The 57,671-nt window shown below is 68.1% G+C and carries 48 protein-coding genes and 1 pseudogene (2 of these 49 running past the window's edge); 24 read left to right on the top strand and 25 right to left on the bottom strand.

Going from position 1 to position 57,671, the window contains the following annotated elements:
• Together BN3906_RS07125 and BN3906_RS07120 are read left to right on the top strand one after the other, a co-directional pair.
• A protein-coding gene (locus tag BN3906_RS07125; protein ID WP_066586531.1) for a lactate utilization protein B crosses the window boundary here: on the top strand, positions 1 to 791 show its 3' portion. It extends 751 nt beyond the left edge of the window; the window shows 791 of its 1,542 coding nt (coding positions 752-1,542); its start codon lies beyond the left edge, outside the window; the stop codon is at positions 789 to 791.
• The gene (locus tag BN3906_RS07120) at positions 788 to 1,516 is read left to right on the top strand and encodes a LutC/YkgG family protein (protein WP_261796905.1); all 729 of its coding nucleotides are present in this window, start codon (positions 788 to 790) and stop codon (positions 1,514 to 1,516) included. The genes BN3906_RS07125 and BN3906_RS07120 overlap by 4 nt, the downstream gene beginning before the upstream one ends.
• An 18-nt stretch (positions 1,517 to 1,534) precedes the next feature.
• Here BN3906_RS07120 and BN3906_RS07115 read toward each other — a convergent pair whose 3' ends face one another.
• Positions 1,535 to 3,187 (bottom strand): MFS transporter, encoded by a 1,653-nt coding sequence (locus BN3906_RS07115; protein WP_078057258.1) that lies wholly within the window; start codon positions 3,185 to 3,187, stop codon positions 1,535 to 1,537.
• Between the two features lie 139 nt (positions 3,188 to 3,326).
• Here BN3906_RS07115 and BN3906_RS07110 point away from each other — a divergent pair, with 139 nt between their 5' ends.
• Complete coding sequence (locus BN3906_RS07110) at positions 3,327 to 4,496, top strand: oxidoreductase (protein ID WP_078057257.1); 1,170 nt, start codon at positions 3,327 to 3,329, stop codon at positions 4,494 to 4,496.
• Here BN3906_RS07110 and BN3906_RS07105 read toward each other — a convergent pair.
• Positions 4,473 to 6,194 carry a VanW family protein gene (locus tag BN3906_RS07105; RefSeq protein WP_066586528.1) on the bottom strand — a complete coding sequence of 574 codons (1,722 nt, stop codon included), beginning with the start codon at positions 6,192 to 6,194 and terminating at the stop codon, positions 4,473 to 4,475. The two genes, BN3906_RS07110 and BN3906_RS07105, sit on opposite strands and share 24 nt — an antisense overlap.
• A gap of 30 nt (positions 6,195 to 6,224) precedes the next feature.
• Positions 6,225 to 7,382 carry a glycoside hydrolase family 3 N-terminal domain-containing protein gene (locus BN3906_RS07100; RefSeq protein ID WP_187119940.1) on the bottom strand — a complete coding sequence of 386 codons (1,158 nt, stop codon included), beginning with the start codon at positions 7,380 to 7,382 and terminating at the stop codon, positions 6,225 to 6,227.
• 75 nt (positions 7,383 to 7,457) lie between these two features.
• On the opposite strand from BN3906_RS07100, the gene BN3906_RS07095 reads away from it, so the two are divergent.
• The 3 genes from BN3906_RS07095 (at position 7,458) to BN3906_RS15455 (ending at position 11,449) form a co-directional block, all read left to right on the top strand.
• A complete protein-coding gene (locus BN3906_RS07095; protein ID WP_390620333.1) occupies positions 7,458 to 7,706 on the top strand; it encodes a universal stress protein in 249 nt (82 codons plus the stop codon).
• A 144-nt stretch (positions 7,707 to 7,850) separates the two neighbouring features.
• Positions 7,851 to 8,045, top strand: coding sequence for a DUF2613 domain-containing protein (locus BN3906_RS07090; RefSeq protein ID WP_066586525.1), 195 nt, complete (start codon positions 7,851 to 7,853; stop codon positions 8,043 to 8,045).
• Between the two features lie 77 nt (positions 8,046 to 8,122).
• Positions 8,123 to 11,449, top strand: coding sequence for an alpha-(1->3)-arabinofuranosyltransferase domain-containing protein (locus BN3906_RS15455; protein WP_436834819.1), 3,327 nt, complete (start codon positions 8,123 to 8,125; stop codon positions 11,447 to 11,449).
• Here BN3906_RS15455 and BN3906_RS14080 read toward each other — a convergent pair.
• Positions 11,338 to 12,543, bottom strand: a pseudogene (locus tag BN3906_RS14080) (acyltransferase family protein); the annotation flags it as partial. The gene BN3906_RS15455 and the pseudogene BN3906_RS14080 sit on opposite strands and share 112 nt — an antisense overlap.
• Before the next feature lie 70 nt (positions 12,544 to 12,613).
• Here BN3906_RS14080 and pgfA point away from each other — a divergent pair.
• The 4 genes from pgfA to lysX all read left to right on the top strand — a co-directional run bounded on the left by pgfA (position 12,614) and on the right by lysX (position 19,536).
• Positions 12,614 to 13,804, top strand: a complete 1,191-nt coding sequence (gene pgfA, locus BN3906_RS07080) for a cell envelope lipid trafficking protein PgfA (protein ID WP_066586521.1) — start codon at positions 12,614 to 12,616, stop codon at positions 13,802 to 13,804.
• On the top strand, positions 13,734 to 15,158 hold the full coding sequence (locus tag BN3906_RS15560; RefSeq protein ID WP_495697494.1) for an MmpA family trehalose lipid delivery protein: 1,425 nt from the start codon (positions 13,734 to 13,736) through the stop codon (positions 15,156 to 15,158). Before pgfA ends, BN3906_RS15560 begins: the two co-directional genes overlap by 71 nt.
• Position 15,159: 1 nt before the next feature.
• Positions 15,160 to 15,831 (top strand): hypothetical protein, encoded by a 672-nt coding sequence (locus BN3906_RS07070; protein ID WP_187119912.1) that lies wholly within the window; start codon positions 15,160 to 15,162, stop codon positions 15,829 to 15,831.
• A gap of 294 nt (positions 15,832 to 16,125) precedes the next feature.
• Complete coding sequence (gene lysX, locus BN3906_RS07065; protein ID WP_261796902.1) at positions 16,126 to 19,536, top strand: bifunctional lysylphosphatidylglycerol synthetase/lysine--tRNA ligase LysX; 3,411 nt, start codon at positions 16,126 to 16,128, stop codon at positions 19,534 to 19,536.
• Here lysX and BN3906_RS07060 read toward each other — a convergent pair.
• The 8 genes from BN3906_RS07060 to BN3906_RS07025 all read right to left on the bottom strand — a co-directional run bounded on the left by BN3906_RS07060 (position 19,523) and on the right by BN3906_RS07025 (position 27,405).
• Positions 19,523 to 20,056 carry a hypothetical protein gene (locus BN3906_RS07060; protein WP_066586519.1) on the bottom strand — a complete coding sequence of 178 codons (534 nt, stop codon included), beginning with the start codon at positions 20,054 to 20,056 and terminating at the stop codon, positions 19,523 to 19,525. The two genes, lysX and BN3906_RS07060, sit on opposite strands and share 14 nt — an antisense overlap.
• Complete coding sequence (locus BN3906_RS07055) at positions 20,049 to 20,924, bottom strand: LssY C-terminal domain-containing protein (RefSeq protein WP_261796901.1); 876 nt, start codon at positions 20,922 to 20,924, stop codon at positions 20,049 to 20,051. Before BN3906_RS07055 ends, BN3906_RS07060 begins: the two co-directional genes overlap by 8 nt.
• Positions 20,905 to 22,281 carry an alpha/beta hydrolase gene (locus BN3906_RS07050; protein ID WP_066586508.1) on the bottom strand — a complete coding sequence of 459 codons (1,377 nt, stop codon included), beginning with the start codon at positions 22,279 to 22,281 and terminating at the stop codon, positions 20,905 to 20,907. Before BN3906_RS07050 ends, BN3906_RS07055 begins: the two co-directional genes overlap by 20 nt.
• 95 nt (positions 22,282 to 22,376) lie before the next feature.
• On the bottom strand, positions 22,377 to 23,006 hold the full coding sequence (locus tag BN3906_RS07045; RefSeq protein WP_147592865.1) for a hypothetical protein: 630 nt from the start codon (positions 23,004 to 23,006) through the stop codon (positions 22,377 to 22,379).
• Between the two features lie 48 nt (positions 23,007 to 23,054).
• Positions 23,055 to 24,086, bottom strand: a complete 1,032-nt coding sequence (locus BN3906_RS07040; protein ID WP_066586504.1) for a glycine betaine ABC transporter substrate-binding protein — start codon at positions 24,084 to 24,086, stop codon at positions 23,055 to 23,057.
• Positions 24,087 to 24,099: 13 nt separating this feature from the next.
• Positions 24,100 to 24,963, bottom strand: coding sequence for an ABC transporter permease (locus tag BN3906_RS07035; protein WP_066586502.1), 864 nt, complete (start codon positions 24,961 to 24,963; stop codon positions 24,100 to 24,102).
• 3 nt (positions 24,964 to 24,966) lie between these two features.
• Positions 24,967 to 26,100 carry a quaternary amine ABC transporter ATP-binding protein gene (locus BN3906_RS07030; RefSeq protein WP_066586500.1) on the bottom strand — a complete coding sequence of 378 codons (1,134 nt, stop codon included), beginning with the start codon at positions 26,098 to 26,100 and terminating at the stop codon, positions 24,967 to 24,969.
• A gap of 165 nt (positions 26,101 to 26,265) precedes the next feature.
• The gene (locus BN3906_RS07025; RefSeq protein WP_066589433.1) at positions 26,266 to 27,405 is read right to left on the bottom strand and encodes a glycosyltransferase family 4 protein; all 1,140 of its coding nucleotides are present in this window, start codon (positions 27,403 to 27,405) and stop codon (positions 26,266 to 26,268) included.
• Between the two features lie 530 nt (positions 27,406 to 27,935).
• Here BN3906_RS07025 and BN3906_RS07015 point away from each other — a divergent pair.
• Positions 27,936 to 29,177: an MFS transporter gene (locus BN3906_RS07015; protein WP_261796900.1), complete on the top strand. Its 1,242-nt coding sequence runs from the start codon at positions 27,936 to 27,938 to the stop codon at positions 29,175 to 29,177.
• Between the two features lie 32 nt (positions 29,178 to 29,209).
• Here BN3906_RS07015 and BN3906_RS07010 read toward each other — a convergent pair whose 3' ends face one another.
• Entirely contained in the window at positions 29,210 to 29,773 is a 564-nt protein-coding gene (locus tag BN3906_RS07010) for a DUF4395 domain-containing protein (RefSeq protein ID WP_078057461.1), read from the bottom strand.
• A 105-nt stretch (positions 29,774 to 29,878) separates the two neighbouring features.
• On the opposite strand from BN3906_RS07010, the gene BN3906_RS07005 reads away from it, so the two are divergent.
• From BN3906_RS07005 to BN3906_RS06990, 4 genes are all read left to right on the top strand, one after another.
• A complete protein-coding gene (locus BN3906_RS07005) occupies positions 29,879 to 30,673 on the top strand; it encodes a class I SAM-dependent methyltransferase (RefSeq protein ID WP_066589424.1) in 795 nt (264 codons plus the stop codon).
• A 253-nt stretch (positions 30,674 to 30,926) separates the two neighbouring features.
• Positions 30,927 to 32,162, top strand: coding sequence for an acetyl-CoA C-acetyltransferase (locus BN3906_RS07000; protein WP_066586493.1), 1,236 nt, complete (start codon positions 30,927 to 30,929; stop codon positions 32,160 to 32,162).
• Positions 32,163 to 32,172: 10 nt separating this feature from the next.
• Positions 32,173 to 34,464, top strand: a complete 2,292-nt coding sequence (locus BN3906_RS06995; RefSeq protein WP_066586491.1) for a 3-hydroxyacyl-CoA dehydrogenase NAD-binding domain-containing protein — start codon at positions 32,173 to 32,175, stop codon at positions 34,462 to 34,464.
• Between the two features lie 125 nt (positions 34,465 to 34,589).
• A complete protein-coding gene (locus tag BN3906_RS06990) occupies positions 34,590 to 35,252 on the top strand; it encodes a DedA family protein (RefSeq protein ID WP_066586487.1) in 663 nt (220 codons plus the stop codon).
• Positions 35,253 to 35,262: 10 nt separating this feature from the next.
• On the opposite strand, the gene BN3906_RS06985 is transcribed toward BN3906_RS06990, so the two are convergent.
• The 7 genes from BN3906_RS06985 to aztB all read right to left on the bottom strand — a co-directional run bounded on the left by BN3906_RS06985 (position 35,263) and on the right by aztB (position 42,387).
• Positions 35,263 to 36,090 (bottom strand): NAD(P)-binding domain-containing protein, encoded by an 828-nt coding sequence (locus tag BN3906_RS06985; RefSeq protein ID WP_066589423.1) that lies wholly within the window; start codon positions 36,088 to 36,090, stop codon positions 35,263 to 35,265.
• A complete protein-coding gene (locus tag BN3906_RS06980) occupies positions 36,087 to 36,878 on the bottom strand; it encodes a TetR/AcrR family transcriptional regulator (protein WP_078057253.1) in 792 nt (263 codons plus the stop codon). Before BN3906_RS06980 ends, BN3906_RS06985 begins: the two co-directional genes overlap by 4 nt.
• A gap of 84 nt (positions 36,879 to 36,962) precedes the next feature.
• Positions 36,963 to 37,751 carry an acetolactate decarboxylase gene (budA, locus tag BN3906_RS06975; protein ID WP_066586484.1) on the bottom strand — a complete coding sequence of 263 codons (789 nt, stop codon included), beginning with the start codon at positions 37,749 to 37,751 and terminating at the stop codon, positions 36,963 to 36,965.
• A 141-nt stretch (positions 37,752 to 37,892) separates the two neighbouring features.
• Positions 37,893 to 39,203: a zinc metallochaperone AztD gene (gene aztD, locus BN3906_RS06970; protein WP_066586481.1), complete on the bottom strand. Its 1,311-nt coding sequence runs from the start codon at positions 39,201 to 39,203 to the stop codon at positions 37,893 to 37,895.
• A gap of 68 nt (positions 39,204 to 39,271) precedes the next feature.
• Positions 39,272 to 40,198 carry a zinc ABC transporter substrate-binding protein AztC gene (gene aztC / locus BN3906_RS06965; RefSeq protein ID WP_222705272.1) on the bottom strand — a complete coding sequence of 309 codons (927 nt, stop codon included), beginning with the start codon at positions 40,196 to 40,198 and terminating at the stop codon, positions 39,272 to 39,274.
• Positions 40,199 to 40,267: 69 nt separating this feature from the next.
• Positions 40,268 to 41,527, bottom strand: a complete 1,260-nt coding sequence (locus tag BN3906_RS06960; RefSeq protein WP_066586476.1) for a WD40 repeat domain-containing protein — start codon at positions 41,525 to 41,527, stop codon at positions 40,268 to 40,270.
• Between the two features lie 11 nt (positions 41,528 to 41,538).
• The gene (aztB, locus tag BN3906_RS06955) at positions 41,539 to 42,387 is read right to left on the bottom strand and encodes a zinc ABC transporter permease AztB (RefSeq protein ID WP_066586468.1); all 849 of its coding nucleotides are present in this window, start codon (positions 42,385 to 42,387) and stop codon (positions 41,539 to 41,541) included.
• 29 nt (positions 42,388 to 42,416) lie between these two features.
• Between aztB and aztA the strand changes: the two genes are divergently transcribed.
• Entirely contained in the window at positions 42,417 to 43,058 is a 642-nt protein-coding gene (aztA, locus tag BN3906_RS06950) for a zinc ABC transporter ATP-binding protein AztA (RefSeq protein WP_066586465.1), read from the top strand.
• Complete coding sequence (locus BN3906_RS06945; RefSeq protein WP_066586463.1) at positions 43,055 to 44,146, top strand: CobW family GTP-binding protein; 1,092 nt, start codon at positions 43,055 to 43,057, stop codon at positions 44,144 to 44,146. Before aztA ends, BN3906_RS06945 begins: the two co-directional genes overlap by 4 nt.
• 44 nt (positions 44,147 to 44,190) lie before the next feature.
• Here BN3906_RS06945 and BN3906_RS06940 read toward each other — a convergent pair whose 3' ends face one another.
• From BN3906_RS06940 to BN3906_RS06925, 4 genes are all read right to left on the bottom strand, one after another.
• Complete coding sequence (locus tag BN3906_RS06940; RefSeq protein WP_147592861.1) at positions 44,191 to 45,312, bottom strand: YbbN family protein; 1,122 nt, start codon at positions 45,310 to 45,312, stop codon at positions 44,191 to 44,193.
• Positions 45,313 to 45,336: 24 nt separating this feature from the next.
• Positions 45,337 to 47,178 carry a phosphoenolpyruvate carboxykinase (GTP) gene (locus BN3906_RS06935; protein WP_066586458.1) on the bottom strand — a complete coding sequence of 614 codons (1,842 nt, stop codon included), beginning with the start codon at positions 47,176 to 47,178 and terminating at the stop codon, positions 45,337 to 45,339.
• 78 nt (positions 47,179 to 47,256) lie between these two features.
• Positions 47,257 to 47,736 carry a DUF6802 family protein gene (locus BN3906_RS06930; RefSeq protein ID WP_261796896.1) on the bottom strand — a complete coding sequence of 160 codons (480 nt, stop codon included), beginning with the start codon at positions 47,734 to 47,736 and terminating at the stop codon, positions 47,257 to 47,259.
• On the bottom strand, positions 47,733 to 48,875 hold the full coding sequence (locus BN3906_RS06925) for a hypothetical protein (protein ID WP_261796895.1): 1,143 nt from the start codon (positions 48,873 to 48,875) through the stop codon (positions 47,733 to 47,735). Before BN3906_RS06925 ends, BN3906_RS06930 begins: the two co-directional genes overlap by 4 nt.
• A 74-nt stretch (positions 48,876 to 48,949) precedes the next feature.
• On the opposite strand from BN3906_RS06925, the gene trmB reads away from it, so the two are divergent.
• The 4 genes from trmB to BN3906_RS06905 all read left to right on the top strand — a co-directional run bounded on the left by trmB (position 48,950) and on the right by BN3906_RS06905 (position 53,911).
• Positions 48,950 to 49,750, top strand: coding sequence for a tRNA (guanosine(46)-N7)-methyltransferase TrmB (trmB, locus tag BN3906_RS06920; RefSeq protein WP_390620332.1), 801 nt, complete (start codon positions 48,950 to 48,952; stop codon positions 49,748 to 49,750).
• Positions 49,751 to 49,880: 130 nt separating this feature from the next.
• Positions 49,881 to 52,214: an MMPL family transporter gene (locus BN3906_RS06915; protein WP_066586450.1), complete on the top strand. Its 2,334-nt coding sequence runs from the start codon at positions 49,881 to 49,883 to the stop codon at positions 52,212 to 52,214.
• Between the two features lie 114 nt (positions 52,215 to 52,328).
• The gene (locus BN3906_RS06910; RefSeq protein WP_078057460.1) at positions 52,329 to 53,474 is read left to right on the top strand and encodes a lysylphosphatidylglycerol synthase transmembrane domain-containing protein; all 1,146 of its coding nucleotides are present in this window, start codon (positions 52,329 to 52,331) and stop codon (positions 53,472 to 53,474) included.
• Between the two features lie 113 nt (positions 53,475 to 53,587).
• A complete protein-coding gene (locus BN3906_RS06905; RefSeq protein ID WP_315969037.1) occupies positions 53,588 to 53,911 on the top strand; it encodes a DUF3054 domain-containing protein in 324 nt (107 codons plus the stop codon).
• Here the strand turns inward: BN3906_RS06905 and BN3906_RS06900 are convergent.
• Positions 53,847 to 54,800: a LysR family transcriptional regulator gene (locus BN3906_RS06900; RefSeq protein WP_066586444.1), complete on the bottom strand. Its 954-nt coding sequence runs from the start codon at positions 54,798 to 54,800 to the stop codon at positions 53,847 to 53,849. The genes BN3906_RS06905 and BN3906_RS06900 overlap by 65 nt on opposite strands.
• A 167-nt stretch (positions 54,801 to 54,967) precedes the next feature.
• Between BN3906_RS06900 and BN3906_RS06895 the strand changes: the two genes are divergently transcribed.
• The 3 genes from BN3906_RS06895 to BN3906_RS06885 form a co-directional block, all read left to right on the top strand.
• Positions 54,968 to 56,179: an MFS transporter gene (locus BN3906_RS06895; protein WP_261797028.1), complete on the top strand. Its 1,212-nt coding sequence runs from the start codon at positions 54,968 to 54,970 to the stop codon at positions 56,177 to 56,179.
• 166 nt (positions 56,180 to 56,345) lie between these two features.
• Positions 56,346 to 56,915, top strand: coding sequence for a DUF6230 family protein (locus tag BN3906_RS06890; RefSeq protein ID WP_066586442.1), 570 nt, complete (start codon positions 56,346 to 56,348; stop codon positions 56,913 to 56,915).
• Positions 56,915 to 57,671, top strand: partial view of a DUF6114 domain-containing protein gene (locus BN3906_RS06885; protein WP_066589405.1) — the 5' portion only. It continues 668 nt past the right edge of the window; the window shows 757 of its 1,425 coding nt (coding positions 1-757); the start codon lies at positions 56,915 to 56,917; the stop codon falls past the right edge of the window. Before BN3906_RS06890 ends, BN3906_RS06885 begins: the two co-directional genes overlap by 1 nt.

The following is a 57,671-nucleotide window of genomic DNA, read 5'->3' as shown; positions in this document are numbered from 1 at the left end:
GCAACGGCCGGATGTGTGTGACCCTGCCGGAGACGCTCATCACCGTGATGGGCATCGAGAAGCTGCTTCCGACGTTCCAGGATCTCGAAGTGTTCATGGAACTGCTCCCCCGGTCCTCCACCGGGGAACGGATGAACCCCTACACGTCTTTCTGGACCGGGGTGACCCCCGGTGACGGACCGCAGAACGTCCACGTCGTCCTGCTGGACAACGGACGGACCCGGGCCCTGGCGGACCGGCACGGGCGTACGGCCCTGCGCTGCATCCGCTGCTCGGCGTGCATGAACGTCTGCCCTGTCTACGAGCGGGCGGGCGGCCACGCCTACGGTTCGGTGTATCCGGGGCCGATCGGCGCTATCCTCACCCCACTGCTCACCGGGGTCGACGAATCCGCCAACGGGTCACTGCCGTACGCCTCCTCCCTGTGCGGGGCCTGTTTCGACGCCTGCCCGGTGAAGATCAACATCCCCGAGATGCTGACCAGGCTGCGCGCCCAGGACCAGGAGGTCAACCACGGTTCCCGCCTGCCGCACACGCAGCTGGACGCGGCCCTCGACGGGGCGAAGTGGATGATGAGCGACGGACGGCGCATGGCCCTGGTCGAGAAGGGTCTGCCCGTGGTCAACCGGCTCTCCCCCCGCGGCGGCGTGTACGACCTGCCCGGTGTGGCCGGCCGGTGGACCTCCTCCCGTGACATCCCCCGGCCACCGGGGCAGTCCTTCCGCAGCTGGTTCCGGGAGAGGGAGAACCGGCGGCATGAACAGCACCCGGAAGAAAGGGACGGACAGTGACTTATTCACAGGGCGGTTCACAGACCGGTTCGCAGGGCGACGCCCGCTCTGAGGTTCTCGCCCGGATACGGTCCTCCCTGGGCATCACGGGCGACGCCGGCAGCTCCCTGCCCCCCGGCGAGACCGTACCCGTGCCCCGCAGGTACCGGCGCGCCGGCACCCTGGCCGGGGAGGAACTGGTCAGCCTGCTCACCGACAGACTGGAGGACTACGACGCCACCGTCCGCCGTGTCGCCGACAACGACAGCGCGGTGGGTGACGCCGTGGCGTCCTTCCTCACCGACCGCGGGCACGGCGGCAGAGGCAGCAGGATCGTGGCACCGGCCACGCTCCGCGGGGGCTGGCTCGCCAGGTTCCGGGCGCAGGGTGGCGAGGTACTCCCGGATTCGGCGTCCTCCCCCGTCTCAGTCGCGGACCTTGACGCGGTCGATGCGGTGGTGACCGCATCGTTCTGCGCGGTCGCGGAATCCGGGACAGTCCTGCTCGCCGGGGAGAATTCAGGACGCCGCGCCACCACCCTGGTCCCCGATCACCATGTGGTGGTGGTCAGGGTCAGCGACATCGTCGAGCTGCTCCCTGAGGCGGTCACCCGTCTCACCGGTGCCGGACTGCACACCACACCGGTGACCATGGTCGCGGGTCCGAGCGCCTCCGTGGACATCGAACTGGTCCGTGTCCAGGGCGTCCACGGGCCCAGGACCCTCGACGTGGTCCTCGCCGGCTGAGGAACAGGTACGGAAAGCTCAGGCCCGTTCCCGCGGCTTCCTGATGAACACCACGCTGGCGACGGCGCCGATGAGCGCGAGGATCGCGGCGATGATGAAGATGCCGTGCAGCCCGTCGAGGAAAAACTGCAGGGCCTGCTGCGCGAGCGGTTCCGACCGTTGCGCGATGAGCCTGAACTGGCCGGCCTCCGCAGCGTCCTGTGCGATCCCGCGGAACTGTTCCGGGATCGGCAGGGTGTCCAGCCCGCCGTTGACCTTGTTGGCGAGGTAGGCGCCGTACACCGCCACACCGGTGGCGGTTCCCAGCGGCAGGGCGGTGTTCGCCAGCCCGCTGGCCATTCCGGTGCGTGACGCGGGGACGACCTCCACCGCCAGACTCATGACGTGCGGGAGCATCAGTCCGGTCCCGGCCCCCATCACGATGAGCATGGGCAGGAGGGTGTGCCAGTCGGAGTCCGTGTCCAGCCGCAGGCCGAGCATCAGTCCGCCGGCGACGATGACCATGCCGACGGCCTGCACCCAGCCGACCGGGATCCACGCCACCGCCCGGATACCGACGGCGGAGAACAGGATCATCGGTACGGCCAGTCCGCTGGCCACGTACCCGATCTCCAGGGCGGACAGTCCGAGCTGCCCGGACATCCACAGGACGAGGAAGGGCAGCATACCGAAGCTGAACATGCGTGAGGCGAAGGCGTTGAAGGTAACGGTGGCGAAGGAGGGGATCCGGAACAGCCGGAAGTCGATCATCGCCCCGTCGCGTTTGTGCAGTTCCCACAGCACCAGGGCCGCGAAGAGCAGGACACCCGCCCCCAGGGACGCCACGATGACCTGACTGGTCCACCCCCGGTCCTCGCCGTCGATGATCCCGTAGTTCAGCAGTGCGAGGGCACCGACGGTCAGCAGCATCGCGAAGACGGAGACCTTCGGGGCACGGCGCTGCGGGGTCACCGGAACGTCCGGTGGGGTGCCTTGTGGGGTGCCCTGCGGGACGCCCTGTGGGGCAGGTGCGGCACCGGCCCGGCTGCGGGACTCCCGGTACAGGTCGGGGACGAAGACCAGGGTCGCCAGGATGACGAGCACCCCGATGGGGATGTTGATCGCGAAGATCCACCTCCATTCACCGGTCTCCACCAGGGCCCCGCCGATCAGTGGTCCGAAGGCGCTGGCGGCACCGCCGATGCCCATCATGGCGGCGACGGCTCTGGTCCGTTTCGCGGCGTCCTTCTCCTCGAAGGCGTCGGCGAGCAGCGGTGTGGCTGTACCGAACACCAGTGCCCCGCCGGCACCCTGGACGGCACGGAAGGCGATCAGACCTGCCTCGGTACCGGTGAGGACACATCCCACCGAGGCGGCGAGGAAGATCACGTGGCCGATGAGGAAGATGGTCCGGCGCCCGACGATGTCGGAGAGACTCGCCGCGGCGAGCATCAGGGAGGCGAAGGTCAGTGAGTAGGCGTTGATGACCCACTGTGACCCGGACAGGGTCAGGCCCAGGTCCTCGCGGATCGCGGGGAGGGCGACGAGGACGATGGTGATGTCGAGCGTCATCATGACGGTGGAGACCGCGGAGACGCCGAGGCTCCACCCGACAACGCGGCGGGGTGACCGGTCGGGGACCTTACGGTGCCGTCCGCCGCCGGAGCGGGTGCGGGTTGCGGTACTGCTCATTCCCGCAACTGTATCGGACCTGAACACGACCTGGGACGTTACCGGGGTCTACAGCCTCCCCCGGGTCCTCCCGGGCCCGCCCGCCGGTGGTGCGGCAGGGGTCGGCGCGCCTGTGCCGGTTCACGTAGACTCCGGTCCCATGAACCAGGATTCACCAGTTTCCGGGGTCGCCCCCTCACCGACGTCACCCGCCGCCGCGATCCTCCGGCCCCTGCAGGCCGGCCGTCTCACACTGTCCAACCGCATCGTCCAGGCACCGATGGGACGGTTGCGGGCGGACACGGAAGGACGCCCCGGCGAGCTCATGGCACGCCACTTCAGCCAGCGTGCCGGCATGGGACTCATCGTCACCGACGGAACATCGCCGACCCGTGAGGGACGCGTCTCCTACACCCAGCCCGGCCTCTGGTCCGACGACCAGATCCCCGGTTGGCGTGCCGTCGCCGACGCGGTCCATGCCGCCGGCGGGCACATCGTCGTCCAGCTCATGCACGCCGGATGGAACACCCACAGCCAGGTCACCGGACTGCCCGTGGAATCCGCCAGTGCCGTCGACCACGACGGATGGTCCCATGACGCCCGGGGCAACCGGATCCCCTACGAAACCCCCGTCGCCCTCGACGACGCCGGCCTGGAGCGGGTCCGCAGGGGCTTCGCCGACGCCGCCGAACGTGCCGTCACCGCCGGCCTGGACGGGGTGGAACTGCACTCCGCCAACGGCTACCTGCTGCACTCCTTCCTCGGCCCCGGGTCCAATATCCGGACCGACTCCTACGGCGGGTCCCCGGAGAACCGGGCCAGGTTCGTCACAGAGGTCGCCGCAGCCGTCGCGGAGCGCATCGGAGCCGACCGGACGGGAATCAGGATCAGCCCCGGCATGACGATCCAGGGTGTTGTCGAGGACGACGACTCCGTCGCCGCGGAAACCTACGGGCATCTCGTCGACGGGCTGAACTCACTCGGCGGCGGGCAGGGCATCGCCTACCTCAACCTGGAGCAGCCGGACCTCGGCGGCGAACTGGCCACCGGCCTGCGTGACAGGTTCAACGGCCCGGTCTTCGCCAACCGGAACACCGGGCTCCGTCAGGTCAGTACCAGGCAGGACGCCCTGGACATTCTGGCGCTCGGCTACGACGCCGCTGCCGTGGGCCGTCCGGCCCTGGCCAACCCTGACCTTGTCGCACGGTGGACCGCCGTCGACGCGGCGGCCACGCCGCAGGAGAACACCCCGGACAGGTCGACCTTCTACTTCGGCGGGGCGTCCGGTTACACGGACTACCCCGTCTCAGCGGCAGGTCACGATAGGTGAGGGATCGTACTTCGTCGTCGTGGTCGTCCGCGACAGTTCCCGGCCGTCGAGGTCCCGGATGACCCTCGTGTCGCTGGTGGTGAACCCTCTCGACCCGGAGGACGGGGAGCAGGTGTCACCGTCGAGTTCGATGCGCTCGGGATCCGTGTAGTCCGTCTTCGGCCCCGGGATGGACTCCACGTCCACGTGCCGCACCCCACGCAGTTCCACGGTGACCGAGGAACTGTCCGCACTGGTCCGGATCAGCACCGGAGTGTCGAAGGTGTTCTTGAACTGGAGGTCGATCGCCCCCTCGAAGACGGTCGCCTCACGCCCGGCCGGGTACCGGCTGATGTAGTAGGAGTGCGGGGTGTGGGCGACATCCTCCATGCCGGCGAAGTAGGAGGCGTTGTACAGGGTGGTGGCGAACTGGCTGATACCGCCGCCGACGGCACGGTCGGCGTGACCGTTCTCGATCACCCCGGCCTCCACGTACCCCTGGGCCTCGCCGCGGGGGCCGGTGTACCCGTTGAGACTGAACGTCTGTCCCGGCAGCACGATCGCACCGTCGACCTCTTCGGCGACCCGGCGGATGTTGACGCCGGAGTCCCCGGCGAAACCTCCGGTGGTGAAGGACCCCATCACGTCGTCGAAGTTCGCCTTCTGCGCCATCTCGGTGGTGTAGGTCGCCTTGTGGTCCTCGTAGCTGACCTCGTGGCGCCGGTTCGTGGTGTCGAGGAGTTTGTCGGCCAGCGGGTCAAGGGTCTTGTCCCAGTCGATCTCCACCCCGTCCTGTGAGGGCACGACCACAAGGTCACTGCCGTTGACCTCGAAGTTGGCGTTGCGGAACTCCACCTCGGTCGCGGAGAGGGTTCCGCTGAGGATCTCGCGGGCGGCGTCGACGTTCCAGTCCGTGCGGAAACTGCCGTTGTCCGGGGTGAAGGTCACGATCCTGCCCATGTCTGCCGGACGGAGCACCCCGTTGACATTGTCCCGGCCGGTGAAGACCACGTCACCGGCGGTGACCTTGTCGACCACGTCGCGGACCGCCACCTCGGCGTCCTCCCGGTCGACGTCGGCGTCAGTGCTGTCGGCGTCCACGGCGATACGGTGGTCGGCGTTGAGCCAGTGGCGGCGGATACCGTCGTCCACGGCGTTTCGGTCGACGCTCTGGCCGTCGATGTCGTCGGTGACCTCGGGTCTGCCCTGGTCGTCGATCGACAGGGCGGCGTTCTCCGCCTCACGACTGAGGTCCGAGGTCACACGACTGACGGTGCCGCCGAGGAGCTGCTCGTTGAAATGGCTGACCGTGCCCACCTCGCGGGTCTGCCAGAAGCTCGTGATGCGCACGATCGGGTTCATCGGCTGCTGTCCGGCCTGGTCGACCGTGGCGTCCCAGTCCACGGTCAGTCCGGAGGTCACCGGGTCGACCGTGGTCTCCATGTCGCCGGCGGTGACGGTAACGGGTGTCTTGACCTGTGCGTCGAGCTGGTTGCGCAGCCGCACCTCCGCCTGCTCCGGGGACATCGACCCGATGTCCACCCCGCCGACGGTCACTCCCCGCGGCACCGTCCCCTCCGACATGACGAGGTCGGTGGCGTAGAGCACTCCCCCGATCCCGACGAGGCCGAGGAGGGTCCACAGCCACCACAGACTGCGCCGCCGCTTACGGGCGTGTGGGTGCCCGGCGTCCCGGGAGCTGTACGTTCTGCTGGTCACGACACATACCTTAACCTCTCACGGAACCGTTCACCGCCGCCCCGGCACAGTTGACGCACAGATCCGGTCCGCCGCAGCGGCGAGAACGTCGGCCCCGAGAGTCCCCCCGGAGACCGCCGAGACCACCGAATCCAGGATCCCGGGGACCTGTGCGGCATCCACCCCGGAGGAGACCAGGGGAGCATCAGCGCCTGCCCGCAACGCCCCGACCACGGCCTCTCCGGCGGAGTACCGGTCTGTGACCGCCTGCATGCCCGTCAGGTCGTCGGTGAACACCACCCCGGTGAACCCCGGCGCCCCGGCATCCCCCTCCCTCAGCAGTGCGTACGCCGCCGGGTTCAGTGAGGCGGGGGTGTCCGCACCGGTGACCGCCGTTTCTCCTCCACCGGGCGTCTGTCCGGCACCCTGTCCGGAGTCGAGGCCGGAGTCGAGGCCGGGCACCTGCATGTGGCCGACCATCACGGCGACCCCGGGGATCTGCGACAGTTCCCGGAACGGCTGCAAGTCCGGTCCCATCCGATCGAGCGGGGGGGTGGTCACCGCGCCGGTGTGGGAGTCCCCGGTCGCGTGCCCGTGACCGGGGAAGTGTTTGATGACCGGGGTGACGCCACCTGCCAACAGGCCGTCGACGACCGCCCGCCCGTAGGTGACGACGACCTGCGGATCGGTGGAGAAGGCCCGGTCACCGATGGCGTCGGCGGCGGATCCGGTGGCACTGCCGAGGTCGGTGTCCGGGGCGAAGTCCATGGTGATGCCCAGGTCACGCAGTTTCCTTGCGTGGTCGGTGAACAGTGCGGTGACCTGTTCCGGGGTCATGGTCGCTGCCATGTCCCGGGCGGAGGGGAGGGTACCGGTCAGGTCTGCGAGCCTCTGCACCCTGCCACCCTCTTCGTCGACGGAGACGGTGAGGCCCGGGCCGTCAGGTCCGTCGAGCTCCTCGACGCGCTGGCGCAGGGACGCCAGGGACCGTGCCGGATCCCCCTGTCCGTCCAGCAGTGACCGGTCCGTGGAGGAGCCGATGAAGAGGTGGCGGACGCCGTTGTCGACTGCTGCGGCGGCCGCATCGTAACCGGTGACGCCGACGGCGAGGGTCGCGGCCGCGGCGCGGCGCACCGCCGCGGTGTCTGACGGGGCCGGGTTGGCCGGGTTGACTGCGCACCCGGTCGCGGCGTCCTGCCCCGTCGCCAGGGGATTTTCGAGGACCCGGACGACGTCACCTCGGACCCCGCCTACATCGACGCCACCCAGATCAGCCACGAGGGTGTGGCCCTGGCGGCGGAACTTGGTTTTGAGACAGAACCCTACCTGGTAGAGTCGACGACTGCCGTGTGGAGTGCCATTGTCGAGGCGTCACAGGAGCTCGGTGTCGACCTCATCGTCGCCGGCACCCGTGCCCTGACCGGCTGGCGGTCACTGCTGCAGTCCAGCGTGGCCGACAACCTCGTCAAGCACGCCCAGTGCCCGGTGCTTGTCGTGCCTCCGCTGGACGAACAGCCCGAACAGGCCGAATAGTCCGGCCGGCCCGGGTAGACTCCACAGCATCCGCGGCACCGGGTCCTCCGGTGTCACTCCACCGACGGACCCTGCCGCTGACTGCCCCCCGATCCTCCCCGATCAACCCTGATCAACCCTGATCCGAGACAGGACCTGAAACCGATGCCCTTCGAGACCGACTCCACGCCGCGCCGCAGCGTCGGCCCCGCCATCGCCTCCGCCGTCATCGGCATCGTCATCGGTGGCGCCGTCACCTTCGGCGTCGGCATGGTCGCCGACAGCTCCGACCTGCCGTCGAACAACATCGACGCCAACAACGCCATCCTGGGTTCCGTCCAGTACGGCGAGCGTCGCTGACGACCCCGCACACCCGCCGGTATCCGGTGACGTCCACGCTGACCCGGCGCGGCTGGTTCACTGCCGCCTGCGCCTGGCTGCTGCTCTGCCTCGTGCAGTCCCCCGGCCTGACCGTCGCAGACACCAAGCACGATCTCGTGGCCGACCCGTGGGGTTTCCTCGGCCAGGCACTGTCCCCGTGGACGGACATCTTCCCCCTGGGCCAGCTGCAGAACCAGGCGTACGGGTACCTCTTCCCCCACGGACTGTTCTTCGCGCTCCTGTCCCCCCTGCCGGACTGGCTGACCCAGCGACTGTGGTGGGCGCTGCTGCTGGGTCTCGCATTCGCCGGGACTGTCAGGCTGCTGGAGGCGATGGGCACCGGGTCGCGGGCGTCCCGGGTGACCGCGGCGGTGCTCTACGCCCTGTCCCCCCGCATACTGACCACCCTCGGGGCGATCTCCTCGGAAGCGTGGACGGTGGCGCTGGTGCCGTGGATCATGCTCCCGGTCGTCCGGCTGCTCCCCGCACCGGCGGCTGCCCCGCCGGGCACCGTACCGTCCCGTCGCCGCCTGCTCGGGCTGGCGGGACTGGCCCGTCGTGGCCGGGGCGCGGTGCCGCACCGGACGGTGTGGCTGCTGATGCTGACGGCCGGTCTGCTGGTCTTCGGGGTCGCCGGACCGTTCTCCCCGGTGCATGAGGCGGCCCGGGCCTTCCTCGACGGTGCAGGTGCCCCGTTGCGCAACCTCCACAAGTTCGACCCTCTCGTCCACCTTCCGCTGGTCGTGGGGGTGGCGCACCTGCTTGCACCGGTCCGGCTGCCCTCCCCTGCCGCGCTGGCACACCCGGAGCGGGACCGTCGTGTGGTGACGTGTACTGCGGTGGTGCTGCTACTCGCCGTGGTGACCGCCCCGGCGTGGTCCGCCCGGCTGGCACCGGTCGACGGTTACCGTGAGGTGCCGTCCTACTGGACCGAGGCCGCTGACTGGCTCAACGATCCTGCGCACGGGGCGTCGTCGACCCGGACGATGATCCTTCCCCGCGCTGCCACGGCCCGCCAGAGCTGGGGGAACACCCGTGATGAGCCGGCACAGGCACTCCTCGACGTGCCCTGGGTGGTGCGGGACGCCGTGCCGTTGGTTCCTCCCGAGGCGATCCGTGGTCTCGACGGGGTGCAGCGGGAGTTCGACCCGGGGTCACCGGCCCCCACTCTGGCCGGTGCACTGGTCCAGCAGGGGGTGGGGTATCTGCTGGTGAGGTCGGACCTGGTGGCGTCGGCCGATACTCCGGGGTCCCGCACCGTGCTGCGGACCCTGCAGAGTTCACCGGGTTTCACGGAGGTGGCTTCTTTCGGCGACGGGGAGGTGAGGATCTTCCAGGTCAGTTCCTCCACGACCTCCCCCCGGACGGTGCATGTCAGGGACCTTGATGTGGTCTCCGGCGGTGCGGAGGTCCTGCCGCGCCTCGCCGCCGCCGACAGTGCCACCGGCGGGAGCGACTCCGGTGGGGGCGGGACGCCCCGGGACCGGCTGCTGCTCGGCGATGAGGGTGTGGACGCCCTGGTCGCACGTGGCGCGACCGGGACAGCACTGACCGTGACCGACACCCCTGCCCTGCGCGAGCACAGTTACGGCACCGTGACATCCCCGGATTCGGCGATCCGGGCCGGGGACGACCCCTGGCGCGGCCTCAACCCGGTGCACGACTACCCCTCGGGCAGGCAGGACGGGTCAGGGATGACCCGGGTCCGCGAATCGGGAGGGCACATTCACGCCAGCTCATCGGCCGACGACCCGACCTCCCTCGGAGGGGCGGACACGCTCTCGTCGGTCTCCGCAGCCGTCGACGGGGACGAGACGACCGCCTGGTACCCGACACCGGGTTCACCGGTGAACCAGTCGCTGACCGTGGCCCTCGACAGTGCCGTCCACCAGATGAGGCTGACAGCCCGGGCCCAGGGCTCGGCGTTGCGCGTCCAGGTCACCACCTTCCTCGGGGACTCGACCGTGGCGTCCTCCACGGTGCGCATCCCGGTGAGGCGTCAGGAGACGGTGTCCCTGCCACCGGGGGACGCCGACAGGGTGGAACTGCGCATCACCGGGGCATGGGGCGGTGCCGGAGTCAGCGAACTCTCCCTTCACGGACCCGACGGGGAGGACATCACCCCCCGCAGGGACATCGTCGTGCCCGACCCGCAGGTCGACGGTGACCTGCGGCCGGTGCGTTGGGTCCTGGGCCAGGAGATCCCCGAGGGGACGATGCGCCGCACCGTCACTGTGCCCGAGAACCGGACCGACGACCGGGCCGGGAGTCTTCCCGGGAATCTCCCCGGCACCGGTGAGGGTGTGCGCGTGCGGATGACCTCCTCCGACTGTTCTGCGGTCACCACGGTGGACGGCTCTGAGCTGGCCTGCGGTGACACGGTGCCCCTGTCCCCGGGGGACCATGAGGTACGGTCCACGGCCCGGTGGGTGACCCTGGACTCCGGGGAGAGCCCCGCCGGCACGTCCGGGGAGCCGGAGGCCGGTCCGGCCGCCACATCCGACACGTCCGGCACGTCCGGGCCGGACGACAGGATCGTGCTCACCCCCACCTCCGTCAATCCCGGCCGCTCAGCCGTCCTCGAACTCGACGGGCAGTCGGTCACCCTCGACCCGGTGACGGTCAACGGGTGGCAGCAGGGGTGGAGCGTGCCGGCGTCCCTGTCGGCGACCCTGCCGTCGCTGGAATCACTGTCAGATTCCGACCTCGCCGCCGCCGTCCGCACGGAGTTCACCGCCACCCCGGTCTACCGGGCGTGGCTCGCCGTCGGTCTCGGCGCCGCACTGGCCCTGCTCGCCGCCGGGGCGCTCCTCCTGCGGTCGTCGCGGAGGACCGCGCCCGCCGCCGCAACGGACCACACACCCGACCACACCCCGGGCATCACAGCGGGGTCCATCCCGGACCGCACAGCGGGGTACGCGGAAGACGGCACGCAGGAGCACCTCGCGCACGGACAGGCCGGAAGCATTCTGCGTCGGCGCATCCGGGTGGGCGCAGCAGTGCCGGCCTGGGGTGCGGTGGCGTGGATCCTCGCAGGGCCGGCCGGCACCGCCGTCGCCGCGGTCGCCCTCGGCGTCCTCGTGTCCGCCCTCCGGTACCGCCGCCCGACCGGCCACCGGAAAGTCCCTGCCCCGGTGAAGCTGCTCGCCGGCATCCGTCCCCGCCACATTCTCCTTGTCACCGGTGCGGCGGCCACCGCCCTGTTCACCCGTGGACCGTGGGGCGGCGGCGGGCTCAGCGGCGACTACGCCGGAGCGTCACTGACCGTGCAGCTGCTGTTCGTGGCCTGCCTCACCGCCGTGGTACTGCCGTTACCGTCTGCCCGGCGCGACGACCACCACCGGGACACCGCCCGTCGTGCAGGCTCCTCCACCAGCGAGTAGCTCAGCGCCGCGACCGGGACAGTCAGTGCCACGGTCACCACGGTGACCACCAGCAACGCCAGGTACCCGCCGCTGAACAGCCCGACACCCGTCAGCGGGAACACCAGGGACAGCAGTGCCATGTGCCACAGGAACACCGAGTACGACCACCTGCCCAGGGCCTGCATCACCGGACTCTCCAGGAAACGTGACCGGGGCTGCAGGGCCACCGGGACGACGAGCGCCGCGGCGAAGAGCACCCCGCACGTGGTCCGGCGGAAAAACTCCGCGGGACTGGCCGCGGTGAGTCCCTCCGGGCCGTCGAAGGACGCCGCGACGAGGATCACCGCCGCCAGTCCGGCCCACAACCACCGACGTCCCGCCCACCGGCGCACCGACTCCACCGACCGGGAGGATCCGCCGCCCCCGGCGTCCAGCATCCGGCCCTCGGCCTCCGCGGCGAGCAGGCCCACGCAGAAGGAGCCCGAGAACGCCCAGGGCATGATGTGCGGGTTGATCCCGCCGGTACGGGGCCCGGCGAGGAAGGGCCACAACGCCGCGAGGACGGCCACCCCCACGATCACCACGACCCGGGTACGGCGGCTGCGACGGCCCACGGCCAGTGCCAGCAGGGGCATGACCAGATAGAAGAACATTTCCACGCACAGTGACCACAGGTGGGTCAGACCTCCGACCAGACCGTCGGGGACGTAGTTCTGCAGGAGCAGGAGGGTGGCCGTGACCTGCAGCGGTCCCGGGTCCCCTGCGACGGGGAAGAGCACGAGGACCACCACGACGACGACCAGGTAGGCGGGCATGATCCGGCCGAACCGTCTGACGTAGTAGCCCCTCCAGTCCCCCCGGTCGGCGAAATGCCGACGCCACAGCAGGAATCCGGACAGAGCGAAGAACACGGGAACGAAGAAGTCGGTGCGCGCCATGATCCGGTTGACCACCGCCCCGGTGTCGTTGCCGGTCTGGAAGGCGGTGTGGGTGACGATGATGCCCAACGCGGCGACGGCACGCAGGCCCTCCAGGGCGGGCAGGAACGGACGTCGTCCGGTCGTCCGGCCGGTCGGCTGGCCGGTTTTCTGGGGTGGTGTGGTCGTCGACATGATCCCTCTGACACTACCGTTGGCCCGTTCCACCCCCGTGGCCCAGGTTTCTACCGTTAAACTAGCGACCATGAAAAAGGTTCTCTCCCACGCGCTGATCGTCGTCGGCGCAGCGCTCATCGCTGTCGCCCTGGCTCTGCCGGTCTACGTCCTGCCGAAAGGGAAGGTGCTGCCGAAGGACATCGAGTCCTACACCGTCACCAATGAGGTCGAGGGACGCCTCCTCGACGCGGCAGCCCTGGCCGCCGGCAGGCCCGTCGGCGACAACGCGTCCCGGCCCGAGTGCCGTGGAGAGACCCGCACGGTGTCCTGCTTCATCTGGCGTGACGTTCCCCTGCAGAACCAGCGGCACATCATCGCCCAGGAACCCACCACGGACAAGGAACTGACCCTCGAGGCCGGCAACACCGTGTTCAGGACGGACCTCGCCGAACCGCGGAACCTGATCTCCGCCACGGTCGACCGGGTCACCCTGACACGCAAGACCGCCTTCCCCGTCGACCGTCCCGTCTCCACCTTCGACATGACCGCACCGGCTGTCGGCGGCGGCACCGCCGAGGAGGACACCCCCGAGTTCGTCCGCGACGGCCTGCAGTACCAGTTCCCGTTCGGCACCGAGAAGAAGGCGTACCCCTACTTCGACGGCCAGGTGCTCAAGAGCCAGGACATCGACTATGTCGACAAGGAGAAGATCGCCGGCGAGACCGTCTACCGTTTCGAGCAGGTCATCGAGCCGACAGAGCTGTACCCCAATGTCGAGGCCCGGCTCAACGCCGACGGGGAACTGTCCGCCGCGGACAAGGCGTCCCTGGCGTCCCTGCGCCTGAAGTTCCCCGCCTCGGTGTGGGGTCTCGACCGCAACGACGTCAGAGGGTGGGCTGCTGACGACGAGACCGGCCCCGAAGTGCAGATGTCCCGGTACTACACGGTCAAGCGGACCCTCCACGTCCAGCCCGACACCGGGGTGATCGTGAAGGGGTCCGAGGAAGTGTGGATGTACTACGCGCGCAGTGACGCCGAGGCCCGGGAGATGGCCAGCCCCGAGAACCGGGAGAAGGAGCTCGCCGATCCGACCCGGACCGCCCTGTACTTCCCCGGCGAGTTCAACCAGGCGACGGTTGACGCCCAGATGCAGCGGGCGAAGGACGGTATCGCCCGCATGGACCTGATCGGACAGTACATTCCGTGGGGTGCCGGTCTTGTCGGAGTGCTCCTGCTGGTCGTCGGGTTCGTGGTCTACCGCGGTTCCCGTCGGGGATAGGCACCCCGACAGCGGGTACGCTGCATCCGTGTCTTCCGCCACATCCACCGCCACCGGGTCCCCCACGGGGAACCGGTGGCGTCTGTCGTGGTGCGTCATTATGACGACCGTGGTGCTGTGTCCGTTCGTCGTCGCGGTCGTCACAGGGTGGGACCGTAGGAATGCACTGCTGCTGCGCGACATGTCGGTGCCCGGGTCCATGGCGCTCAACGACCTTGCCACCGGGGCGGACGGTGTGGCCAGGGCCGTCCCGCAGGACGCCGTTCTCGCGGTCCTGTCCCCGCTGGTCCCGCCACCGGTGGTCGTCGGCCTGCTGATGTGCAGTTGCGGGGTGGCGGGTGCGTGGGGGGCATCCCTGCTGGCGCGGCAGTTCGGTGCGGGGTGCGTGGGCCAGGCACTCGCGGCGTTCCTTGTGCTGTGGAACCCGTACCTTGCGGAGCGGCTGCTGCAGGGGCACTGGTCGGTGGTCGCGGCCGGAATGCTGCTTCCGCTGGTGGCGTGGCTGGCGGTGGAGGGACGCCAGGCACGGTCGGCGGTGGGACTCGTGGTGGCACTGACCGTGTGCGCGCTGACGCCGACCGGGCTGATCCTCGGCGTAGTGACCGCGGTCGTGGCGTCCGGCCGGCGGCGGTTCACTGTGCTGCCGCTGGTCGCGGGTGCGGTGCTGTCACTGCCGTGGGTGCTCCCCTCACTGGGGGACGCCGCGGGCACGCTCACGGACGCCGCCGGAGCGTCACTGTTCGCCGCACGGGCGGAACCGTGGGTCGGCACACCCGGTGCACTCGCCGGACTCGGAGGAATCTGGAACGCGGACGCCGTGCCCGACCACCGGCTGCCGCCCGCCGGCGTACTGCTCGCCGTGGCCGCTGTGACGGTGGCGGTGGTGCTGTGGCGGCGGAGTGGGTGGACCGGTGGCCTGCGACGGTTGTCGGCGCTGGGTGGGGTGGCCGTGGTGGTGCCGGCTCTGCTGGCGACTGGGCCGGGGCTGACACTATTCGGTGAGGTGCTGGAGACCGTGCCCGGGGCGGGGCTGCTGCGCGACATCCAGAAATTCGTGGTGCTCGCGCTGCCGGCACTGGTGATGCTGGTGTCGCGGGNGCGGCATCCGTGTCGTCACCGGCCTCGCCGCGCCCCACTGCGCCCACCTGCGGCCACAGGGCTGTGTCTTGTACACATCGGGATGTGTGCCGCCCGCCGGCGTACTGCTCGCCGTGGCCGCTGTGACGGTGGCGGTGGTGCTGTGGCGGCGGAGTGGGTGGACCGGTGGCCTGCGACGGTTGTCGGCGCTGGGTGGGGTGGCCGTGGTGGTGCCGGCTCTGCTGGCGACTGGGCCGGGGCTGACACTATTCGGTGAGGTGCTGGAGACCGTGCCCGGGGCGGGGCTGCTGCGCGACATCCAGAAATTCGTGGTGCTCGCGCTGCCGGCACTGGTGATGCTGGTGTCGCGGGTCGATGTGCTGGTGCCGCGGGTTACTTCGCCTGTCCCGGTCCTGCTGGCGGGAGCACTGGCGTTCCTGCAGGTCCCGTTGCTTCCCGCCGATCTGGCACAGTTGCGTCCGGTGGCGTTGGACGGCGGGTATGCCGATGCCGTGGACGCGGTGGAGGACGCCGCGGAGAATGCCGACCTCAGCGACCCGCACACCCTGCTGTGGCCTCCGGGGAACTACCGGCTCATCGACGGACGTCCGGTGCTGGACCCGCTGCTGAAGATGCTGCCCGGCTCACCTGTGGACCCCGGCTACCTCATCGTCGACGGACGAGTCGTCGACGGTGATCCGACGACGGTGCAACTGCTCTCCGAACTGGCGTCCGGGGGTGCTTCCGGGGACGGGTTCACCCCCGGGGCCGCGCCCGGAACCGCAGACGGGGCGGACGGCCTGGCGGAGGCGGGTGTCGACCTCGTCCTCGTCGAGGTGGACGCTGCCCGTGACGCCGGTGTCGACGTCCCCGCGGTACTCACCGACCCGGCGTCCCCCCATGAACTGGTCTGGTCGGACGACAGGTGGACGCTCTACCGCGTGGGGTGAGTATGCAAACTCGACGGGCCGGACAAGCGGCGGGACGGGGTGCCGGGAGAACGACCCCGACACCCCGGCGACAGAGTCTCCGGAGAAATTCTGAAATCGGCACGCCACCTTTCCGCCGGAAAATGCCATGGCACCGGTCTGCGGTTCCACTATATTCCGTCAGCGTACAGTCACTGTCCGGTGGGCTCATCAGTCTCTGGAGCACCACCACCTTCAGTCGTTCACAGCTCGTACCCACCGCAGCAGCTGGCGCCCTCATCCCCGGGAGTTTCCGTGACTACTTCGTCCCCGACCTTGATCGCAACCGCTCCGATATCGGTTGCACAGCACCAACCTGCGAAGGCCCCCGACCGCCGGCTCCCACGATTCTTCGGGGTTCTCTTCACCGGCTACGCCCTGCTCGGTGCCTTCATCGTCCTGCTGACCTACATCGACAGGAACGTGCGCTCCGTGCGGGCTGCCCTGGATCTGCTGTTCTTCCCGCTGCCGCCCTCCTTCGCCTGGTGTGTGGCACTGTTCTTCCTCGGCGGCGCTCTCCTCGCTGGCAAGCGGCTCGGCTGGCTCATCTGGACGATCCTGTTCGCGGCGCTCAACATCTTCAATCTCGTCGCCTTCATCGTCATCGTCTCCAACGGTGGACCCGGAGATGACTCGTTACTCAGTGACCCAGACCTGCCCATCATCGTCGAGGCGAGCCTGAAGACTATCTATGACGGACCCTGGCCTCTGTTCATCATCGGCTGCATGATCCAGCTTGTCATTCTCGTGGGTCTGCTCCTCGGCTACCGGAGTTTCCGTGCCCGCACCCGCAGCGGATCAGTGTGGCGTGGTCTGGGCTGCTGGCTGACCGGTGTGACAGCGACCGCCGTTGTCGGCGCCGTCCTTGTCTCGCTCTGGCCCGGAAGCCTGTCCGGTTCCGACCGGTGGTGGTGGGTTCTCGAGCACGCGGTCGGCGTGAATATCGCCGAGCATGGTGTACTCGGTGGATCGCCCACCGCCCTCATCCGCTTCACTGTCTCAGTGCTCTCCGCGTTCTCCGTCATCGCCGGTGTCATGGTCCTGCTGCGGTCCAGCGGAGACCGCAACGCCCTGTCCGACACCGACGAGGAAATTCTGCGGACCATGGTCGCCCGGTTCAACGGCTCCGATTCCCTGGCCTACTTCTCCTTCCGTCACGACAAATCCGTTTTCTACGCCCCCGACGGCCGCGCGGCGATAACGTACCGCGTGGAAAACGGTGTCTGCCTCGCCGCCGCCGATCCGTTGGGCGACCCGGCGGCCTGGGATTCGGCGATCGGTGCCTGGACCGCGATGGCAGCGTCCTACGGATGGACGCCGGCAGTCATGGGCGCCTCCGACACCGGAGCCCGCGCTTACGCACGTCACGGTCTCAGTGCAGTGCGGCTGGGTGACGAGGCCGTGCTCCACTCCGCCGACCTGCACCTGTCCTCCCCGGAGTTCCGCTCTCTGCGGCAGTCCGTGTCCCGGGCCCGCCGCTCCGGTGTCACCGTCCGCACCCGACGACACCACGAACTCACCGCCGAGGAACTTCACCGGGTCGACGAACGGGCGGAGGCCTGGCGCGATACCACTGACGAGCGTGGATTCTCCATGGCGCTGGGCCGCATCGGAGACCCCGGCGACGGAGACTGCGTACTCGTCGAGGCACTCGTGGACGGCGAGGTTGTCGCCGAGCTTTCCCTCGTGCCGTGGGGTCCCGACGGCTTGTCCCTCGACCTTATGCGGCGCAGCCCCGCCGCGCCCAACGGCACGGTCGAGAAGATGGTCGTCGACCTGTGCCTCGGGCAGGCGGAAAACTCAGGAAGTGTGCCTGAACCACGCCGCGTGTCACTGAATTTCGCGGTCTTCCGCCGGATCTTCGCCACCGAGAGTGACATCGGCACCGACCCGCTGACCAGGCTCAACCGCCGCGTCCTCGTGTTCTTCTCCCGGTGGTGGCAGATGGAGGCCCTGTACCGTTCCAACGAGAAGTACAACCCGCAGTGGGTGCCGCGTTACCTCTGTTACGGCGAGAGCACCTCCGTCGTGCGCGTCGGTGTCGCCTCCGGCATGGCCGAGGGCTTCATCCCCGACCTCTCGTCGCTGCCCGGCGCCCGGATCCTGGCCCGCCGCTCGACATCTCCGGAACCTGTGCACGGCCCTGCTGCGGAGGCGGCGCTCGCCCGCGTTCCCACCTGGCGCGACGAGGTCGCCAACCCGGTTCGACCGCACCGTCGGATTCCTGAGCAGGTCAGGGTCCGCATGTCCACCGCGGCTCGACTACGTGAAGCCGGAGTAGACCCGTGGCCCGTCGCCGTGAAGCCCACCGTCGGCTGCGGGGACGTCACCAAACTGGATGCCGACACACCGGTGACCGTCTCCGGGCGCATCATGGCGCGCCGCCGGTTCGGTGGAGTGACATTCCTCGATGTGCAGGATTCCACAGGCCGCTGTCAGATCCTCGTTGAAGCCTCTCGTCCGGCCGCGACAACACGAATCCACGACCTCGACCTGGCCGACCTCGTGCAGGTCACCGGTACGGTCGGCGCGTCCAGGAACGGCACGGTGTCGGTACTGGCCGACAGTCTGCGGATTGAGGCCAAGGCCCTGCACCCCCTGCCGGACACCCGCTCAGGTCTCACCGACCCGGAGACGCGGCTGCGCAACCGGCACCTCGACATGACTGTCAACCCACAGGTAGGTTTCCGGTTGAGGGCTCGCGCGGCGGTCCTCAAGGCGCTGCGTGGCGTCCTCGACGCTGACGCATACCTTGAAGTGGAGACCCCCGTACTCCAGCAGACACACGGTGGCGCATCCGCCCGACCGTTCATGACCCACTCGAACGCCTACTCCATCGACCTTTACCTGCGTATAGCTCCGGAGCTCTACCTCAAACGGCTCCTCTGCGGCGGGATGGACCGGGTCTACGAGCTCGGCCGAGACTTCCGCAACGAAGGTGCAGACGCCACCCACAACCCGGAGTTCACTGTGCTGGAGGCGTACCGCACCCACTCCGACTACCACGACATGATGGACCTCACCCGCCGACTGATCTGTGCCGCAGCGATCGCCGTCCACGGTCGACCCGCAGTGACCGGCCCTGACGGCGCACTCGTCGACATTTCCGGGCAGTGGCCTGTGGTGAGTGTCTATGAGGCAGTCACCGCCGCCCTCACCGAAGAACTGACCGCCCGCGGCCGGACCCCGGAGCCAGGATGGGCAGTCACTCCGGGTACCCCTGTGGAGGAACTGCATCGTGTGGCGGACGCCATCGACTATCCGTGGCGCGCGGACTGGGACCACGGCCACCTCTTCGAGGAGCTCTACGGCGACTTCGTGGAGAGCCGGACGACCCTGCCGACGTTCTACGTCGACTTTCCTGCGTCAACCTCGCCGCTGACCCGGCCCCACCGGTCGATCGACGGTGTCGTGGAGCGCTGGGACCTCGTCGCCTGGGGTACGGAACTGGGCACCGCCTACTCCGAGCTCACCGATCCGCTCCTGCAGCGCGAACGGCTGGAGGCCCAGTCCCTGCTCGCAGCCGGTGGTGATCGGGAAGCCATGGAGGTCGACGAGGACTTCCTCCGGGCACTCGAGTTCGGCATGCCCCCCACCGGTGGCATGGGTATCGGAGTGGACCGGCTGGTCATGCTCATCGTCGGCGGCGGGATCCGCGACGTGCTCGCCTTCCCTATGACAAAGTAGCCCGGCGCTTCTCTCTGGCCCGGTGCCTCAGCTCAGTCCTGGCCCGGGTCCAGGCGCGGGCATCTCTGCCGGACAAGGCCAGGAGGACGAGGATGTCCAGCGGAAGTGCCAGCAGAGAAGTACTCAGGACGATCTGCTGACCACGGGCAAAGTAGCCGACCGCGAAAATAATGATGTTCACTGTCGTCCAGGACAGCACCACGAGCCGGGTCACATCCGATCCCCGCCACAGGGAACGGATGAGAGCCAGTAGCAGCACTGTCCAGCCGATGTGCAGCACGGCGAAAGCCAGCGCGCCCCACTTGCCGTTCGGATCCGTCGAAACCACCGTGTCCCAGTTGGTCACCAGATCAATCAACCAGAGCACGCCGCTCAGCGCGCGGAGCAGGAGGAAAGCGATACCGAGTGAGACCCCAGCCGGTCTACGCCCGGGATCAACTTCAGGGACGCCCGAGTCACCTAGGGCGGCGAGAAACTCTCCGGCGGGACGCTTCTCCCGGTGACGGCGCCGCTCAGTCATCACGGTGGATTTTCCTGAGGTCGATGACCGGCAGACTCCCGTCGGTACGCACTGAGTCTCCTCCGCCGTTGCGGGCATGGTAGCCGGTAGCGAAGTCAGTCATGACTTCCAGTTCTGCGCCGATGCCGGTGTCCATGACTGACGCGGTGACGTAGTCACGCTCGACATCGATGTCAGCATCGATCTTATGGGTGATCTGCAGGGTAAACAGGGATAACCCCACTGCACGGTCAAAAGTGGCCGCGCCGAGCCAGTCCACCCGGGTACCACCGGGTAGCAGCCACTCGTCCGGTGTGCGCCAGAGCCGGATGTGATGTCGCTTCGCCGGGTTTCCCGCGACTTCCTGTTGGAACGCCAGATCCTGCAGCCTGCCGAAGAGAAAGAGCGGGCTCACCGGTGCGGTCGGGTAACTTCTCCGCATGATCACCGAGGCCACGATCCGCATCGACGACCACAGATCCACCGGATCCGCCCGGGTCCACCCGGCAGCCGCCATCACCGTCTCAATCTGAGACTGGTCACCCAGCACAGCCACATTCACCGGGTCACCGAGGAGACCGTCGCTGGTACGGGTACGACCGATGAAGTAACCGGGTAAGTAGATTGCAGCGAAGATGCGGTGCACACGGGGCAGCACAAAATAAGCGAGCAACGCCCAGAAGGCGACCAGATACACCGTCCCCGCCCAGCCGACATCGAAGGCCTCGGTGAACAGCAGCCAAGCCAGCCACAGCGCCGCCCCGGCAGCGAAGATGAAGAAAAACTGGTCGAGGACCACGGTCAGCGAGATCCGGTAGCGGGCCAAACTCATGCTCTCATCAATATCACAGCGGCGAATCGGGAGCCTGTCATCCTGCCAGTCCTGCATGCTCGGCCACGGCAGGGAAGGCTCGGCGTATGGCCTCACGCCACGTACCGAAGTCATGGGCCCCGGGCACCGTCTGGACGGTGACATCGACGCCTGCCGCTTGTGCGGCGTCCGCCAGGGCACTGAGATCGTTACGCACAGAACTGTCCCGCTTACCTGCGATGAACCATCCGACCACGTCCGCATACCTGCCGTCAGAGGCATGTGCGTGGAACAGATCCTCCGGATTGGCGGCAGCGAACGCCACCTGTGACCCGCCGTAGAATTCCCGGACAGTCGTCTCGTGGCTGCCGTCTGCGGCTGTCGGACGCCGCTCTCCGGAGAAGTCGAGGAACATCCCGTAGGCCTCGGGGGCATTCGCCACCACCTGCAACGCACACGTTCCTCCGTAGGACAGGCCGCCGATCGCCCAGTGGGACTGGTCGGGGTCAGCGTCGAAACGGCCGACAAGCCAGGACGGAACATCTTTGCTGAGGAAGGTCTGGACCTTCGCCGTCGGCGAGTCTGTGCACACAGGATTTCCCCAGGTAGATCCTGTTGCGTCGACCACGGCGACCACAGGAGACAATCCACCGTGGGTCCGCTGGTAGCGGTGGGCGACATCACCGACACGTCCACTGCCGAACCACTGGGACGGAGCACCGGGGATCCCCGCCATGAGCACCAGGACAGGCAGTGCGGGACGGGGCTCAGAGAACCAGGCAGGTGGCAGGTACACCTGCGCGTCCCGTGCCGCGAATCCTGATGCCGGCGTGGGCACCGGCATAGTGACGACGGACCCGTATTTCGGCTGCGTTCCCCCCTGGTAGGTGTGTTCATCCTGGTCCTGCCAGTCCGTGACAGACACTGTGCCGTCGGAACCGACTGCCCGCGGGAGATCCGAGGCATCAGTCTCCTCATAGGCCTTACCTGGCCGCAATGATCCCACCTCCGGGTACAGATTGAACGCAACGTTGAGCAGGAGGACCGAGGTGAGCAGCACACCGCCGACCAGGACAGACGAACGAACGGGCCGCAGGGTCCCCCGCGTGCCTCGGTCCTGCCTCATCCAGCCGACAAACCCGGTAACCACGGTTACGACCGCAACGACCGTGAGAACACCACCGGCCAGTGCTGCCGGAGGGATCTCTGACAGCCCCACGTCAATGCCCACGACGACGTAGACCAACAGGGCCGCACACACAATGACGGTCACAGCGGCGACAGTGCAGAGCACTGTCAACCTCCGTCGACGGGTTGTTCCGGGGCGCCACAGCATCTGTCGGGACAGTGCGAGCAGGCAGATCAGACCAACAATGAGGAAGACCACCGTGGCCTGGGTTCCGACCAGCGGAACGGAACGAAGGAAATCGGGCATGAGAACAGAGTATGACCCGGCGCGCCGTATGCATCTGACCACGCCACGATCCAGGAACGGAACACGCTGATCACCGGGCGACCACGGCACCGGGGTCAGTGCAGCAGCAGGTGCAGCACTCCGGTGGTCCCGGCCACGACAATCCCGACGTTGAGCACGGCGCTGACCACGCCCCAGACCACCAGGCGTCGCCGGTCAAACCCTGCCATCGCGAGCACGAAGGTGTTCAGCCCCACCGGGGAAACGAAACCGCACAGCACCATCGCGGGTCCCAGGCCGTAGCGGTCGACCCTGGCGAGGATCCGGTCGGCCGCGGCGCGGCGGCGTGAAGGGACCACATCGACGGCGTCCTCCGTGTCCGCTGCAGCCCCAGCGTCATCGCGGGGGAGCGTGCGGCTACGCCGCCGCTCCGTGATCCGGGAGCCCCACAGGGCGCCGGCCCAGGCGGCGAGTGCGGTGCCACCGGCTGCGGCGACGAAAGTGAACTCCCAGTCCACGCCGGCGACCATGCCGATACCGGCGGCGATGTCACCTTCGATCACGGGGACGACCGCGAGGACGAACACGGCGACAAACTGCAGGACCGGGGGAAGGGCGTCCACCTGGTGCTGCAGGTCGGAAATGACGCCGGACACCGCGGACGACACCGAGGACGCCACCCCGGACACCGCGGATACCACAGACGCGGTGTCCGGAGCGGTCGCGACAGTGTCGTTGATCATCATGCCCACTGTAGACGTGGGGTAGGCCGGTTCGACGCAGTCCGGTGCGCGTCACTTCCCCAGCGTGCCGGCCTTCCACGCGTCGATGAAGTCGGGGTTCTTCTCCGCCCATTCCGCCACTGCGGCGTCGAGGTTCTCTCCCCCGTAGTTCTCGTCGGAGAACATGACGTTCTCCAGGGATGAGAGGTGCTCGTCATCGATGACGAGGTTCTTGAGCAGTTGGGCGACGTAGGGGTTGTCACCGGAGAATCCGCTGCGGGAGAAGTTGAGGATGTTCTCCGCCCCTCCCATGGCCCCTTCGGGGTCCTCCAGGTCGCGGACGGGGAAGGCGTCGTAGGCCCAGTGGGGGCGCCACAGGGTCACGGCGATGTTCTCGTCGGCGTCTGTCGTCTTCTTCAGTTCGGCGAGCATCGCCGGGGTCGACGAGATCTGGAAGTTCCAGTCGTCCAGGCCGTACGCCCGGACGGCCTTCTTGGCCTGTTCGGTCAGCCCGGCGCCGGGTTCGATGCCGACGAGCCGGCTGCCGTAGTCGGAGGCGTCGTCTCTGAGGTCGGCGATGGACTGCGCCGGTGAGTCTTCGTTGACGGCGATGGTGAGTCTGGCGTTGTCGTACCAGCAGCCGAGGGGTTCGATGGTGTCCCGGTACTGCTCGAGGTAGCTTTCGTGGGTCACGGGCAGCCAGGAGTCCATGATGAGGTCGATGTCGCCCCGGGACACGCCGGTGTAGCCGGGGCCGGCGTCCAGGGACTGGATGTCGACGGTGTACCCCTCGTCTTCGAGGACGTAGCGCAGCAGGTGGGAGGCGGCGAAGGATTCGTCCCAGCCGTTGAAGGCGGCGACGGTGATCGACTTGTCGGCGTCCACGTCCGTGGTGGTGAGGTCGGCGGAGTCCTCGCCGGGGACGCAGTCGGCGAACCTGGCGGCGTAGGACCCGCCCTCCTCCCCCGCTCCGGTGACTTCGTCGTTGGAGTTCTTCGCACCGCACGCGCCCAGGGAGAGGGTGAGGACGCCTGCGGCGAGTGCGGCGCAGACGGTGCGGGCGCTGTGGCCGGGCTTCCGGGTGCCGGATGGTGTGCTGGTCATGGTTGTTCTCCTCCTACGCGTTGCGCTGTGCCCTGGCCAGCGGAGTCCGGTTGCCGAGACCCGCGGTCACCCTGTCGAGGAAGACGGCGAGGATGACGACGGCGATGCCGGCGTTCACTCCCAGCGGGACGTTGAGACTGCTGATCGCACTGGTGATGTCCGCTCCGAGGCCGGGCGCGCCGGCCATTCCGGCGAGCACCACCATCGACAGTGCCAGCATGATGACCTGGTTGATTCCGGCCATGATGGTGGGCAGTGCCAGCGGCAGCTGGATGCGGAACAGGATGTGGGTGTTCGAGGCGCCGAACGCCCTGCCGGCTTCGACGGTCTCCTGGTCGACCTGGCGGATCGCCAGTTCGGTGAACCGGACCCCGGGGGGCATGCAGAAGATGAGGGTGGCGATCATTCCCGGGGTGACGCCGATGCCGAAGATGACGATGATGGGCACCAGGTAGGCCAGTGCGGGCATGGCCTGCATGAAGTCGAGGACGGGTTTGACCACCCCGGATACGGTGCGTGACTTCGCCGCCCAGATGCCCAGGGGTACGGACAGTGCGACGGCGATGAGCACGGCCACGAGCACCTGGGAGAGGGTTTCCATGGCCTGGACCCATTCGTCGACGGCCCGGACCAGGTAGAAGCCTGCCGCGGTGAGGATGCCGGCCTTCCAGCTGACGCTGGCCCAGGCGATGAGGCCGAAGATGACGACCAGCCACGGGTAGGTGGGGGAACCGAGTACCCAGTAGAAGGCGTCGTAGAGTCCGTCGAGGACGGTTCCGATGAAGTCGAGGAGCCATCCGAAGGCGCCGGTGAACCAGTCGATGAAGTCGGAGATCCAGTCTCCGAGGGGGACGTCGGGGTTGGCGATGGTTCCCACGGCCTACGCCTCCTTCCGGGGGTCGGTTGTGCTGTCCGGGGCGGGCTCGGCGGGCTCCGCTGGCTCAGCGGGGGCTGCGGGCTCTGCGGGTTGGGTGGGCTGAGCGGGTTCAGCGGGCGGGGCCATCGCAGAGACGAGGTCTTCGGCGCCGACGGTGCCGACCACGCTGCCGTTGTCGGTCACGGCCAGGGGACCGTCGGCGGCGGCGGACTGTTCGAACAGTTCGGAGACCATGTCGGTGGCCTCGACCTTCGGGAAGCTGCCGGTGTCTTCGCGTTCTTCGGCGTCGAACTCTTCGATGGGGGTCATGATCTCTGCGGCGGTGAGGACGCGGGAGCGGTCGACGTCGGCGATGAACTCGGCGACGTAGGCGTCGGCGGGGTTGGTGAGGATCTCGTGGGCGGTGCCGATCTGGGCGATCCGACCGTCCCGCATGATCGCGATGCGGTCCCCGAGTTTCATCGCCTCGTTGAGGTCGTGGCTGATGAAGATGATGGTCTTGTGCAGGTCATGCTGCAGTTGGAGCAGCTGGTCCTGCATCTCCGACCGGATGAGGGGGTCGAGGGCGGAGAAGGCTTCGTCCATGAGCAGGATGTCGGTTTCGGCGGCCAGGGCGCGGGCCAGTCCGACGCGCTGCTGCATTCCTCCGGACAGCTGGCCGGGGAGGCTGTCGCCCCAGCCCTGGAGTCCTACCTTCTCCAGCCACCTGTCGGCGCTTGCGAGGCGTTCCTCCTTGGGGACGCCGCGGATCTCCAGGGCGTAGGCGGCGTTGTCCCTCACTGTGCGGTGCGGGAGGAGGGCGAAGTGCTGGAAGACCATCGACACATGTCGGGCGCGCAGGTCACGCAGCGCTTTTCCGTCGAGTTCCGCGATGTTCTCCCCCATGACCTCCACTGTTCCCGCAGTGGGTTTCCAGAGTCCGTTGATCATGCGGATCAGAGTCGATTTCCCCGACCCGGACAGGCCCATGACAACGAAAATCTCCCCCTCTTCGACATCGAAATTCACGTCGATCACAGCGGCCGTCCCCAGGCCTGTCAGCTCGCTGCGGTCTGCCCCCTCTTTCAGTCTACGTACCACTTCACCAGGCTTTTTCCCGAATACCTTGTACAGGTCACGGGCGCGCACGGCAGTCACACGGCATCATCCTCCAGCAGTCGTCGTACGGTTCCCGTCATCAGAACCGTGAAGATCACCGGATCCACTGTACCGAAATTCTTTTCACGACCACGATTCGAGTGACTGAAAGTAACCTTAAATTCGCAGGTCGCAGAAGTCGTAAGTAACCTCCAATTCACCCGCCTACCTGGTGGAATGTCGCGATTCCCGGACAAGGTCTGCAAGCAGTTTCTGCCATGCTTTCCCGGTCGCGTCCCACGAGAAACTCAGGGCGCGGGCGCGGGCGGCGTCCCCCAGTTCCCGCCGCCGGGCCGGGTTGTCGAGGAGCCCGCCCAGAGCGGTGATGAGGTCCCCTTCGGAGTCGACGAGGATGCCGGTCCGGCCGTCGACCACACTGTCACGCAGTCCTGCCGAGGAGGAGTAGCCGAGGGTGGGGACGCCGTGGAGTCCGGCTTCGATGACCGCCAGGCCCCACCCCTCTTTCCTGCTGGGCAGAAGGTGGACGTCCGCGCGGGCGAGGATGCGGTGCTTCATCGCCTCGGTGACGTGTCCGTGGAAGATGACACTGCCGGCGACCCCCAGGTCGGCGGCGCACCGGCGCAGGTTCTCTGACCACCAGCCGTCACCGATGACGTCCAGCACAGTTCCCGGGTGGTCCGGGAGTACCGCGGACAGGGCGTGGACGGCGTGCTCGATCTGCTTGTGGGGCACCAGGCGGGACAGGGTGACCAGGTGGGTTCTGCCGGTGACGTCCGGAGTCGTGTTGTCCGGGTTCGTGTTTTCTGGGGCGGGACTGTCGACCCCGTTGCGGATCACGGTGATCCTGTCCCTGTCGACCCCCAGGTCGACCAGGTCGCCGGCGCTGGGTTCGGAGACGGTGACATAGGGGGTGTGCCGGTGGACGAGGGGCGAGAGGCGTGACTCGGTGAACCATCCGATGCGGGACAGCAGCGGTCCTGCCACGGGCCACTGTTCGCGGTGGCAGTGGTGTGTCAGCAGGACGACGGGAGGACGCCCCGCCGCGAAGATGCGGGCGAAGAACGGGACCCCGTTCTGGGTGTCGACGACGACGTCGAACCGGTTCCTGCACATGTACCACCAGGCCCGCGGGTACACGGACAGTTGACCGCCGCCACGGACGTAGGTCACACCGTCACGGTGCTCCACCGGTGCGGATCCCGGGTAGCGGGCGGTGCGGAAGGTGACGTCGTGTCCTCCTCCCCCGGGGGACGCCAGGTGCTCTGCGACGCGTTCCAGGTACACCTCGCTGCCACCTCCTTCGGGGTGACCTGAATCTCGCCAGCACAGCAGAAGAACCTTCATGATGTGAACCACGGTAACACCCGCGGGGACACCGCTTGGGGCTAACCGGGAGGTCTGTTGCACGGTCCGGTGACACCAGCTTCCGAGCGGTCGGTACTGCCGGCACACGGGTTCGATGAGAAGCGGCCGTCCCAGGCCTCGAGGGTGCTGCGGTTGTTGCCGAGTTCGGCAACCACGGACTCCAGTGGCGTGTCCTGGGCGGGCTCGCACAAGGCGACGGCGTCAAGCTTGAACTGCTCCGAGTCGGTATTCAGGAGAATGGGCGAACGCAATCTTCCTTCCCCTGTCCATTGCCGGAACCAGGGGTGTCCATCACACGGGGGTCTGGCCCACAGACATACCACCTTATCCCTGCACGAACCGCAGTATCTGGCCGCACAGTGTCACACAGACCCGCAGCCTGCAGTAAGGAGCCGGCGCCCACCGAACCCGCCCACCCACGACCAAACGGACCACAGACAGGGTAGGCTACCCATTCTGTCCGTCTACTGCCCGGCACACCGGCCGGGCCCCAGTGTGAAAGAAGAACCGTGAGCTCCCCCTCCACCGTCGGCGTCACCGACGTGACAACCCCGACCGGCACCGCCACCGACCGGCTGCCCTACGGCGTCATGGCTGTCTGCGGCACCGCCATCGCCTTCGACGGCTATGACATCGTCGTCTACGGCACCACCCTGTCGAAACTCCGCGAAGAATGGGGACTGTCCTCGGGAACCGCCGGCCTCGTCGGATCCTCGGCCCTGGTCGGCATGTTCGTCGGCGCCATCCTCGTCGGCACCTTCGCCGCCCGGTGGGGCCGCCGCAGAGCCTTCCTCGGCTGCGTCACCTGGTTCAGCGTGCTGATGATCCTCTGCGCCGCCGCCCCCGGCCCCGAGGTGTTCGCCGTCGTGCGGTTCCTCGCCGGCATCGGTCTCGGCGGGGTGATGCCCCTGGCGGCCGCACTGACCACCGAATTCTCCCCGGTCCGTCGACGTGCCGTCGCCTACGTCATCATGCAGTCCGGCTACCCGGTCGGCGGCGTCGCGGCTGCGCTGCTGGCCAAATGGGTCGTGCCCGCATTCTCCTGGCACTGGATGTACCTCATCGCCGCCCTCCCGCTGGTGACCGTCCTCCCCGCGGCACGCCGATGGCTGCCGGAGTCACAGGAGGTTCCCGCCGGCACACCCGCAGAACACCGACGCCACGCTGCCCGCGACGGCCTGCGGATCATCTTCTCCCCCACATTCCGCGCCACCACCGTACTGTTCTGGGCGATGAGCTTCTGCTCACTCCTGTTCGTCTACGGCGCGAACACCTGGCTGCCCACCCTCATGCAGGACGCCGGGCGCGGATTCTCCAGTTCGCTGAACTTCCTCCTCTGCTTCAACCTCGGCGCAATCGTCGGCGGAGTCGCAGCCGGAGTGGCCGCCGACAGGTGGGGATCGAAGATCGTGGTCACGGCGTCCTTCCTCGTCGGAGCCGCCGCCGTGCTCTGCTTCGCGGGAGCGGACTCCACGGCACTGCTGCTCACCCTCGCCGCCTTCGCCGGCTACGGGGCGGTCGCCACCCAGACCCTCATCAACGGGTGGGTGACCCGCTCCTACCCCGCCACAGCCCGGACCACCGGCGTTGGCTGGTCCCTGGGTATCGGACGGATCGGCGGCATCGTCGGTCCGTCGGTGACCGGGGCGATCGTCTCCGCCACCGGCGGAGGAACCGCAGCGTTCCTGCTCTTCGCGGCAGTAGGGGTCATCGGTGCACTCCTCGCCGCGGCAGTGAACCAGCGGCAGTAGCCGCAGTCACCGCAGTCACCGCGGGCTGACAGTCACCGGACTGCGCAGTCCGCCCGGACATCCGCCCCAATCACCCCACGGTCCTGCAGCCAGGCGAAGATCCGGCACCCCAGGCAGAGTCCGACGAAGCCCTCCAGAGACGCCGCCACCACCAGCAACAGCAGCACCACATCCGCCGCGACATCCCAACCCACCGCACGCAGAATCAACGACCCCCCGGAAAAAACCACCCCGATCCCCTGCGCGAAACGCTTCGGAGGCCCCGCCGTCATCACCGGCCCACCGAACACCGCACCCGCCAACCAACGCACCGACAACTGGCCGAACGGGTCAAACCGGGGACCGGCGAGCACACGCAGCACAAAACCCGCGAAAAGCAGGACATTGAGGACCAGCGCCACAGTGGCGAAACCGGTCCGCGAAAACACGAGGACCACCACAGACAGAGCGACGACCAGCATCGCCGTCGTCCGGGCCGCACGGTCGTTGACCACGGGAGGGAACCACCACAGCGTCCGGATACCCCGCGGCGGGTGCGAATCCTGCGCGGACAACGGAGGAATGACCGGACTGCCAGAAATACCGGGAGTGCTCATGGTCGCCGCAGCGTACACCTGCCCCGCTGTCCTGACCAGGTTTCCATTCACCACTTCCCGGTGACCGTGTCAGAACCGCCTTCCGCGGTGTGCGACCATGTCGACATGCACGGGAACACCCTCCCCACCCTCCGCCGCCGCGCGACACTGCGCCGCTCACTCGGCCTCCTCGCCGACTTCCGGTACGAGCAGGCCGATCCCGACCGTTTCTACGGGCACCTCGCCGCGGACACGGTCGGCGTCCTCTCCGCCGTGTGGGCTGACGCCGGAGACACCGGTTCCCTGGCCGGTACGCGGATCCTCGACGTCGGCGGCGGCCCCGGTTACTTCGCCCGCGCCTTCGCCTCCGCAGGTGTGGACAACTACGTGACCTGCGAGCCGGACGCCGGCGAGATGTCCGCCGCGGGAATCCGGGTCTCGGCGTCCGTCCGGGGTTCCGGCATGGACCTGCCGTTCGCGGACGCCGCGTTCGACCTCACCTACTCCTCCAATGTCGCCGAGCACGTCCCCGACCCGTGGCGCATGGCGGACGAGATGCTGCGCGTCACGAGGCCCGGCGGGCTCATGGTCTTCTCCTACACCTGCTGGCTGGGCCCGTTCGGCGGTCACGAGACCGGACTGTGGCAGCACTACATCGGCGGGGAGTTCGCCGCCCGGCGCTACGAACGGCGGCACGGGCATGCGCCGAAGAACCGGTGGGGTGAGTCCTTGTTCGAGGTCTCCTGCGCCGACGGGCTGCGGTACGCGGAGGCCGTCACCGGCACCGACCACCCGTACCCCGCCGAGCCCGTGGCGGCCTTCCCCCGGTACCACCCGTCGTGGGCGTGGTGGATGACAGAGGTGCCCGGACTGCGCGAGGTGGGTGTCTCGAACCTGGTGCTCGTCCTGCGCAGGCGGTAGCGTCCCGCAGCCACCTCCGAATATAGGTTCACCAGACAAAACCGCAGGCAGGGGGCTTAAAAGAAACCACCCCCGAGACACGGAAACCGCACCCTCGCCCACCCGGCAGCGACTATAGTGATCGGCGACACATGTTGCACCCGTATGTTGTCCCTGTGACGCACACCGCCACCTGACCGACCGGGCGGAACCTGGTCCGGCAGGGCCGGCAGAACCGCACACCGGGACGACGACACTTCACGTGAGGACCACTATGACCGACGCAACCGCTCCGGGAATCCCCGAAGCCTTCATCTACGAGGCCGTCCGCACACCGCGCGGCAAGGGGAAGCCGGGCGGCTCCCTGCACACCGTCAAACCCGTCGACCTCCTCTCCGGCCTCATCACGGAGATCCTCGACCGCAACCCCGACCTCGACCCGGCCGCCGTAGCTGACGTCATCGCCGGCGTCGTCACCCCCCTCGGTGACCAGGGCATGGACATCGCCCGCACCGCGGCACTCAACGCAGGCCTGCCGTACACCGCCACCGGTGTCCAGCTCAACCGCTACTGCGCCTCCGGCCTCACCGCCCTGAACTTCGGCGCGATGAAGATCCGCTCCGGTTTCGACGACCTCGTCCTCGCCGGCGGTGTCGAATCAATGTCACGCGTGCCCATGGGCTCGGACGGTGGCGCCCTGGCAATGGACCCGACCACCTCCTTCCACAACGACTTCATCCCCCAGGGAATCTCCGCGGACCTCATCGCCACCCTCGACGGGGTCTCCCGCGAGGAACTCGACGCCTACGCCTCGCGCTCCCACGCCCGCGCCACCACAGCCTGGGACGAAGGACGCTTCGACGGTTCCGTCGTCCCCGTCAGGGACGCCAACGGCCTGACCCTCCTCGACCGTGACGAGACCATCCGCCCCGGCACCACACCCGAGAAACTCGCCGGACTCCGCCCCGCCTTCGCCACAGTCGGCGACCAGGGCGGTTTCGACGCCGTCGCCCTGACCAAGTACCCCCAGGTCGAGAAAATCAACCACGTCCACCACGGCGGCAACTCCTCCGGCATCGTCGACGGGGCGTCCCTCCTGCTCATCGGCAACGAAACCGCCGGAAAACGCTACGGTCTGACCCCCCGCGCCCGCATCGTCACCGCGGCCACGACCGGCGTCGAACCGACGATCATGCTCACCGCCCCGGCCCCGGCGGCACGCGCCGCCCTCGCCAAGGCAGGACTCACCGCAGAAGACATCGACGTCTGGGAGATCAACGAGGCCTTCTCCTCCGTCGTCCTGCGCGCCCAGCGTGAACTCGACATCCCCGACGAGAAACTGAACATCAACGGTGGCGCGATCGCCATGGGCCACCCCCTGGGCGCCACCGGTGGAATCATCACCGGCACCGCAGTCGACGAACTGCACCGCTCAGGCGGACGATACGCCCTCGTCACCCTCTGCGTCGCCGCCGGCATGGGCGTCGCCACCATCATCGAGCGAGTCTAAGGAGACCACAATGAGCGAGAACATCTTCGGTTGGGAAGCCGACCCCGACGGTGTGGTCACCCTGACCATCGACGACCCCTCCGCACCCGTCAACACCATGAACGACGCCTTCCGCGCCTCCCTCACGGAGACCGTGGAGAAACTGAAGTCCGGTGTCGACGCCGGTGAGATCAGGGGCGTCATCGTCACCTCCGCGAAGAAGACCTTCTTCGCCGGCGGCGACATCAAGGCCATGATCACCACCACTCCCGCGGACGCTGAAGCGACCCGGGAAATGTGCGACGGTATGAAGGCCGACTTCCGCACCCTGGAAACCCTCGGCGTCCCTGTCGTCGCCGCCGTCAACGGCACCGCCCTCGGCGGCGGCCTCGAACTCGCCCTCGCGACCCACCACCGCATCGCCTCCGACGCCCGCGGACTGAAGGTCGGCCTCCCCGAGGTCACCCTCGGACTGCTGCCCGGCGGTGGCGGAGTCACCCGTGTCACCCGGATGCTCGGCCTGGCCACCGCACTGACCCGCGTCCTCACCACCGGGAAGCAGTTCAACGCCGCCGACGCCCTCGAACTCGGCCTCATCGACGAGATCGTCCCCGCCGACCGCCTCATCGACGCCGCCCGCGCCTGGATCGCCGACAACCCGGAAGCGTCCCAGCCCTGGGACCGGAAGGGATACCGCATCCCCGGCGGAACCCCGTCCACCCCGGCTCTCGCAGCGATGCTGCCCAGCTTCCCCGCCAACGTCACCAAGCAGGTCAAGGGCGCCCCCATGCCCGCCCCCCGTGCGATCCTCGCCGCAGCCGTGGAAGGCGCGCAGCTCAAGCGTATCGAGGACGCCACCGCCGTGGAGACCCGCTACTTCGTCGAGCTGGTCACCGGACCGACCTCCACGAACATGATGCAGGCCTTCTTCTTCGACCTCAACCACTGCAACGGCGGCGGTTCCCGCCCGGTCCAGGCCGACGGCACCCCCTACCCGGCCACACAGTTCACCAGGGTCGGCGTCATCGGAGCCGGGATGATGGGCGCCGGGATCGCCTACGTCGCCGCGAGGTCCGGACTCGAGGTCGTCCTCAAGGACATCTCCGCCGAAAACGCCGCCAAGGGAAAGGCCTACTCGGAGAAACTGGAGGCGAAGGCCCTCGAACGGGGCCGGACCACCCCGGAGAAGTCCGCCGCACTGCTCGACCGCATCCACCCCACCGCCGACTACGCCGACCTCGCCGACGTCGACCTCGTCATCGAGGCCGTCTTCGAGAACACGGAGCTCAAGCACAAGGTCTTCGCCGAGATCGAGGCTGCCGTGCCCGACACCTGTGTCCTCGGATCGAACACCTCGACCCTTCCCATCACCGGCCTGGCCGAGGGCGTGGACCGCGACGGTGACTTCATCGGCCTCCACTTCTTCTCCCCGGTGGACAAGATGCCCCTGATCGAGATCATCTCCGGCGAGAAGACCTCCCCGGCGACCCTCGCCAAGGCCCTCGACTTCGCCCGCCAGATCCGCAAGACCCCCATCGTCGTCAACGACTCCCGGGGTTTCTACACGTCCCGGGTCATCTCCACCGTCCTCAACGAGGCGATGCGCATGCTCGTCGAAGGCGTGGACCCGGCCGTCATCGAAGCTGCGGGACGCCAGGCCGGCTACCCTGCCCCGCAGCTCCAGCTGCAGGACGAACTCAACCTCAAGCTCGCCCGCAAGATCGGCGCAGAGACGAAGGCCGCCAACGACGCCGCCGGCGTCACCACCGACGACGGTGGTGTCACCGCTCTCGTCGACGCCATGCTCGACGTCTTCGACCGGCCCGGGAAGCTGGAGGGGCGAGGCTTCTACAGCTACGACGACAACGGTCGGCGCACCGGCCTGTGGGAGGGCCTGCGCACCGAGCTGAGGGAGAAACTGGGCGTCACCCCCGTCACCGTCCCCGACGGTGAGGACGCCACCTCAGGGCACGGGCTGGATTCCACGGTCTCCGCCGGACAGGACGGACCCAGCCTCAACGACCTCATCGAACGCATGCTGTTCATCGAGGCACTGGAGACCCAGAAGTGTGTCGACGAGGGCGTGCTGACCTCCGACGCGGACGCCAACATCGGTTCACTGCTCGGCATCGGGTACCCGGCCTGGACCGGCGGCACCCGCCAGTTCATCACCAACTACGCCCGTCCCGCCGCGGCTCCCCTGCCTCAGGACGCCGGTGACGACTACCCGACCACGGGCACGGCAGGGTTCGTGGCCAGGGCCCGGGAACTCGCCGCCACCTACGGGGACCGGTTCGCCCCGGTGGAGTCCCTGCTGGGGTAAGGATCCGGCGGCTCCCCTGAGCTCGGCCCGGTGGCAGTCCGTCGTGACCCTCATTTACCATGGGGGGAACTTTCGTCCCTGCCCGCTCCCCGCCCGCTCCCCCGCTGCCCCGGAAAGGCCCCGTAGTGATCACCTCTGTCGTCGACTGGATCGTCTCCCTCATGGAGACGATCGGCGCCCCGGGCGTCGGACTGGCGATCCTCATCGAGACCGTCTTCCCGCCGATCCCCAGCGAGGTGGTCCTCCCCCTCTCCGGCTTCGCCTCGACCGAGGGGCACATGAGCGCCTGGGCCGCCTTCATCTGGGCGACCGCAGGCTCCCTGACGGGAGCGTGGCTGCTGTACTGGCTGGGCGCGGCCATCGGGGCGGACCGCCTGCGTGCGATCGCCGAGAGAATGTGGCTCACCGAGGGCCGTGACGTCGACCGTGCACTGCACTGGTTCGACCGTTTCGGGGACGCCGCGATCCTCATCGGCCGGGTCATCCCCGGCATCCGCAGTCTGATCTCCATCCCCGCGGGTGTCCACCGGATGAACCTGGTGAAGTTCACGGTCCTCACCCTCATCGGGTCCTCTGTCTGGAATGCGGTGCTGATCTGGCTGGGCGTCCTCCTCGGAGCGAACTACCACCGGGTCTCGGACACCATCGACAGCTTCTCCACCCTCATCTACGCCGTCTGTGCGCTGATCCTGGTCGGGTTCATCGTCTACCTCGTGTACCGGGACCGGAAGAGGAAGGCCGAGGCGATGGCCCGGGCCGCATCTGCCGGCCCCCGTCCGGAGGAGTGACGCCCGGCCGTCACCCCCGGTCGCTGCCTCTGACGCGGTCGTGGAGGGCGTCCAACTGGCTGAGCAGTGCGCCGGTGACGGTCTCGTCGAAGAAACCGGTGCGCAGCTGGAGATTGAGGCCACCCGGGGTCTCGAAACGGTCGATGAGCTCACTGACCTGCTTCGACGCGTCCTTCAGCCCGGGCTCGAGACCCGCCACCGACTGACGGACGAACATCTCCGAGGACGCCGGGTCCAGGCCGTTGGCCGCGGCCCAGTCGCACAGCACCGAGACATACTGCAGCACGGCGGTCTGGGCCCCGGTGATCACGGTGACCGCCGCCATCCTCTCCTCGTCGGGCACGGCCAGGTGACCGCCGAGGAGGTCGAACATCGCCACCACCCGAGGTTCGGCGGGAATCAGCGGGGTCACCCCCGCCCGTCGCGCCACCGGGGGCAGCGGCACCGACCTCACGATCTCCGGGCCGGGACCGGTGTGCCTGCGCAGCGTCGCGAGGTCCACCCCGGCCAGGGTGCTGACCACCAGCTGACCCGGACGGAAGGTGACACCCTCCAGAGCTTCGGCGAGCTGGTCGGGCTTCACCGAGACAATGACGGTGTCCGCACTGTCAGCGACCTGCGCATTGTCTGCGGCGACGGTGACCCGCGGGTCTCCGGCGGCCAGTCTGGCCGACCGTGCGGCACTGCGCGGGGACAGCACCACCGAATCCACGACGACACTGCCGGTGTCCGGCAGCAGCAGTCCGGTGACGAGTGCTTCGGCGATCTCACCGACTCCGATGACACCGATGACGCCTGTGCCCGCTGTGCTGTCAGGTCCGTGTGCTGTCGTGGTCATGCGGACTCCTGTCCGGTGGCGGGGTCGGCGGTCGGCCATTCCGAGGCTTCCTGGGTGATCATCCGGATGACACTGTTGGCGTGGAGCTTCAGCAGTTCCCCGATGGAGGGCGCGTCCTGCGAACGGTCGAGTTCATGGGAGATGATGAGGCCTTCCGCACCGGCGATGAGATAGGTGATCACCGCGGTACGGCGGTGGGCCGGCACGTCAGGGAAGTGGGTCCGCCCGATCTTCTCGAACCGTTCGGCCAGATTGCCCCGCATCTGCAGGTACATGCGCCGCGGCCGGGGATTGTCCGACCTCTTCTGCAGGGCCAGCGGCAGTCCGATGTGAAGGAACTGGGGGTGGTTCTGCAGGGCGTCGACGAGCCTGTCGGCGATGGCGACCAGCTCCGGGAGGATGCTGCCGTCCGAGTCGATGTCCCAGGACCGGTTCCAGGCCTCGAAACTGTCCTCGATGACGGTGGCCATGAGATCGTCCTTGTCCCTGAAATGCCAGTAGATGGAACTGGCGGGCAGGCCGCACCGTCGGGATATCTCGGCGATGGAGGTGCCGTCGTATCCGCGTTCCACGGCGATCTCGGAGGCCGCCCGGAGGATCTTCCGGCGGGAGCGTTCCCCGTCTGCACGGCGGGTCCGGGCCTTCCTGGGCCGCTGTGGCGACGGTTCCCCCTGTGCCACTTCCCTCTGTGCCGCCTCCCCCTGTGCCACGTCCACGGGCCCCACCCCCGCCAGCACGTCTCCGGGCGCGGTCTGTTCTGGCACGGTGTGCTCTGCTGCTCCGCTCATGGGGATCATCCTAGTTGTGCATGACCCCGCCCCGCCCCGGCGCGGGAGCGGCAGACCCCGCGCCCCGGCCGTGCACCGGGCAGGTCAGTTCCCCGGTGCCTGGTCGGGTGACTGGTCGGGTGCCTGGTCGGGTTCCGACGCACCACCTTTGACCTCGGTGGCGTGGATCTGAGCGTCCAGGTCCTCCGGATCCAGGTTCGCATTCGAGAATGCCGAGGTCAGGGGTAGACGGAGATTGAGGTCCGTGCCGGGGCAGAGTTCGATCCTGCCTTCGACGAGGGTGAAGTCGAGGACATGCCCGCCGGAGGTACGGTCATCGTCGATGAAGTGGACGTGGCAGCCGGGGACGGAGATGTTCTTCTCGTAGATCGGCGTCCGGAAACCTGCGATGATCCCGGAGACATCGGTGAAATGCTGTTCGGCGTCATCACCGACGGCCTCGGTCATCGGAGGGTACGGCTTGTTCTGCCTGACCACGGTACGGGTCGTCACATCCGAGAATGTCCCGGTGATGCGCACGGCGTACATGTAGTTCGCTGAGGGGGTCATCTCGTCGATGAAGGCGGAGAGCTCACTGCGCCGGATGTTCTGCGGGGCCGTCCGACTGATGCGGGGCACGAAGTTCGTGCACACCGAGTAGGGGGAGCGCTGCTCCAGGTCCGCTCGGGTGGCGGTGCCGTCATGGCGCAGCTGGTAGCAGACACCGTCGATGATGACCATCTCCCCGTCGAGCGCATCGAAGGTGCCGAGGCCGAAGTTGCCCTTGCCGAGCAGCTCTCCGACGGTCATTTCACCGTCGTAGATGCCGTCGAGCAGTGCGGACATGAGGGAGTTCTGAAAGATCGTGTGCCGGGTTACGGGACTGTCGTTCATGGGTCCAGCGTAGACGCCGGACCGGCGCTTCTCCTGTCAGAGTGCCCGGGGACACAGCCGGCGCATCGGCACTACCGGGCACCAGCCGGCGCTACCGGGCGCTAACAGGGACCAACAGGGACAGCAGGCACGGTCGGGCGTCTAGCCGGTCACACCGGTGAGCTCGTTGGGGACCTGCGGAAGTTCGGCACTGCGGAGAATCTTCCCGGTGGACAGGTCCACGACGTGCAGTTCCTTCGTGGCCGGCTCACTGACGTAGGCACGGTCACCCTGCACGAACAGGGTCGGACGCGGCTCCTGCCACTCCAGCGGCTCCTCCCACTGCCCGACAACGGGCCATGCGGCGGTCTCTTCGCCGGTGGCAGGGTCAAGGACGTGGAGCTTTCCGTCGGTGCCGAGCACGAGTGCCTCACCGGCGGGGCCACGGCCCAGGGACCGGAAGCTGTAGGAGGTGTGGATGTCGACGACCCTGGTGGTGTTCGCCACCGTGTCGGTGAGGGTTATGCGGGTGGGGCGCTCGAGCTCGGCGTCCTCGTCGACCTTGTAGTCACCCAGCACGACGGTGGACTCCTCCGAGCCTGCCTGGTTGCCGGTGCGGGCGTAGTCCTCCGTGGCCTGGATCTTGGTGAACTTCCCGTCCTTGTAGACCAGGAGCCCGTCCTCGCAGCCGAAGGCGGCGGCCTCCCCCTTCGCCGCTGCCTCACCGTGGACGCCGGGGCAGTCGCTGCTCGAAGCGATCTCCCTGTCGTCGGCGTCGAGCGCGACAACGGTGTCGCGTTCCTCTTCGGTGCCTTCGGTGTGGACCAGGGTGCCGTCCGCCAGTTCGATGGCGACACCGTGGTGCGGACTGTCAGCGGTCTTCACGGTCGGTTCCGGGGCACCGGAGTCCCCGGAGATGTCGCGGAAGTCCTCGGAGTTGAAGATCTGGATCCTGCCGTCACCGTCGCTGAACAGGATGAGCTTGCCGTCGTGACGGACGACATGGCCAGGCTTGTCCGCCGGGTAGACTTTGTCGGTCAGCTCCGGGTCGGTGGCGTAGCTGTGGGTGTGGTCACCGTGGGGTTCGGTCCAGACGCCCGCGTCGAGGAGCTGGAATCCCGCCGACGTGGAGACCATCACATGACGGCCGTCCCCGACCGGGTTGACGCGGTTGAAGCCGTCGATCTTCTCGTCGGAGATCACCTCGAGGGTTCCGGCGTCGAGGGTGAGGATGCCTCCGTCGTAGGTGGTGACGAGGCGGGGGCTGGGAGCCTCGATCTCCTCAGCGTCGGAGGCACCGTGGTCGTGTCCAGCGGCGGATTCGGAGCCGGCTTCAGAAGCAGGTGAGGACGCCGTGGCGGAGATCTGGCCGGCGTCATCGCCGTCGCTTCCGCAGCTGGCCAGGAGCAGGGCGGCGGTGAGCGCGGCGGGCACGGCCACGGAGTAGCGGCGGTGACGGGTGGAAAGGTTCATGGGGTTGTCCCTCCTCGGGAACGGTCGGTGAAGAGTCAGTGAAAGGGGAGAATGCGGGTGGTGCACGGTCAGCCGGGCGTGAGGGCCCCGGCGATGCGTTCGGCGTTGATGCGTTGCATGTCGATGTAGTTCCCGGCCTCGCCGTCCGGTTCGGTGAGGGACTCCGAGAACAACGCGACAACCTCGACATGCACCCCGGCCTCGTCGGCGAGGACGTCGGCGAGCCGCCGGGGCTGTGAGGAGTCCGCGAAAATCGCGGGCACGCCACTGTCCCGGATGACCTGCGACAGGTCCCTCAGATCCGCCGCCGACGGGGCGGCCAGTGTGGAACCGCCGGGGATGATCGCGCCGATGACCTGGTATCCGAACCTGTCGGCGAGGTAGCCGAAGACGTGGTGGTTGGTCACCAGTTTCCGACGGTCCACGGGGACGGACCCGAGTTTCTCGGCGACCTGCCGGTCGAGGTCCCTGAGCCGGCTGCGGTAGTCCGCGGCGGCGTCACGGATTTTCGCGGCGTCCTCGTCGTCGAGGCCGTCGGTCAGGCGGTCCTCGATGATCTCCGTGGCGGTGACCATCCGGGCCGGATCGGTCCAGAAGTGGGGGTCCTTCATCCCGGATCCGGTGGTCGCTCCGGTGGTCGCGTAGTCGAGCGGGTCGATCTCCTCTCCGACGCTGAGCACGTCCACTCCCCGTTCGCGGGCACTGTCGAGGACGGACTGGAGTCCCTCCTCCAGACCGAGACCGTTGGCGACGACCAGGTCCGCCTGTTCGACGTCCCCGGCCTCCTTCGCGGAGATGCCGAAGGAGTGCGGGTCGGCGTTCGGCTTCATCAGCACCTTCACGTCGGCGGTGTCGCCGACGAGGCCGGTGACCACGTCGCCGAGGATATTGGTGGTGACGACGATGTCCGGGCGTTCATCCTGGCCACCACAGGCCGACACGACAGCTGTGACGGACGCTGCGACGACCACCGTGGCAAGAAGACGTCGCATCATCTACCTCCGACCACGGCGATCGCGGACGGGTGGCCCCCGAGCCCGAAGGAGCGGGTCTCCCGCAGCCCGTCACGGACGTCGAATTCGGTGACCTTGCCCACCTCCGGGTCGGAGACGTAACCGCGCTCGGAACTCAGGGCGAGGGCCGGGGCAGCGTCCCCGTCGCCGGTGTCGCCGTCGCCGGTGGCAGCGGCGGGCGCGGCGGGTTTCTTCCGAGCGGTGGGTGTCGCCGTCGCCGGTGGCAGCGGCGGGCGCGACGAGTTTCTTCTGAGCGGTGACCTCGCCGGTGGCCGGGTCGACGGCGTATCCGGTGCCGTCCTCGTCGAGGGCGAAGACCACCTTGTTGTCGGGCGACACGGCGACGGAAGTCACCGGGGCGTCCGTGGCGGCGGTGGTCCACGAGCCTTCCTCCGGGTCGAGCAGGCCGAGCCCTCCGTCCTCGAACGCGGCTGCGACGAGGGACCGTCCGGAGGTGAGGGACCATGCCCGGCCCTGCGCCCCACCGGGGTAGGCGATGAGCCGGCCGGTGAGTGCGCCGTCCCCGCCGTCTGTGATGACGAGGACGCCGTCCGCGCAGGCGAACAGGGCGGCGTCATCTGTCCCCACCGCCCCGTGGATGTCCGGACACGAGGTCTCACCGGCGAGCCCTGTCTTCTTCCCGGACTCGTCGAAGGCCCCGAGGGTGTCCGGGAGTTCATCGGCGTCACCGGGGGCGAGGGTGCTGACCACGTGGTCGTCGAAGGGGACGGCCACGCCGTGGTGGGCGCCGACCTCGAACTCCGTGGCCGGGTCCGGCATGGTCCCTTCCCCGCTCTTTGCGGCGTCCTCCAGCGCGGATCGGTCGTAGGTCTCCACCTCACCGTTGCCGTCGGAGAACATGCTGACCCGGGACCCTGCGGACACCACATGGCCGGGCTTCTCCCCGGTGGCGGTGCCCACGACGGCCGGGTCGGAGCGGTAGTAGTGGAAATGGTCGCCGTGGTCGACCGTCCACACCCCGCTGTCGATGGCGGTGGTGCCGGCGTCGTCGGAGGTGAAGAGGTAGCGGTTGTCGGCACCGGTGAGCGACGGGGCGTCCATCCTGGTGACTGTGTCCCCGGTGAGCAGGTCAACGAGGGTGAGTGTGTCATCGCCGGACACCGCGAGCCGCAGTTGCGGCTCTTTCGCCTCCTCGGCCCCTTCGACGTACCCGTGCGGGGTGGCGGACGCCACGGTCCCGCCGCTGGTGGGGGACGCCACGGTCCCGTCGTCACCGTCTGTGCCGCAGGCTGCGGTGCTCAGTGCCAGCACCGGCGTGCAGAGCAGAACTGCCGCGTACTGTCGTCTCATCTCTCCCCTTACTAGAAACGATTGTCATTACGGATACGCGGGTGAACCTTACACATCACCGAGCGCCCTGCCAACACACAGAGGAAGATGAGCCCTCCGACGAGGGTGACCGTCGCCCCCGCAGCGGTCTCCGCATACCAGCTGACCAGCAGTCCCACATACACCTGCACCACCCCGAGCACCGACGCGACGACCATGATCCGGCCGATTCCGCGCACCAGCAGCACCGCCGTCGCCGGAGGACCGATGAGCAGACCGAAGACAAGCAGCGTGCCGACCACCCGGAAGGACACCACCGTCGCCAGGGCGACGAGCAGGAGCATGGCGGCGTGGGCCAGCTTCGGCCGCATCCCCAGGGTGTGCGCCGTACGCGGATCGAAGGTCAACGCCGTGAACGGCCGGTGCAGCACCAGACACGCCACCACCCCCGCTGCCGTGGCCGCCGCGATCACCGCCACATCCACGGCACCCACCCCGAGTACGTCCCCGAACAGGAAGGAGGTGAGATCGACCGCGAAGGAGCCGGAGTGGGACACGATCACCACCCCCAGTGAAAGCATCACGATGAACTGCAGGCCGATACTCACGTCCCGGGACAGTCCGGACACCCCGCTGACCACGACAACACCGAAGGACATGACCACGGCACTGACCGCGGCGCCGAGCATGAGGTTCGTCCCGAGGACGGACGCCACAGCCACCCCGGGCAGCATGCCGTGACTCATGGCGTCGCCGAAGAAGGCCAGACCACGCAGCACCACCCAGGTTCCGATGCACGCGCACAGCACGGCGGTCAGGCTGCCCGCGAGCAGCGCCCGGGACACGAAGGAGATCTGGAAAGGGTCGACGAGAGTTGCCATAACGTAATGATTATCATTACCGTTAGGTGATGCGCGAACCACTCCGCCTCACCGACGTCACCCACAGCTACGCCGGCGACCGCCGCACCACCCCCTCCCTCGACCATGTCACCGTCGACTTCCCCGCCGGATCAGTCACCGCACTCGTCGGCGCCAACGGCTCCGGAAAATCCACCCTCCTCGGCGTCCTCGCCGGAACACTGCACCCCTCCCACGGTCACATCACCGGACTGCCCGACGCAGTCGCCCTCGTCCCCCAGCACAGCGCAGCCCCCGAACTCTTCCCCGTGACCGTCCGCGACACCGTCGCCATGGGCAGATGGCGCGACCGGGGCCTGCTGCGCCCCCTCACCCGCCACGACCGTCACCTCGTCGACCTGGCGATGGAACGCACCGGCGTGACCGGGTTCGCCGGCCGCACCCTCGCCGACCTGTCCGGAGGCCAGCGGCAACGCACCCTCATCGCCCAGGGCCTCGCCCAACAGGCCCCGCTGCTCCTGCTCGACGAACCCCTCTCCGCCGTGGACGCCGCCACCGCCGAACTCGTCACCCGCGCCGTCGCCGAGGAGAAGGACGCCGGAACCACCGTCATCATCGCCACCCACGACCCCGTCCAGGCCGCCGGAGCAGACCGGGTCATCACCCTCGACCACGGAAGAGTCCCGGCATGAACCACCGCCCCACCCCCGTCACCGTCCTGTCCGGCTTCCTCGGATCAGGCAAGACCACCCTGCTCAACGCCGTCCTCGCCGACCGTGGCGGACGCCGCATAGCGGTCATCGTCAACGACTTCTCCGAAATCAACATCGACGCCGCCCTCATCGCCGGGGAAGGCCACCTCACCCGTGGCGAGGACCGTTTCGTCGAACTCACCGACGGCTGCATATGCTGCACCCTGCGCGAGGACCTCGTGGAATCGGTCGGCGGACTGGCCCTCAGCGGACGCTACGACCACATCCTCATCGAGTCCACCGGCATCTCCGAACCGATGCCGGTCGCCGCGACCTTCGGATGGCAGTGGGAGGACGGCACCCGGTTGTCCGACGTCGCCCCCATCGACACGATGGTCACACTGGTTGACGCCGTGCAGTTCCTCAACCAGATCGGCGAACACCTCCGTCTGGCGGACGCGGACCGGGGTGCGACCCCCGACGACGAACGCACCGTCGCCGATCTCCTCGTCGACCAGGTCGAGTTCGCCGACCGCATCTACGTCACCAAGGCCGACCTGGTCTCTGCAGACCGGCTCGCAGCGACCATGACACTGGTACGCCGGATGAACCCGCGGGCGGCAGTGGACATCATGGTCGAGGGCCTGAACCACGGTGCCAGCGTCGTCGACCAGATTCTCGGCGCCAGACTGTACAGCGAAGCCACTGCACGCACCTACGAGGGTTACACCGAGGAGCTGGAGAACCCCCACACGCCGGAAACCGAGGAGTACGGCATCAGTTCCGTGGTTTTCCGCGGGAAACGCCCGCTCGACCGGGGAAAACTGCTTGAGACCCTGCGTTCCACCACCGGTCTGGTTCGCTCCAAGGGATACTGCTGGATCGCCGACCGCCCCGAACTCGCCCAGGTGTGGCACCAGGCCGGACCCGACCTGTCGATCCGCCCCGCCGCCCGCTGGGAGTCCACCGGGCTCACCCCCGGCAATGAGGTGGTGCTCATCGGGGTGCGCTTCGACAGTGCCGCGCTACTGGAGAAACTGGAGGACGCCATGGTCCCCGACACCGGAGACTACCGGCTCGCCCGGTGACCCCGCCCCACCCCCCCAGAGACGGCACAGAGACGGACCCGGGCTCAGAAAACGGACGAGGCCAACCGCGTCCGGGCCCGCACCGTCGCCGGCGCGGCCTCGTCCAGGAGCAGGACGAGGTCAAGGAGACGGCTCCTGAGCCGCCCGAGCTCCACCGCCGACCACCCTGCCGACCGCCCCGAAGTTGAACCTGCCCCTGTGCCCGCCTCTGCCCCAGACAGTGACCCGGCCGGTGACCCGGTCAGTGATGCCGAAAGTAGATCGACCGCATCATCGGGTCTGTCGGCGAGGACGAGCACATCGGCTGCACGCAGCAGCGTGGACAGGTCACCGTGATCCGCCCTCCGGCTCCCCTGCCCCGGGCCCTGGCGCAGCTCCTGCTCTGCCACCGCCAGCGCGGTGAACACAGCGGCACGGTCAAGGTTCTTCGTCCTGACCAGCACACCCACCGCCGCCCGCGCCCGACTCAGGGTCCGTCTCTCATCCGGTCCGGGCCGGTCCTCCAGCATCCGGTCGTAGAGGTCGACCGCCGCCTCCGGCCTCCCCTCACCGACCAGATCGGCGGCCCGGCGCAGTCGTGGGTCCGGTTCATTGCCCGTGTCAGCACCACCGGCACCGTCCCCGGCCTGCGACTGGGACCCGACCACAGTGTCCTCCGGAAGCCCGGACAGGCGCGTCGCCACCGTGGAGACGGTGGCCTCCACCCAGTCCGGGCAGTCCACGCCACGGTCGCCCAGGGCGTCCTCCGGAGTCCAGGAGGCCACCCCTGTCCCCCCTGCGACAACAGTGACCGTGGGCAGGGACCGGGGACGGAAGGACGCCACGACACGGGGAAAACGGTCGGCGTCCACTGTGGCGAGAATCCAGCGCAGACGTGCCGGGGAAACCCTGCCCACCAGACTGCGGCGCAGGGCGGACATGCCGGGGTCCACCGGCGAACCGAGGAGGACCACGACCGGGACCTGCTCCGACCGGGCGATGACCTCGGTGGGCAGGGTGAACGGGGTGACGTCGATGACCGGCGAGACCGTGCGCGACGGCCGCCCCGCGACGGTACGGGGAGACCCGGTGCGCGCCACAGCATCATGCGCGACCGGGTCGACCAGTCCGGTGACGACGAGATCGCGGACCGGGTCAGGGCTGCAGGATTCGTGCGGATGCTCCACCTGCGCCACTGTAGGCTCCGGAGCTTAGACGCCGGCCTTCTCGTCGGCGACCGCGGCAGTGACGCGCTTCTTCAGCAACGCGAACTGCTCGTGGATCTCCTGCGGAACCTTGGGGCCGAGGAAGGTGAGGTACTCGTCGTTGTCCTCGATGTCGTTGGACCACTGTGCGGGAGGAGCGGTGAGAGCCTCACGGATATCCTCCTCCGGCTCGGTGACACCGTCGAGGTACAGGTCCTCGTAGCGGGCGGTGTGGCCCACGACGGTCTCCTCGGCACCGACACGACCCTCGATACGGTCGACGATCCACTTCAGCACGCGGGAGTTCTCGCCGAATCCCGGCCACAGGAACCGGCCGTCCTCACCACGACGGAACCAGTTGACCAGGAACACGGCCGGCATCTTGTCCCCGCCACGCTTGCCCATGTCGATCCAGTGCTGCAGGTACTCGCCGGCGTTGTAGCCGATGAAGGGCAGCATCGCCATCGGATCGTGGCGCAGGGAACCGACCGTGGCCTCGGCGGCGGCGGCAGTCTGCCCGGACGCGAGCAGGGCACCGACCATCGTGGCGTGGTCCCAGTCGTAGGTCTCGGTGACCAGCGGAACCGTGTCGGCACGACGTCCTCCGAAGAGAATGGCGTCAACCTTGACACCCTTCCAGTCGTTGAACTCGGGGGCGGCGGTCGGGCACTGCGCGATCGGCACGCAGTACCGGGAGTTCGGGTGCGCGGCCTTCTCGGAGGACTCCGGGGTCCAGTCCTCACCCTTCCAGTCGATGAGGTGGGACGGGGCGTCACCCATCCCCTCCCACCAGACGTCACCGTCGTCGGTGAGCGCCACATTGGTGAACAGGGTGTTGCCGGCGTCCATGGTCTCCATGGCGATGGGGTTGGACTGCCTGCTGGTTCCCGGCGCGACACCGAAGAAACCGTTCTCCGGGTTCACGGCGTAGAGGTGACCGTCCTCCCCGAACTTCATCCAGGCAATGTCGTCACCGACGACCTCCGCCTTCCACCCGGGGATGGTGGGGGTGATCATCGCGAGGTTGGTCTTGCCGCAGGCGGACGGGAACGCACCGAGGATGTGGTACGCCTTACCCTCCGGGCTGATCAGCTTGAGGATGAGCATGTGCTCTGCCAGCCAGCCCTCTTCCCTGGCCATGACCGAGGCGATACGCAGCGCGTAGCACTTCTTGGCGAGGATGGCGTTTCCGCCGTAGCCCGAACCGTAGGACCAGATCTCCTTGGTCTCCGGGAACTGGGTGATGTACTTGGTGTCGTTGCACGGCCAGGGGACGTCCTCCTCACCCGGCTCCAGCGGGGCGCCGACGGAGTGCAGGCAGTGGACGAAGTCCCCGTCAGGGCCGATCTTGTCGAGCGCGGCCTGACCCATCCTGGTCATGATGCCCATCGACAGGACAACGTAGGCGGAGTCCGTCAGCTGCACGCCGAGCTTCGGCTCCGGATCGTTGATGGGGCCCATGCAGAACGGCACGACGTACATGGTGCGGCCCTTCATCGCACCGGAGAAGTGCTCCCGCATCTCCGCCTTCATCGCCTCCGGCGGGGCCCAGTTGTTCGTGGGGCCCGCGCCTTCCTCGTCCTCCGAGCAGATGAAGGTGCGGGACTCGACCCTGGCCACATCGGCAGGGTTGGACCGCGCGAGGAAACTGTTCGGCCGCTTCTCCTCGTTCAGCTTGACGAGCGTGCCCGCGTCCACCAGCTCCTGAGAAAGCCGGTCCCGCTCCTCCTCGGAGCCGTCCACGAACACCACCCGGTCAGGTTGGAAGAGCGCCACCGAGTCGGTGATCCACTGCAGCAGTTCCTCGTTGGTGGTGGGTGCCTGTCCGACGAGCCCGGGGATGGTCATGAATTCTCCTGACAAGGGTGGTGAAATCGAGAGTTGTCGCGCACTGTGCCGGGACTACCCGACACTGACCCTCCCACCCTAACCCCATCCCCCCCGATCCACACACTCCCATCCGCCTACCGTCCAGTTATGTGTGGAACCTGTGGGGGTGACGGGGGGTGTACCGGGGGAGGACGCCTCACCCGACGGTTCCCCGGTGCACCTCTGCCAGGACGACCAGGACCCGTCGAACCCCACGACTGACAGCCGGTCCACCAGGCCGTCACCGTCCGTGTCGGCGCAGACCACCAGTCCCAGGTCACCGGTGAGGGTCACCGCCTCCTCGAGCGCGCCTTCCCCGAGATCGTGGGACGGCGGAAGCCCGTAACGTACCCCGTCGATGTCCAGCACGAGGTTGCCTCCGCCGCTGTCCCCGTCCACGGGCACGAGACCGTCGAACACGCCTGCTCCACCGCCGGTCCCGTCACCGCTGGTCCCGTCGTCGAACATGTCCGGCAGACCGTCCGTGGCATCCCCCGTGAAGTCCCCCGTGAAGTCCCCGTTGAAGAACCCGTTCACCGCAGTCCACCCCCGCTCAGTTCCAGGACCAGTGCTTCGGCTGCCCGGGGCGTCCTCAACCTGCTGACAACCTCAGCCACCACCACACCCCACCGTCTCCGCAGACGTGTACGCGTCCGTGCCCGTCGCCGCGCCCGGCGCTCCGCGGTGACCGTCCGCCACCTCAGCACCGCCAGCACCAGGGCCACCACCACCCCGGCGACCGGCGGCACCACCGAGCCCTGTCTCTTACACCCATCTAGATGGTAATACGCGGACGCCACCAGCACCAGAAGCATCCGGTTGTGGTCCCCGCCAGGTTCCTCTCCGCCGTACGGGTCACGGGAACCACCGTCACCGACGTCACCGGGTCCCTCGCCGACACCGTCACCGCCTGCGCCGGAGTACGCACTCTCGTCCCCGCGCACCCGGGGCCACTCCACCCCCTGTTCCAGGACGGTGCAGCGCAACCGTGCCAGGAAGAGCTCTCCGAGCGCGTCCGCGCCGACCGGGTCGGCCGGATCGGGACCCCCGGACGAGGGGTCGAGCAGGTCTGAGATGATCCTCTCCGCGGACAGTCTCACCGCCACCTTCACCCGCTCCTCCCGGTCCACGTCAGCCCGGCGCGCGTCACGGAGCCAGCGGGGGACATCGACCCACAGGGAACTGACGGTCTCCGCCAGTTCATCGAGCGCCACAGGATCCGAGACACCGTCCCGGCCGGGTCTGGCGGGTCCGCCGGGTCCGTCGGGTCCGTCCACCTGCCCGGGCCGGGACCGACCCCACCGTACCACCGTCACCCCCGGACCGTTGCAGCACGGCCGGGAACTGCCCGTGTACAGGACACATCCACCGGTGGCGTCCCTGACCGCCCGCACCACCGCGGCGTCCCGCTCCGCACCGGTGCCTCCGTCCCCACCGGTCACCGCAACCACCCCGTCAGCGATGTCCGGGCCCGCACCGACCACGAACTGTCGGTGCGGCACCCGTCGTCGCAGCTCCTCCGCCACCGTCTCAGCCTGCGCACGGTCCGGCCCGATCACCGAGACCACCGTCCGGCCCGTCCCCCCACGACGCCTGTCCGCCGCCCCGGCACGTCCACCGGCACCGGTCTGAACACCCCCGGGAGTTCCCGCTTCCCTCGCCTGCACTGCACTCACTGTGCTGTCCCCCCTTGACTGTCACCGCGCCGGCGCTGTTTCACCGGCGCGCCTGTTCTGCCACAATGGCATGGATGTCTACTACCGATACTTCCCCGGAATCCCCTGATTCCCCTCACCGGTCCCACCGCGGGCGACCGTTGCAGACCGAGTTTAACGACGGTCGCGACTATCCGCGACTGGGCAGCTTCAGTTTCCGCCGCGGAACCCTCACCGACAACCAGGAAGCCACCTGGCAGAAGTACTGGCCCACCCTGGGACGGGAACTCGGGGACGACCCGGACACCGCCGACAACCAGGTCATCGACCTGGACGCCTGGTTCGGCAGGACCGGTCACGGGACCATCGTGGAGATCGGCTCGGGCACAGGAACCTCCACCGCGGCCATGGCCCCCTCGGAGTCCGACCGCAACATCGTGGCCGTGGAGATCTACCGGCCCGGACTCGCGAAACTGCTGGGGGCTGTCGTCCGTGGCGGAATCACCAACGTCCGCATGGTCAAAGGTGACGGTGTCGAGGTCCTGACCCGCATGTTCGCCCCGGGAACCCTCGACGGTGTGCGTATCTTCTTCCCCGACCCCTGGCCCAAGGCACGCCACCACAAACGACGGATCATCCAGTCCGGCACCCTGCACCTCATCGCCTCCCGCCTCAGGCCGGGAGGGATCCTGCACGTCGCCACCGACCACGCGGACTACGCCGAATGGATCGACGACCTGGTCGACGTCGAAGACGACCTCGAGTACCTCGGTTGGCCGGAGGACCGGGACGAGACCGTCCCGGTCCTGACCGACCGCAAGGTGATCACGAAGTTCGAGGGCAAGGGGCTGGACCGGGCCCACGTCATCCGCGAGTACCTGTGGCGCAGGAAGTGAGGGTGGTGACAGTCACGCAGGTCACCTGACCGGCCCGGCAGCCTGACCCGAACTGACCGAATGAACCGACCTGGCTGACCGGCACCACCCAGCCGGCGCCACCCACCCGACCTGACGAAAGGATCCTGCGTTGTTCACCAGATGGGGAGACATCGCCTACCGATTCCGGCGGGTGATCCCGGTCGTCGTCATCGCACTGATCGCACTGCTCTACCTGCTCGTGGGAACCAGACTCGGCGACCGCATGAGCTCCGAGGGATGGGACGACCCCTCCAGTGAATCGACCAGGGCCGCACAGATCGAACAGGACGTCTTCGGGAGGGACGCCTCCGGCGACGTCATCGTGCTCGTCACCCGGGACTCCCCCGGGACCGACCTCACCTCGGACGCCGTGCACACCGAAATGTCGCAGCAGCTCAACGCCATCGCCGCGACCCACCCCGACCAGATCAGCAGGATCCACAGCTACTGGGACACCCGCCAGTCGCAGATGATCACCGCGGACGGGTCATCGGCGTTCGCCTCCGTCAGTCTCCAGGGCGTCGCCGACGAAGTGCTGGCAAACTACCGGGTCATCGAGGACCAGCTCCACAGCATCACCGTCCCCGGGGCCACGGTAGAGATCGCGGGAGCCACCGCCGTCTCCGGGGCACTGGACACCGGCATGAGCGACGACATCGCCCGGGCGGAGGTCATCGGCCTGCCGGCGGTGGCACTGCTGCTCATCCTGGTCTTCGGATCGGTGGTCGCGGCGTTCATGCCGCTGCTCGTCGGCGTCCTGTCGATCCTCGGTTCCATGGGGATTCTCTCCCTGATCGCCGAGATCACCATGGTCAACACCTTCGCCCAGTCGGTCGTGACCCTGCTGGGACTGGGACTGGCGATCGACTACGGCCTGTTCATGGTCTCCCGGTTCCGTGAGGAACTTGCGGAAGGACGCGACATCCCGGCCGCGGTGCGCAACACCACGGCGTCCGCAGGTAAGACGGTCGTCTTCTCGGCACTGATGGTGGCGGTGGCACTGTCGAGTCTCCTGCTGTTCCCGCAGGCGTTCCTGAAGTCCGTGGCCTACGGTGCCATCTCCGCGGTCGGACTGGCCGCACTGCTGAGCGTGGTCGTCCTCCCCAGCGTGTTCTCCCTGCTGGGTCGAAACATCGACCGGCTGACCCTGTTCCACCGGGGCAGGACCCGCGACCAGACCCTGCACTCCTGGTGGGGGCGGATACCCGAGTTCGCCATGAAGCACGCCAAGATCCTCACGGTGGGCCTCGTCGGCGTTCTTCTGGCCCTGACCCTGCCGTTGGCGGGAGTGAAGTTCGGCGGCATCAACGAGACCTTCCTCCCCCCGGACGACCCGACCCGTACCGCACAGGCCGACTTCGACACAGCATTCCCGACCCTGCGCACTGACCCGGTGAAACTGCTGGTCAAACAGGATGACGGCGGCAGTACCGCGGTCGGCGAAGTCTACCGGCAGGCCAACTCCGTCGAAGGCCTCACCGCCCCGTTCCAGGTCTCGCAGCCCACCGAGGACGGGGTCACCGTCCTGTCCGCCGGCATCGCCGACAGGGACGACAACGACCGGATCGTCAAGGCACTGCGCGACATCGACGTCGACGGGGCGACCGTGCTCGTCGCCGGTACCCCGGCGATGGAGGTGGAGTCCATCGACGCCCTGTTCTCGAAACTGCCGTGGATGCTCCTGTACATCATCGTCGCCACGTTCATTCTCCTGTCCCTCGTCTTCGGCTCGGTGATCCTGCCGGCGAAGGCGGTGATCATGAACCTCCTCGGCACCGGTGCCACACTCGGGATCCTCACCCTGCTGTTCGTCGACGGGGTCGGAGCAGACCTGTTCAACTTCTCACCCGGACCGTTGATGAGCCCTGTCCTGGTGCTGATCGTGGCGATCATCTACGGACTGTCGACGGACTACGAGGTCTTCCTCGTCTCCCGCATGGTCGAGGCACGTGCCCACGGTGCCACGACCAGGGAAGCCATACGTTTCGGCACGGCGACGACCGGGGGGATCATCACCGCGGCTGCGGCGATCATGATCGTCGTGTGCGGCGCCTTCGGGTTCTCCTCGATCGTGATGATGAAGTACATCGCCTTCGGCATGATCGCCGCACTGCTCATCGACGCCACGGTCATACGCATGTTCCTCGTGCCTGCACTGATGGCCCTGCTGCGCGAGGACTGCTGGTGGGCGCCGCGGTGGGTGACCCGGTTGTCGCAGAAGATCGGGCACAACGAGAGGCTGGAGGGGGTGGCGTCCTCCCCCGCCGGTTCCGGACTGTCTGACCGAGCCGGCGACAGTGACCGGCCGATCCCCTTCGCCGAGCTGATGGCCCGGGTCGCCGCGAGGGACAACGCCGCTGCCGGTGACGGCAGTGACTCAGGCCGGGACACAGGCCGGGACAGCAACCACAGCCGGGACCACGGGCACGGCGAGCGGACCTGATCAGTGGACCACAATTCCCCAGTTCCCTCGGAACCGCCGGACAAGCGACCGGACATGCGATCGGACCACGGGACGCCTGTGCCCTACAGTCGGCACCGACGCATCAAAGTCTTCATGCGCGACCCCAGGGTCCGCGCCCTGCTGACCCTGCTGATACTCGTGATCGTCGCCTTCGCCGCACGCGGTCACTACCACCTGTTCTCCGAGGGATGGCAGGCCATCAAACAGGCGAACAACTGGTACGTCGTCGCGGCGTCGGTGGCGATGATGCTGGCCATGGTCGCACAGGCCGAGGTCATGGTCGTCCTCATCCGGTCCGCCGGCGTGCAGGTGAAACGTTCCACGGCCAACGCCCTCGGCCTGGCGGCGAACGCGTGGTCGTCGACCTTCCCCGGAGGCCCTGCGATATCCGCGGCCATGATCTTCCGGGAGCAGTTGAAGTGGGGTGCGACCCCCGTCGTCGCCAGCTGGTACATGGTCCTGTCGGGGGCGTTGTCCGGGGCGGGGATGGCTGTCCTCGGGTTCGGGGCGATGTTCCTGCTCAGTGCGGAGGTCCACCCCTACTCGATGGGTCTGACCATCCTGGCCCTGTGTCTGCTGGCGTGGGGGATGAACTGGACCGCGAAACACCCGGACACCGTGGAGGCCGGTCTGCTGCGGGTACTGCGGTGGTACAACCGCCGACGCCACGCCCCCGAAGACCGGTGGAACGACAGACTCTCCGGGTTCGCCGACCAGCTCAGCGCCGTCCGGATCTCACCGGGAAAGCTTCTCTGGGCGGTGTCCCTGTCGATGCTGAACTGGATCGCGGAGATCTTCTGCCTCCTCTTCGCCGTCCACGCCGTCGGCGCCACACCCCCGGTCTCCGGCGTCGTCCTCGCATTCATCACCGCCAAACTCGTGGGGCAGGCGCAGATCACCCCGGGTGGTCTCGGCCCGGTGGACGCCACGCTCGTCGGCATGCTAGTCGGCGTCGCGGAGATGGCCTCGGCCAAAGCCATCGCCGCGGTCATCGTCTTCCGGATGATCAGCTTCATCGGACTGGCGATCATCGGCTGGCTGGTCTTCCTGTGGACCTTCGTCCGCGACACGGTGGACCCCGACCGTCCGCCGACCTTCCGGCAGATCGCCACGGGGGTTGCCGTGCACGGTACCCACGGCGCCCACGACCACCCGCACGGTGCCGGTGCACGGGACGGCGGGGATCGACCGTCCCCCCGCACCGGCGGGCGGCCCCTATACCACACTCGGAGGGTATAAGAGACCGGTGGCCCGCCCACCACGGGCGTCCCCCCGCCCCGGAGCCGACCGGACCCACCTCCGCGACAGCGGGCCTCGGCATCCGGAACGCCGTCATCGCCGACGTCGTCGCGGTGCTCATCTTCGCCCTTCTGGCGCGGATCGCGCACAATTCCGAGGATCTCCCCCTGTCATTCCTCGGATGGCTGGACACCACCTGGCCTTTCCTCATCGGCACAGTGCTGGTCTGGGGTCTCATCGCCGCCGACCGTCTGCGTTCCGCCCCGGGCAGCGGACTGCTGATCTGTGCGGTCACGTGGGTCACGGGCATGGTGTTCTGGGGGTTGCGGCACGGTGAGGTCCCGCACTGGTCCTTCATGATCGTCGCCGCGGTCATGCTGGTGGTTCTGCTGATCGGGTGGCGTGTCGTGGCGTCACGGCTGACCTCCCGTCGCTGACGACGAAGTCCCGGAACGCCGCCACCGGAGGTGCCTGCGTTCCGGACGCCGACCACACCACCCCCAGTTCCCGTCGCCGGCGGGTCCTCAGCGGTATGACCTGCATCCCGGGCAGGCGCAGGTTGGGGTCGTCCAGCGGCAGCATCGCCACACCGAGCCCCGCCGTGACCAGTCCGGCGACCGTGGTCAGCTCCATGGACTCGAAGACCAGGCGGGGCCGGAATCCGGCGTCCTCACTGAGCTGGTCCAGGATCATCCTCGTGCCGAAACCTTCCAGCATGGCGACGAAAGGCTCCTCGCGCGCCTCGCGCAGGTCCACCGAGGTGCGTGGGGAACCGTCCGGACCGGTGGCCAGCCGGTGACCTTCCGGGACCGCCAGGCCGAGGCGCTGCTGGGCCAGCTCACACCAGTGGACCTGCCCGGCACGGATCTGTGCGACAGGTTCCGGCCCCACGAAGGCCAGGTCTGAACGGCCGTCGACGACCCGGTCGACCAGTTGCCGCGCCGCCCCCTGCACCAGTTCGAACTCCACGGTCGGGTGGGCGGCCCGCCAGGTCCGCAGCAGATCAGGGACCATCCACGTGCCCAGGGAGTGCATGAAGCACAGTCGGACGGTACCGCGCGCAGGGTCGACGAGCCGCCGCACCGCCTCCACCCCGTCTGCCCAGGTGTCGCGTGTTTTCCGGGCGGTGTCGGCGAGAAGTTCACCGCGGTGGTTGAGCACGAGGTTGCGTCCGCGCCGGTCGAACAGGGTGGTGCCCACCTCCGCCTCCAGGCCCGCCAGGCGGCGGGAGAGAGAGGACTGGCTCAGGCCGGTGGCCGCGGCGGTGTCCGCCATGTTGCAGGTGTCCACGAGATCGAGGAACCACCCCAGGTCATCGATGCGCATAACGGGACTGTACAGCCTGCCTGTTGCATTTTGCGGAGGACGCCCCGACGCGCACGATGGGAACCATGACGCCACCCGGCAACGCCCCCGCCACTCCCCCGGGCGCGGGCACCACAGCCCGCCGAACCACCGGACTCGCCCCCGGAGACCCCGGATACCGTCGGGTCATGGTCGCCGCCGCGACCGCGGGACTGGCGTCCTTCAACGCCATGTACCTGACCCAGGCCCTGCTTCCCTCCATCAGCGACAGCCTCCGGGTCTCCCCCACCACCGCCGCCCTCACCGTCTCGGCGACCACCGGACTTCTCGCCGTCACCGTCGTCCCGGTGAGCATCATCTCCGAACGCATCGGACGCCGCACCGTCCTGCGCGCCTCCGTCCTCGCCGCCACCGTCCTCAGCCTGCTGCTCTGCCTCGCCCCCGGCATCAGCTCACTGATCGGACTGCGCGCCCTCCAGGGCATAGCGGTGGCCGGGGTCCCGGCCGTGACGATGACCTTCCTCGCCGAAGAGATCCGCCCCTCCCACCTGGGCAGGGTGATGGGCCTCTACATCGCCGGCACCTCCATCGGCGGACTGATGGGACGCCTCATCCCCTCGTGGTTCCTCGAGATCACCGACTGGCGCGGGGCCGCCCTGGCCGGAGCATCCGTCGCCTTCCTCCTCGGACTGGTGTGCGCCTGGGCCCTGCCGCCACAGCGCAACTTCACACCGAAGAAGATCACCCTGCGCCACGAGGTCTCCGCCTTCCGCAGACACTGGCACAATCCGAGGCTCGTCCCCCTGTTCCTGCTGCCCTTCATGCTCATGGGGTCCTTCGTCTCGCTGTACAACTACCTGGGCTTCCAGCTCACCCGACAGTTCGGCCTCAGTGAGATCTGGGCCGGGATGGTCTTCCTGCTGTACCTGTCGGGGACATGGTCGTCGGCCAGGGCGGGTGCACTGTCCGCCCGCTACGGTCCCGGGAAGGTTCTCACGGCGTCGTCGGCGATCTCCGTCGCCGGCCTGCTGGTCATGCTCGTCCCTGCACTGTGGACGACGGTCCTCGGAGCACTGATGTTCACCGCCAGCTTCTTCGCCGCCCACTCCACGGCATCCGCGTTGGTGGGTGCGCGGGCCGACGGTGACCGGGCCGAGGCGTCCTCGACCTATGTCATGAGCTACTACCTCGGCTCCTCGATCCTCGGCTGGGCACTGGGGCACGTCTTCGACCTGGGGTGGACGCCACTGGTGATCTCACTGGCGGGGGTGCAGCTGGTCTCGCTCGCCCTGACCCTGTACTCCGACCGACGGGAAGGAAGACGGGAAAGAAGACAGGGAGGACGCCGTGGAGAGCGCCGGCGAGGACAGAAGGCGACCAGTTCTGCGGCGGGCCACTGACACGCCGTGAAGGTGTCCGCCGTTCACCAGATTCGGTCGGCAAAAATATCCGTATTGTGCATGGAAACACGTTGGACGGCGATAGGATAACCCGGACAACAGGAGGCGGAACCCCGCCCACGTATCTGACGGACGCCACGGGCGTCGTTGACGGAGGAAGAGAACAATGGGACACATCAAGGGCAAGCGCTTCGTCGGCATCCTCGCCGTCGGGCTCGTCGCCACCGGCGGCATGGGCGTCGCCATGGCACAGGGCGGCATCTCCGCCAACCTGTCACTGTCGAACACCATTTTCTCCCAGACCGTCCACGGCCTCGACGGCCAGGGGGTGGCGATCTTCGTCGGCAACGACAAGCTCAGCGGCGGTGACGTCGCAGTGGCGAAACTGAAGTTCACCAAAGCCGAGATCACCGACCTGTGCATGGCCGCCCCCCTCGAGATCCCCGGCCTGGGGGAGAAGAAGTTCCAGATGAAGGTGCCCGGCAAGAACTTCAGCGCCGAGAACCTCGTCATCGGCGCCCCCGGCCTCAACGGCGGGATGACCCTGATCAAGCCTCAGATCGGTGTGGACGCCTCCCAGCTCGACGACGGTGCCTCTGCCGGCCAGTGGGGAATCGCCGCGGACGCCATCCAGGCATTCGACCAGAAGATCAAGGCCACCTCCATCTCCGCCGACCAGCTCACCGCCGCGGGTTCGCAGGTGTCCGTCGTCGACGCCGACAAGGCCGAATGCTGATGACCGGCACCCCCACCCCCGACACCCCGGGAGATGTGACACAACCTCTGGACGGTGCCGCGGAGGTGACCCCCGACGCCGGACCAGGTGCCGAAACCACCAGCGAGAAGCTCGAGAAGAGCAACCGCAGGTTCACCACCTGGCGCCGACAGCGCGCCTTCGGCGCCGGCCTGCTGATGATCCTCGGCGGAGCGGTCATCCTGACCCCCGCCTACCTCAGCCTGGAGATCTCCAACATCCAGATCCAGATCTCCACCCTGGCGGGAGTCTCCACCCTCGTCATCGGCATCCTCCTCATCGTCTGCGGACTGATGACATGGTTCCGGGGTGAAGGCCGGATCCTCACCGGGGTCGCTGCGATGGTCCTGGCGATCGTCGCCCTGCCCCAGTCCAACTTCGGCGGATTCATCATCGGCACCGTCCTCTCCCTGGTCGGCGGGGCCATGGCCCTGGCCTGGACACCCCAGTCACGTGACGAGGCCCGGGCAGAGAAGAAGAACCGGAGAGAGGAGAAGGTGAGGTCGAAGGAGCAGAAACCGGGTAAGGGCGGTTCCACCACCGCCGTCGCCGCGGTCGCAGCCCTCGCCGCCCTCACCGTCGGACTCGGGGCACACACGCCCCAGGCCTCCGCCCAGATTCCGGGCCTGCCCGAACTCCGGCTTCCGACACTGCCCGGCCAGGACGGTCAGGCCGGACAGCAGGTAGAACCGGCAGCCCCGTCCGGCACCGGTGCCACAGGAGGAGACGCCACGACCA

This window comes from Corynebacterium provencense, assembly GCA_900049755.1.
GTDB lineage: Bacteria > Actinomycetota > Actinomycetes > Mycobacteriales > Mycobacteriaceae > Corynebacterium > Corynebacterium neomassiliense.
This window is presented reverse-complemented; position numbering and strand designations above follow the sequence as displayed.

Excerpts from the sequence above, each read along its gene's own strand:
- BN3906_RS06945 (WP_066586463.1), top strand. The coding sequence starts at position 43,055 with ATGAACCACCGCCCCACCCCCGTCACCGTCCTGTCCGGCTTCCTCGGA.
- trmB (WP_390620332.1), top strand. The coding sequence starts at position 48,950 with ATGTCTACTACCGATACTTCCCCGGAATCCCCTGATTCCCCTCACCGG.
- BN3906_RS07025 (WP_066589433.1), bottom strand. The coding sequence starts at position 27,405 with ATGAAGGTTCTTCTGCTGTGCTGGCGAGATTCAGGTCACCCCGAAGGA.
- BN3906_RS06895 (WP_261797028.1), top strand. The coding sequence starts at position 54,968 with ATGGTCGCCGCCGCGACCGCGGGACTGGCGTCCTTCAACGCCATGTAC.
- BN3906_RS07045 (WP_147592865.1), bottom strand. The coding sequence starts at position 23,006 with ATGATGATCAACGACACTGTCGCGACCGCTCCGGACACCGCGTCTGTG.
- aztB (WP_066586468.1), bottom strand. The coding sequence starts at position 42,387 with ATGGCAACTCTCGTCGACCCTTTCCAGATCTCCTTCGTGTCCCGGGCG.
- BN3906_RS07010 (WP_078057461.1), bottom strand. The coding sequence starts at position 29,773 with ATGAGCACTCCCGGTATTTCTGGCAGTCCGGTCATTCCTCCGTTGTCC.
- BN3906_RS07005 (WP_066589424.1), top strand. The coding sequence starts at position 29,879 with ATGCACGGGAACACCCTCCCCACCCTCCGCCGCCGCGCGACACTGCGC.
- pgfA (WP_066586521.1), top strand. The coding sequence starts at position 12,614 with ATGAAAAAGGTTCTCTCCCACGCGCTGATCGTCGTCGGCGCAGCGCTC.
- aztA (WP_066586465.1), top strand. The coding sequence starts at position 42,417 with ATGCGCGAACCACTCCGCCTCACCGACGTCACCCACAGCTACGCCGGC.
- BN3906_RS06910 (WP_078057460.1), top strand. The coding sequence starts at position 52,329 with ATGCGCGACCCCAGGGTCCGCGCCCTGCTGACCCTGCTGATACTCGTG.
- BN3906_RS07040 (WP_066586504.1), bottom strand. The coding sequence starts at position 24,086 with ATGACCAGCACACCATCCGGCACCCGGAAGCCCGGCCACAGCGCCCGC.
- BN3906_RS07055 (WP_261796901.1), bottom strand. The coding sequence starts at position 20,924 with ATGCAGGACTGGCAGGATGACAGGCTCCCGATTCGCCGCTGTGATATT.
- BN3906_RS06935 (WP_066586458.1), bottom strand. The coding sequence starts at position 47,178 with ATGACCATCCCCGGGCTCGTCGGACAGGCACCCACCACCAACGAGGAA.
- BN3906_RS06995 (WP_066586491.1), top strand. The coding sequence starts at position 32,173 with ATGAGCGAGAACATCTTCGGTTGGGAAGCCGACCCCGACGGTGTGGTC.
- BN3906_RS06900 (WP_066586444.1), bottom strand. The coding sequence starts at position 54,800 with ATGCGCATCGATGACCTGGGGTGGTTCCTCGATCTCGTGGACACCTGC.
- aztD (WP_066586481.1), bottom strand. The coding sequence starts at position 39,203 with ATGAACCTTTCCACCCGTCACCGCCGCTACTCCGTGGCCGTGCCCGCC.
- BN3906_RS07090 (WP_066586525.1), top strand. The coding sequence starts at position 7,851 with ATGCCCTTCGAGACCGACTCCACGCCGCGCCGCAGCGTCGGCCCCGCC.
- BN3906_RS07000 (WP_066586493.1), top strand. The coding sequence starts at position 30,927 with ATGACCGACGCAACCGCTCCGGGAATCCCCGAAGCCTTCATCTACGAG.
- BN3906_RS07115 (WP_078057258.1), bottom strand. The coding sequence starts at position 3,187 with ATGAGCAGTACCGCAACCCGCACCCGCTCCGGCGGCGGACGGCACCGT.
- budA (WP_066586484.1), bottom strand. The coding sequence starts at position 37,751 with ATGAACGACAGTCCCGTAACCCGGCACACGATCTTTCAGAACTCCCTC.
- BN3906_RS06890 (WP_066586442.1), top strand. The coding sequence starts at position 56,346 with ATGGGACACATCAAGGGCAAGCGCTTCGTCGGCATCCTCGCCGTCGGG.
- BN3906_RS07050 (WP_066586508.1), bottom strand. The coding sequence starts at position 22,281 with ATGCCCGATTTCCTTCGTTCCGTTCCGCTGGTCGGAACCCAGGCCACG.
- BN3906_RS07110 (WP_078057257.1), top strand. The coding sequence starts at position 3,327 with ATGAACCAGGATTCACCAGTTTCCGGGGTCGCCCCCTCACCGACGTCA.
- BN3906_RS06985 (WP_066589423.1), bottom strand. The coding sequence starts at position 36,090 with ATGACCACGACAGCACACGGACCTGACAGCACAGCGGGCACAGGCGTC.
- BN3906_RS06980 (WP_078057253.1), bottom strand. The coding sequence starts at position 36,878 with ATGAGCGGAGCAGCAGAGCACACCGTGCCAGAACAGACCGCGCCCGGA.
- BN3906_RS07060 (WP_066586519.1), bottom strand. The coding sequence starts at position 20,056 with ATGACTGAGCGGCGCCGTCACCGGGAGAAGCGTCCCGCCGGAGAGTTT.
- BN3906_RS06960 (WP_066586476.1), bottom strand. The coding sequence starts at position 41,527 with ATGAGACGACAGTACGCGGCAGTTCTGCTCTGCACGCCGGTGCTGGCA.
- aztC (WP_222705272.1), bottom strand. The coding sequence starts at position 40,198 with ATGATGCGACGTCTTCTTGCCACGGTGGTCGTCGCAGCGTCCGTCACA.